Annotated in this window: 57 protein-coding genes and 1 tRNA gene (2 of these 58 running past the window's edge); 28 read left to right on the top strand and 30 right to left on the bottom strand. The window is 58.0% G+C overall.

The genetic code is table 11. The features are described from left to right. Positions 1–836, bottom strand: the 5' portion of a protein-coding gene (locus tag ACR0JX_RS00575) for an AI-2E family transporter (RefSeq protein ID WP_480540486.1). Its footprint begins 241 nt before the window's first position; 836 of the gene's 1,077 nt are visible here — the first part of the coding sequence; the start codon lies at positions 834–836; its stop codon lies off the left edge, out of view. Positions 837–930: 94 nt separating this feature from the next. Beyond that, a complete protein-coding gene (locus ACR0JX_RS00580; protein ID WP_480540488.1) occupies positions 931–2,295 on the bottom strand; it encodes an FAD-dependent oxidoreductase in 1,365 nt (454 codons plus the stop codon). Between the two features lie 168 nt (positions 2,296–2,463). On the opposite strand from ACR0JX_RS00580, the gene proS reads away from it, so the two are divergent. Further along, complete coding sequence (gene proS / locus ACR0JX_RS00585) at positions 2,464–3,804, top strand: proline--tRNA ligase (protein ID WP_480540490.1); 1,341 nt, start codon at positions 2,464–2,466, stop codon at positions 3,802–3,804. Between the two features lie 38 nt (positions 3,805–3,842). On the opposite strand, the gene ACR0JX_RS00590 is transcribed toward proS, so the two are convergent. Beyond that, a complete protein-coding gene (locus ACR0JX_RS00590; protein WP_480540492.1) occupies positions 3,843–4,199 on the bottom strand; it encodes a hypothetical protein in 357 nt (118 codons plus the stop codon). Between the two features lie 363 nt (positions 4,200–4,562). Here ACR0JX_RS00590 and ACR0JX_RS00595 point away from each other — a divergent pair, with 363 nt between their 5' ends. Further along, the gene (locus ACR0JX_RS00595) at positions 4,563–5,858 is read left to right on the top strand and encodes a lipoprotein-releasing ABC transporter permease subunit (RefSeq protein ID WP_480540494.1); all 1,296 of its coding nucleotides are present in this window, start codon (positions 4,563–4,565) and stop codon (positions 5,856–5,858) included. Further along, entirely contained in the window at positions 5,851–6,537 is a 687-nt protein-coding gene (locus ACR0JX_RS00600; RefSeq protein ID WP_480540496.1) for an ABC transporter ATP-binding protein, read from the top strand. The genes ACR0JX_RS00595 and ACR0JX_RS00600 overlap by 8 nt, the downstream gene beginning before the upstream one ends. Here ACR0JX_RS00600 and ACR0JX_RS00605 read toward each other — a convergent pair. Further along, positions 6,521–6,958 carry a DMT family transporter gene (locus tag ACR0JX_RS00605; RefSeq protein WP_170531941.1) on the bottom strand — a complete coding sequence of 146 codons (438 nt, stop codon included), beginning with the start codon at positions 6,956–6,958 and terminating at the stop codon, positions 6,521–6,523. The two genes, ACR0JX_RS00600 and ACR0JX_RS00605, sit on opposite strands and share 17 nt — an antisense overlap. Before the next feature lie 92 nt (positions 6,959–7,050). Here ACR0JX_RS00605 and ACR0JX_RS00610 point away from each other — a divergent pair, with 92 nt between their 5' ends. Beyond that, positions 7,051–7,452, top strand: coding sequence for a c-type cytochrome (locus ACR0JX_RS00610; RefSeq protein ID WP_480540498.1), 402 nt, complete (start codon positions 7,051–7,053; stop codon positions 7,450–7,452). Between the two features lie 3 nt (positions 7,453–7,455). Here the strand turns inward: ACR0JX_RS00610 and ACR0JX_RS00615 are convergent, their stop codons facing one another. Continuing rightward, entirely contained in the window at positions 7,456–8,142 is a 687-nt protein-coding gene (locus ACR0JX_RS00615; RefSeq protein ID WP_353011405.1) for a hypothetical protein, read from the bottom strand. A gap of 41 nt (positions 8,143–8,183) precedes the next feature. After that, positions 8,184–8,846: a DNA-3-methyladenine glycosylase I gene (locus ACR0JX_RS00620; protein ID WP_480540500.1), complete on the bottom strand. Its 663-nt coding sequence runs from the start codon at positions 8,844–8,846 to the stop codon at positions 8,184–8,186. A gap of 157 nt (positions 8,847–9,003) precedes the next feature. On the opposite strand from ACR0JX_RS00620, the gene ACR0JX_RS00625 reads away from it, so the two are divergent. The 4 genes from ACR0JX_RS00625 to ACR0JX_RS00640 all read left to right on the top strand — a co-directional run bounded on the left by ACR0JX_RS00625 (position 9,004) and on the right by ACR0JX_RS00640 (position 10,459). After that, positions 9,004–9,525: a DUF2478 domain-containing protein gene (locus tag ACR0JX_RS00625; RefSeq protein ID WP_480540502.1), complete on the top strand. Its 522-nt coding sequence runs from the start codon at positions 9,004–9,006 to the stop codon at positions 9,523–9,525. A 105-nt stretch (positions 9,526–9,630) separates the two neighbouring features. Next, positions 9,631–9,716, top strand: a tRNA-Leu gene (locus tag ACR0JX_RS00630). A gap of 98 nt (positions 9,717–9,814) precedes the next feature. Continuing rightward, positions 9,815–10,192, top strand: coding sequence for a rhodanese-like domain-containing protein (locus ACR0JX_RS00635; RefSeq protein ID WP_480540504.1), 378 nt, complete (start codon positions 9,815–9,817; stop codon positions 10,190–10,192). A gap of 78 nt (positions 10,193–10,270) precedes the next feature. Then, positions 10,271–10,459: a hypothetical protein gene (locus ACR0JX_RS00640; RefSeq protein WP_480540506.1), complete on the top strand. Its 189-nt coding sequence runs from the start codon at positions 10,271–10,273 to the stop codon at positions 10,457–10,459. On the opposite strand, the gene ACR0JX_RS00645 is transcribed toward ACR0JX_RS00640, so the two are convergent. Next, the gene (locus ACR0JX_RS00645) at positions 10,460–11,260 is read right to left on the bottom strand and encodes an alpha/beta fold hydrolase (RefSeq protein WP_480540508.1); all 801 of its coding nucleotides are present in this window, start codon (positions 11,258–11,260) and stop codon (positions 10,460–10,462) included. Positions 11,261–11,307: 47 nt separating this feature from the next. On the opposite strand from ACR0JX_RS00645, the gene ACR0JX_RS00650 reads away from it, so the two are divergent. The 4 genes from ACR0JX_RS00650 to ACR0JX_RS00665 all read left to right on the top strand — a co-directional run bounded on the left by ACR0JX_RS00650 (position 11,308) and on the right by ACR0JX_RS00665 (position 13,428). After that, positions 11,308–11,682, top strand: coding sequence for a hypothetical protein (locus ACR0JX_RS00650; RefSeq protein ID WP_480540509.1), 375 nt, complete (start codon positions 11,308–11,310; stop codon positions 11,680–11,682). A gap of 52 nt (positions 11,683–11,734) precedes the next feature. Further along, the gene (locus tag ACR0JX_RS00655; protein WP_170531957.1) at positions 11,735–12,325 is read left to right on the top strand and encodes a TetR/AcrR family transcriptional regulator; all 591 of its coding nucleotides are present in this window, start codon (positions 11,735–11,737) and stop codon (positions 12,323–12,325) included. A gap of 92 nt (positions 12,326–12,417) precedes the next feature. After that, entirely contained in the window at positions 12,418–13,101 is a 684-nt protein-coding gene (locus tag ACR0JX_RS00660) for a PspA/IM30 family protein (RefSeq protein ID WP_480540511.1), read from the top strand. Positions 13,102–13,143: 42 nt separating this feature from the next. Then, a complete protein-coding gene (locus tag ACR0JX_RS00665; protein WP_170531961.1) occupies positions 13,144–13,428 on the top strand; it encodes a hypothetical protein in 285 nt (94 codons plus the stop codon). 148 nt (positions 13,429–13,576) lie between these two features. Here the strand turns inward: ACR0JX_RS00665 and glyA are convergent, their stop codons facing one another. Beyond that, a complete protein-coding gene (gene glyA / locus ACR0JX_RS00670) occupies positions 13,577–14,872 on the bottom strand; it encodes a serine hydroxymethyltransferase (RefSeq protein ID WP_480540513.1) in 1,296 nt (431 codons plus the stop codon). A 168-nt stretch (positions 14,873–15,040) separates the two neighbouring features. On the opposite strand from glyA, the gene ACR0JX_RS00675 reads away from it, so the two are divergent. Next, a complete protein-coding gene (locus ACR0JX_RS00675) occupies positions 15,041–15,802 on the top strand; it encodes an NAD kinase (protein WP_480540515.1) in 762 nt (253 codons plus the stop codon). 257 nt (positions 15,803–16,059) lie between these two features. Here the strand turns inward: ACR0JX_RS00675 and ACR0JX_RS00680 are convergent, their stop codons facing one another. The 3 genes from ACR0JX_RS00680 to ACR0JX_RS00690 all read right to left on the bottom strand — a co-directional run bounded on the left by ACR0JX_RS00680 (position 16,060) and on the right by ACR0JX_RS00690 (position 21,990). Further along, positions 16,060–17,499 carry an amidase family protein gene (locus ACR0JX_RS00680; RefSeq protein WP_480540517.1) on the bottom strand — a complete coding sequence of 480 codons (1,440 nt, stop codon included), beginning with the start codon at positions 17,497–17,499 and terminating at the stop codon, positions 16,060–16,062. 76 nt (positions 17,500–17,575) lie between these two features. Then, positions 17,576–19,465, bottom strand: a complete 1,890-nt coding sequence (gene prpE / locus ACR0JX_RS00685; protein WP_480540519.1) for a propionate-CoA ligase PrpE — start codon at positions 19,463–19,465, stop codon at positions 17,576–17,578. A 251-nt stretch (positions 19,466–19,716) separates the two neighbouring features. Then, positions 19,717–21,990, bottom strand: coding sequence for an NADP-dependent malic enzyme (locus ACR0JX_RS00690; RefSeq protein WP_480540520.1), 2,274 nt, complete (start codon positions 21,988–21,990; stop codon positions 19,717–19,719). Between the two features lie 185 nt (positions 21,991–22,175). On the opposite strand from ACR0JX_RS00690, the gene ACR0JX_RS00695 reads away from it, so the two are divergent. The 7 genes from ACR0JX_RS00695 (at position 22,176) to upp (ending at position 28,561) form a co-directional block, all read left to right on the top strand. Further along, entirely contained in the window at positions 22,176–22,880 is a 705-nt protein-coding gene (locus tag ACR0JX_RS00695; protein ID WP_480540522.1) for a hypothetical protein, read from the top strand. Continuing rightward, complete coding sequence (locus tag ACR0JX_RS00700) at positions 22,843–23,946, top strand: cupin domain-containing protein (RefSeq protein WP_480540524.1); 1,104 nt, start codon at positions 22,843–22,845, stop codon at positions 23,944–23,946. The genes ACR0JX_RS00695 and ACR0JX_RS00700 overlap by 38 nt, the downstream gene beginning before the upstream one ends. A 90-nt stretch (positions 23,947–24,036) precedes the next feature. Then, on the top strand, positions 24,037–24,429 hold the full coding sequence (locus tag ACR0JX_RS00705) for a cytidine deaminase (RefSeq protein ID WP_480540526.1): 393 nt from the start codon (positions 24,037–24,039) through the stop codon (positions 24,427–24,429). 4 nt (positions 24,430–24,433) lie between these two features. Next, positions 24,434–25,741: a thymidine phosphorylase gene (locus tag ACR0JX_RS00710; RefSeq protein WP_480540528.1), complete on the top strand. Its 1,308-nt coding sequence runs from the start codon at positions 24,434–24,436 to the stop codon at positions 25,739–25,741. Further along, a complete protein-coding gene (locus ACR0JX_RS00715) occupies positions 25,738–26,949 on the top strand; it encodes a phosphopentomutase (protein WP_480540529.1) in 1,212 nt (403 codons plus the stop codon). The genes ACR0JX_RS00710 and ACR0JX_RS00715 overlap by 4 nt, the downstream gene beginning before the upstream one ends. Beyond that, the gene (locus ACR0JX_RS00720) at positions 26,946–27,932 is read left to right on the top strand and encodes an adenosine deaminase (RefSeq protein WP_480540531.1); all 987 of its coding nucleotides are present in this window, start codon (positions 26,946–26,948) and stop codon (positions 27,930–27,932) included. The genes ACR0JX_RS00715 and ACR0JX_RS00720 overlap by 4 nt, the downstream gene beginning before the upstream one ends. Continuing rightward, positions 27,929–28,561, top strand: a complete 633-nt coding sequence (gene upp / locus ACR0JX_RS00725) for a uracil phosphoribosyltransferase (RefSeq protein WP_170531985.1) — start codon at positions 27,929–27,931, stop codon at positions 28,559–28,561. The genes ACR0JX_RS00720 and upp overlap by 4 nt, the downstream gene beginning before the upstream one ends. A 6-nt stretch (positions 28,562–28,567) precedes the next feature. On the opposite strand, the gene ACR0JX_RS00730 is transcribed toward upp, so the two are convergent. Beyond that, complete coding sequence (locus ACR0JX_RS00730; protein ID WP_480540534.1) at positions 28,568–29,581, bottom strand: hypothetical protein; 1,014 nt, start codon at positions 29,579–29,581, stop codon at positions 28,568–28,570. Between the two features lie 128 nt (positions 29,582–29,709). Between ACR0JX_RS00730 and ACR0JX_RS00735 the strand changes: the two genes are divergently transcribed. The 3 genes from ACR0JX_RS00735 to ACR0JX_RS00745 all read left to right on the top strand — a co-directional run bounded on the left by ACR0JX_RS00735 (position 29,710) and on the right by ACR0JX_RS00745 (position 32,250). Next, positions 29,710–30,645 carry a DMT family transporter gene (locus tag ACR0JX_RS00735; protein ID WP_480540536.1) on the top strand — a complete coding sequence of 312 codons (936 nt, stop codon included), beginning with the start codon at positions 29,710–29,712 and terminating at the stop codon, positions 30,643–30,645. Then, positions 30,642–31,298 (top strand): sulfotransferase family 2 domain-containing protein, encoded by a 657-nt coding sequence (locus tag ACR0JX_RS00740; RefSeq protein ID WP_480540538.1) that lies wholly within the window; start codon positions 30,642–30,644, stop codon positions 31,296–31,298. Before ACR0JX_RS00735 ends, ACR0JX_RS00740 begins: the two co-directional genes overlap by 4 nt. A 178-nt stretch (positions 31,299–31,476) precedes the next feature. After that, positions 31,477–32,250, top strand: coding sequence for a Hint domain-containing protein (locus ACR0JX_RS00745; protein ID WP_480540539.1), 774 nt, complete (start codon positions 31,477–31,479; stop codon positions 32,248–32,250). A gap of 54 nt (positions 32,251–32,304) precedes the next feature. On the opposite strand, the gene ACR0JX_RS00750 is transcribed toward ACR0JX_RS00745, so the two are convergent. From ACR0JX_RS00750 to ACR0JX_RS00780, 7 genes are all read right to left on the bottom strand, one after another. Further along, positions 32,305–34,506: a 3-hydroxyacyl-CoA dehydrogenase NAD-binding domain-containing protein gene (locus tag ACR0JX_RS00750; RefSeq protein ID WP_480540541.1), complete on the bottom strand. Its 2,202-nt coding sequence runs from the start codon at positions 34,504–34,506 to the stop codon at positions 32,305–32,307. Next, positions 34,499–34,987: a cupin domain-containing protein gene (locus tag ACR0JX_RS00755; RefSeq protein WP_480540543.1), complete on the bottom strand. Its 489-nt coding sequence runs from the start codon at positions 34,985–34,987 to the stop codon at positions 34,499–34,501. Before ACR0JX_RS00755 ends, ACR0JX_RS00750 begins: the two co-directional genes overlap by 8 nt. After that, positions 34,987–36,198 carry an acetyl-CoA C-acetyltransferase gene (locus tag ACR0JX_RS00760; protein WP_480540545.1) on the bottom strand — a complete coding sequence of 404 codons (1,212 nt, stop codon included), beginning with the start codon at positions 36,196–36,198 and terminating at the stop codon, positions 34,987–34,989. Before ACR0JX_RS00760 ends, ACR0JX_RS00755 begins: the two co-directional genes overlap by 1 nt. An 11-nt stretch (positions 36,199–36,209) precedes the next feature. Then, complete coding sequence (locus ACR0JX_RS00765) at positions 36,210–36,848, bottom strand: glutathione S-transferase family protein (RefSeq protein WP_480540547.1); 639 nt, start codon at positions 36,846–36,848, stop codon at positions 36,210–36,212. Positions 36,849–36,961: 113 nt separating this feature from the next. Continuing rightward, positions 36,962–38,743: an acyl-CoA dehydrogenase C-terminal domain-containing protein gene (locus tag ACR0JX_RS00770; protein WP_480540549.1), complete on the bottom strand. Its 1,782-nt coding sequence runs from the start codon at positions 38,741–38,743 to the stop codon at positions 36,962–36,964. A 45-nt stretch (positions 38,744–38,788) separates the two neighbouring features. After that, positions 38,789–39,190: a MerR family transcriptional regulator gene (locus tag ACR0JX_RS00775; RefSeq protein WP_170532003.1), complete on the bottom strand. Its 402-nt coding sequence runs from the start codon at positions 39,188–39,190 to the stop codon at positions 38,789–38,791. A gap of 266 nt (positions 39,191–39,456) precedes the next feature. After that, a complete protein-coding gene (locus ACR0JX_RS00780; RefSeq protein WP_170532005.1) occupies positions 39,457–39,825 on the bottom strand; it encodes a MerR family transcriptional regulator in 369 nt (122 codons plus the stop codon). A gap of 113 nt (positions 39,826–39,938) precedes the next feature. Between ACR0JX_RS00780 and ACR0JX_RS00785 the strand changes: the two genes are divergently transcribed. The 3 genes from ACR0JX_RS00785 to ACR0JX_RS00795 are packed head-to-tail and all read left to right on the top strand — an operon-like array spanning position 39,939 to position 42,197. Then, positions 39,939–40,358 carry a PaaI family thioesterase gene (locus ACR0JX_RS00785; protein WP_480540552.1) on the top strand — a complete coding sequence of 140 codons (420 nt, stop codon included), beginning with the start codon at positions 39,939–39,941 and terminating at the stop codon, positions 40,356–40,358. A 1-nt stretch (position 40,359) separates the two neighbouring features. Beyond that, complete coding sequence (locus tag ACR0JX_RS00790; protein ID WP_480540554.1) at positions 40,360–40,878, top strand: PaaI family thioesterase; 519 nt, start codon at positions 40,360–40,362, stop codon at positions 40,876–40,878. 2 nt (positions 40,879–40,880) lie between these two features. Further along, positions 40,881–42,197 carry an MATE family efflux transporter gene (locus ACR0JX_RS00795; RefSeq protein WP_480540556.1) on the top strand — a complete coding sequence of 439 codons (1,317 nt, stop codon included), beginning with the start codon at positions 40,881–40,883 and terminating at the stop codon, positions 42,195–42,197. Here ACR0JX_RS00795 and arsC read toward each other — a convergent pair. Genes arsC through ACR0JX_RS00815 form a run of 4 tightly spaced genes read right to left on the bottom strand, consistent with a single transcriptional unit; the run spans position 42,194 to position 44,353 of the window. Further along, positions 42,194–42,535 (bottom strand): arsenate reductase (glutaredoxin), encoded by a 342-nt coding sequence (gene arsC / locus ACR0JX_RS00800; protein WP_480540558.1) that lies wholly within the window; start codon positions 42,533–42,535, stop codon positions 42,194–42,196. The genes ACR0JX_RS00795 and arsC overlap by 4 nt on opposite strands. Then, a complete protein-coding gene (locus ACR0JX_RS00805) occupies positions 42,532–43,590 on the bottom strand; it encodes a quinone-dependent dihydroorotate dehydrogenase (protein WP_480540560.1) in 1,059 nt (352 codons plus the stop codon). The genes arsC and ACR0JX_RS00805 overlap by 4 nt, the downstream gene beginning before the upstream one ends. After that, positions 43,587–44,018 (bottom strand): DUF1330 domain-containing protein, encoded by a 432-nt coding sequence (locus tag ACR0JX_RS00810; protein WP_480540561.1) that lies wholly within the window; start codon positions 44,016–44,018, stop codon positions 43,587–43,589. The genes ACR0JX_RS00805 and ACR0JX_RS00810 overlap by 4 nt, the downstream gene beginning before the upstream one ends. Further along, positions 44,015–44,353 (bottom strand): DUF952 domain-containing protein, encoded by a 339-nt coding sequence (locus ACR0JX_RS00815; RefSeq protein WP_480540562.1) that lies wholly within the window; start codon positions 44,351–44,353, stop codon positions 44,015–44,017. The genes ACR0JX_RS00810 and ACR0JX_RS00815 overlap by 4 nt, the downstream gene beginning before the upstream one ends. A gap of 109 nt (positions 44,354–44,462) precedes the next feature. On the opposite strand from ACR0JX_RS00815, the gene ACR0JX_RS00820 reads away from it, so the two are divergent. Next, complete coding sequence (locus ACR0JX_RS00820) at positions 44,463–46,046, top strand: bifunctional metallophosphatase/5'-nucleotidase (protein ID WP_480540563.1); 1,584 nt, start codon at positions 44,463–44,465, stop codon at positions 46,044–46,046. A gap of 144 nt (positions 46,047–46,190) precedes the next feature. Next, the gene (gene mnmH, locus ACR0JX_RS00825) at positions 46,191–47,243 is read left to right on the top strand and encodes a tRNA 2-selenouridine(34) synthase MnmH (protein WP_480540565.1); all 1,053 of its coding nucleotides are present in this window, start codon (positions 46,191–46,193) and stop codon (positions 47,241–47,243) included. Here mnmH and selD read toward each other — a convergent pair. The 7 genes in view from selD to ACR0JX_RS00860 are tightly spaced (at most 7 nt apart) and all read right to left on the bottom strand, a layout consistent with a single transcriptional unit that may run on beyond the window. Continuing rightward, positions 47,234–49,393 carry a selenide, water dikinase SelD gene (gene selD / locus ACR0JX_RS00830; protein WP_480540567.1) on the bottom strand — a complete coding sequence of 720 codons (2,160 nt, stop codon included), beginning with the start codon at positions 49,391–49,393 and terminating at the stop codon, positions 47,234–47,236. The genes mnmH and selD overlap by 10 nt on opposite strands. 5 nt (positions 49,394–49,398) lie before the next feature. After that, positions 49,399–49,785 carry a Na+/H+ antiporter subunit G gene (locus ACR0JX_RS00835; RefSeq protein ID WP_480540569.1) on the bottom strand — a complete coding sequence of 129 codons (387 nt, stop codon included), beginning with the start codon at positions 49,783–49,785 and terminating at the stop codon, positions 49,399–49,401. Between the two features lie 7 nt (positions 49,786–49,792). Beyond that, a complete protein-coding gene (locus ACR0JX_RS00840) occupies positions 49,793–50,062 on the bottom strand; it encodes a K+/H+ antiporter subunit F (RefSeq protein ID WP_170532030.1) in 270 nt (89 codons plus the stop codon). After that, the gene (locus ACR0JX_RS00845) at positions 50,059–50,556 is read right to left on the bottom strand and encodes a Na+/H+ antiporter subunit E (protein ID WP_480541730.1); all 498 of its coding nucleotides are present in this window, start codon (positions 50,554–50,556) and stop codon (positions 50,059–50,061) included. The genes ACR0JX_RS00840 and ACR0JX_RS00845 overlap by 4 nt, the downstream gene beginning before the upstream one ends. Beyond that, positions 50,556–52,097, bottom strand: a complete 1,542-nt coding sequence (locus tag ACR0JX_RS00850) for a monovalent cation/H+ antiporter subunit D (RefSeq protein WP_480540571.1) — start codon at positions 52,095–52,097, stop codon at positions 50,556–50,558. Before ACR0JX_RS00850 ends, ACR0JX_RS00845 begins: the two co-directional genes overlap by 1 nt. Then, positions 52,094–52,453 carry a Na+/H+ antiporter subunit C gene (locus tag ACR0JX_RS00855; protein ID WP_480540573.1) on the bottom strand — a complete coding sequence of 120 codons (360 nt, stop codon included), beginning with the start codon at positions 52,451–52,453 and terminating at the stop codon, positions 52,094–52,096. Before ACR0JX_RS00855 ends, ACR0JX_RS00850 begins: the two co-directional genes overlap by 4 nt. Beyond that, positions 52,453–55,070, bottom strand: partial view of a monovalent cation/H+ antiporter subunit A gene (locus ACR0JX_RS00860; RefSeq protein WP_480540575.1) — the 3' portion only. It continues 253 nt past the right edge of the window; only the last 2,618 of its 2,871 coding nucleotides appear in the window; its start codon lies beyond the right edge, outside the window; the stop codon is at positions 52,453–52,455. Before ACR0JX_RS00860 ends, ACR0JX_RS00855 begins: the two co-directional genes overlap by 1 nt.

Raw genomic sequence — 55,070 nt, forward strand, 5'->3', positions numbered from 1 at the left:
CCTAGGGCAAAGATGCCCGCGATCAGGCCGATATGCGCCCAATCGCCCCAGAACTGGAACAGGGCCAGCCCGATGGCCAGTGTGCCACCGATCAGTGCGCCCAGATAAGGAATAAAGGTCACCAGCCCGGCGATGAAGCCTACGACCAGACCAAACTGCAAACCAGCAATCATTAAAGCGACCGCGTAATAGGTGCCCAGGATCAGGCAGACCGTACCCATTCCGCGCACGAAAGAGGCCAGTACAGCGTCAATCTCGCCCGCCAGGCGCTTGATCGTCGGGGCATGGTCGCGGGGCAGCAGTTCTCCGATCCGGGCGATCATACGGTCCCAGTCCAGTAGCAGGTAAACGGCAACCACCGGGACAATGACCAACAGGACCACGATGTTGATGGCCGATCCAAGAGAGGACAGCACCGTTTCCAGCACATCACCCGTCTTGTACTTCAGGGTCTCCCCGAATGAGACCAACATCTGATGAGTACTGGATTCCTGGTCGAGCAGGGACGGGAACTGTTTCTCAACAAAGCCGCGCAGCTCTTTGAAGAGGCTTGGCAGAATATCGATCAAATCAAGCAGCTGCGTAATAAGAGCAGGAACAACCATCAAGATCGCCAGGATGAACCCAAGTACACCAACGACTGTGATGATGCCTGTGGCTGCCACCCGCGACAGGCCCAGTTTCTCTAGCCGGTCGGCGATTGGATCAAGGAAATAGGCAATCGCGCCGCCGATCACAAAAGGCAGAAGTACATCGCCCAATGCCCAAAGGACCAATACAAAAACCGCTGCGGCGACGCCCCAGTATCTGAGTTGATCCTTAACCGGCAAAGCCATGATTGTCCTCGTGTTCTGGCCAACGAGGACGTTCTTGGCCTAAGGGGCTGATCGATGCAAGGACTTCATGGGTCAGAGCTGGCTGAGGAGCTGGTCAGAAGACCCGAACTCCTTGTCTATCAAGTTCTTTATGAACCGGTGACAAGTCCAGCGCATCCAGCTCTCGATTGCTTTTGAGCGCATGTGCGGCGGCTATTCCGGCCCCTTGGCCCATAACGGCGCAGCATGCCATATTGCGGGTGGCTGCGTGAGCGACCCTGTCGGCCCCATGAGATCGACCGGCGACCAGCAGGCCCTTGAACCCTTTGGGCAGCATCGAGCGATAGGGGATTTGCATGTACCGTCCCGTCGTGGGCAGGATCAGAATACCGTAGCCGTCGATGAATTCGGGGTAGATACCGATGGAATCTTCGAATCTGCCTTGGTGGCGCGCATCATCTTCGGTCATGTTGTAGACCGCGTCGATCTTGCGGGTGTCCCGAATGCCAATGGTCATCCCAAAGTTTCGCAACCTTGCATTTTCACACCCCGGCATGAAGCGGCGTAGCGCTTCGATGGCCAGCATCGACTGACGGCGGCCCTCGATCTCGCCCCGCGTCAGGCTGTCTGGGTCGGTGCCGTCGACCTCGGCCAGATGGATCAGGTTCATATAGGTTAGCTCACCCGTGTCATGCATTGCGCCCCAGGTGCCCGCAATGGTATTCAGGTGCGGCGGAATCAGCCCCTGATCGATGGCCTGCTGAAAGGGTTTGTGCACGAAGGGCGAGAACATGTCGTCCTCTTTCCCGCTGGTCTCGATATTCCATTCGCCACCGCCGCCCCAATCCTTGTAGGTCTGCGGATCGGCCTTCACGCCCTCCATAAAGGCGCGTTTGTCGACGCCCGCCAGATGGAACATGACCGAGGCCGCCATCATATCTTCGCGCGGGGTCTTGTGCGTCGGCGCACCCGCGCGATGAGCAACATCCGCGTCGCCCGTGGCATCAATCACCACGTTGGCCAGGATCGCTTCGCGTCCGGCTTTCGATTCAGTGATAATCCCGGTGATCCGGTCGCCATCCATGATCGGGGCGACGAACTGACGGTGCAGCATTGGATGCACGCCCGCCTCTTCGACCAGCTTATCAGCCACCAGTTTGAACCCTTCGCTGTCCAGCTCATAGCTGAGGGACTGGCTTTCAGGCACTGCCGCGCCCATCTCTTTGGCGCGGGTTTCGAATTCCATGCCGATACCGCCAGCCTCGACCGTTTGTTCGTGGCGGTACCAGGCAAACCCTTCGACCCCTACGGCGGTGATGTTGCCGCCCATGCAGCCGAACCGGTCAACCAGCGATACTTCGGCCCCTGCGCGTGCTGCCGCCAGCGCCGCAGCCAGCCCGGCAGGGCCGGAGCCCACGACCAGCACATCGGTTTGGTGAACCACTGGAATCTGACGGGCGGGTTCCTGAATCGTCTGCATCGGCGCCTCTTGGTGTTTACGATTCCGTTACATTTGGAAAAACTTAATTGGCCGGTCAATCAGAAAACAAACTGAGGCTAAGTTCTAATTTCACCAATGGATGATTGCCCCCGGCGGGGCTTTGGCATAATCACCTTTTTGTTGAAATATCACCCAAAAGGTTACGTCATGCGCCTCAGCCGTTACTTTCTGCCCGTTCTCAAGGAAAACCCTGCTGAGGCTCAGGTCGTCAGTCACCGGCTGATGCTGCGCGCCGGAATGATCAAACAGGCCGCCGCCGGGATTTATTCGTGGTTGCCGTTGGGCTTCAAAGTGTTGCGCAAGCTGGAAAATATTGTGCATGAGGAGCAGGCGCGGGCAGGGCATATCGCCATTCAGATGCCCATCCTGCAATCGGCGGACCTGTGGCGCGAATCCGGGCGGTATGACGATTACGGTCAGGAAATGCTGCGCATGCAGGACCGCCATGGCCGCGATATGCTCTATACCCCGACGGCTGAAGAGTTGGTGACAGACATCTTCCGCGGCCATGTCAGCAGCTACAAGGACCTGCCGCTGACTTTGTATCAAATCCAGTGGAAGTTCCGCGACGAAATTCGCCCACGCTTTGGCGTGATGCGAGGGCGCGAGTTCTATATGAAGGACGGCTATAACTTCGACCTGACCAAAGAAGACGCGCTGCACGCTTACAACCGGCATCTGGTCAGCTATCTGCGCACCTATGAGCGGATGGGCTTGCAAGCCATCCCAATGCGCGCCGATTCCGGCCCCATTGGTGGCGACGATACACATGAGTTTCTGGTCCTGGCTGACACAGGCGAATCCGAGGTCTTTTATGACAGCGCCGTCACTGACCTGACCTTCGGCGACCGAGACATAGACTATGATGACCGTGCGCAATGTCAGGCGATTTTGGAGGAGTTCACGTCGAAATACGCGCGCACGGACGAAACCCATGATGAGGCGCTGTTCAATGAGATCCCTGAAGAGCGCCGCCGCGTGGCGCGCGGGATCGAAGTAGGGCAGATCTTCTATTTCGGTACAAAGTACTCGGAAGCCATGGACGCGACCGTTCAAGGCCCGGATGGCAAGCCGGTTCCGGTTCATATGGGCAGCCACGGTATCGGTGTCAGCCGTCTAATTGGTGCAATCATCGAAGCCAGCCATGACGATAAAGGCATTATCTGGCCCGAGGGCGTGACCCCGTTCCATTGCGGTATCGTAAACCTGAAGCAGGGTGACGACGAAGCGGATGCGGCATGCGAGAAGCTCTATGGTGCTCTGACCGCTTTGGGGCTTGAGCCGCTCTATGATGACCGTAACGAGCGGGCAGGGGGCAAGTTCGCCACTATGGACCTGATCGGCCTGCCGTGGCGCATCACGGTCGGACCGCGTGGTCTGAAAAACGGCGTGGTTGAATTGACCTGTCGTCGCACAGGCGAAAGCGAAGAATTAAGCCCCGAAGCAGCCGTGACCAAGGTCGCGGAAATCTATCAGGGTATCGCCTGACCCGGACGATACACGCAGGCAAGGTCAGCGCGGCGTTCTTACTGCGCCGATACTGGGCGGGCGACCAACAGCTCTCCGTCGGCCTGATTGCCACGTGCGACGACGATCGGGCGACCCAGCCGGTTGACCAGTTCCTTCAGCTCAAAGCCGAGGAACCGTATCCCGCAAATACGCTGACCGGTTGCGCGGTCAGTTATGCAAAGGCGACCCTTGAGGAAGGCAAGGCGATAGCCCTTATCCCTCAACCGGTCTGCCAAACTGTTCCAACTGACAGCTTTTGCAAAAATGGGACGGATCGCAGCCCGCAGTAATGCGGCTGTTTCACAATCCAGTTCTGTTGCTGTTGCACGAACCAAAGTACGGTCCGCCCCTTCTGGTGTATTTTGAATATTCATTGAGCGACCCCCGCTCTGAAATGTGTTCCCCCAAATCAGGGTGACAAAGTTTCTAAAAATAAGCAAAAAGCGAAATAATATTGCTTAATATATGTGGCATTTTGAGTTCAGTCACTCACGCAATGCCCGTATTGACTTCATAGCTGAAACAATATGGCGATGTCTGTGAAGGGCGTCACAACCGACAGGGTAGTTGTTGAATCCAACAACACTTTTTATCTGAGCGCCCAAAGCAGATGCCGGTGTTGATTCGCTCATTTGAGACGATCGCTTTGCACGCGGTCGGTGAAGCGTTCACAAGGCGCTTGACCATTGTGGCAAATGCCGAGAGGGTCGCCGCCAAACAACAAGACCGGAGCAGGCATGGCCAAGACACCCCCGCCTTTTGCCCCTTTTGAATGGAAGATCGCCTGGCGATACCTGCGGGCCCGCCGGGCCGAGGGGGGCGTCAGCGTTATGACTTGGATCTCACTGATCGGGATCACTCTGGCCGTGTTCGCCTTGATCGCGACACTCGCGGTGCGTTCTGGGTTCCGGGCCGAATTCGTCGGCACGATCCTTGGGGCGAATGCACATGTCACTGTCTATTCCTCGGGTGAGATTGATGCACAGGGGCGCGTGATACGCACGATGGAGGATTACGAAGAACGCGCGGCGCGGATCGCGCAGGTTCCGGGTGTGGAAAGGGCGGCACCTTTGGTCAAAGGTCAGGTTCTGATCACAAATCGCGACCGCAGCAGCGGGGTTGAGGTGTTTGGCATCCGGCCCGACGACCTGAAGGACCTGCCGGGCATCGCACAGGCCGAACAATCGGCAGGGGATTTGTCTCTGTTTCAGACGGGTGAGGATGTGATCGCCATCGGCTCTGGCGTGGCGCGTACCATTGGGGCCACTGTGGGGGATACGGTTAAGCTGACCTCACCCAACGGTGTCAGAACCGCCTTTGGAACCTCGCCGCGTGTGAATGCCTATCGTGTGGTCTATGTGTTTTCCGCGGGACGATATGACATCGACCGCACGCGCGTTTACATGCCGTTTTCGCAGGCCCAGAGCTTTTTCAACCGCGAGGGCGTGGCGGATGAAATCGAGGTGATGGTCACGCAACCCGAAGCGATGAACCCGATCCTGATCTCAATCCTCGAAGCCTCAGGTGAGCGTAGCCAGATCTGGACATGGCAGGATGCCTCGGGTGGGTTTCTGCGTGCACTCGAGGTTGAGGACAATGTGATGTTCATCATCCTGTCGATCCTCGTGCTGATTGCTGCGATGAACATTGTCTCGGGCCTTATCATGTTGGTGAAGAACAAGGGGCGCGACATTGGTATTCTGCGTACAATTGGCCTGAGCGAAGGATCGGTCCTGCGGGTGTTTTTCATCTGCGGTGCGTTCACAGGCATCATCGGAACCGCGATGGGCGTGATCTTGGGCTGCCTGTTCGCCATCTACATTGATCCCATCTTTTCCTTTGTGAACTATGTGATGGGTGGTGGGGTCTGGGACCCGTCCATTCGTGGAATCTATGCCCTACCAGCCGAGCTGCACCTAAGCGATGTACTCAAGGCCGTGGCCCTTTCACTGGGCTTGTCTTTCGTTGTCACATATTTCCCCGCCCGCCGCGCGGCGCGGCTGAACCCGGTTGAGGCGCTGCGTTATGAGTGATGCGACATTGCGATTGAAGGGCCTGACCAAGACCTATCTGAAAGGTACTCCGGGCGAAGTGCAGGTTCTGCGGGGCGTTGATTTGGAATTGAACGCAGGCGAGGCGGTGGCGATGGTCGCACCCTCGGGGGCAGGCAAATCCACTTTGCTGCATATCGCGGGTCTTTTGGACATGCCGGATGACGGTCAGGTCGAAATTGGCGGGCAGGATGTCAGTGGGAAAGGCGATCGCACGCGCACGGCTTTGCGTCGGCAGGACATCGGATTTGTCTACCAATTCCACCATTTGCTGCCGGAATTTACCGCCTTGGAAAACATTACCCTGCCGCAACTGGCCAATGGGATCGCTGAGAAAGCAGCGAAAGACCGAGCGATGTCATTACTGGACCGTGTCGGCGTGGCCGCCCGAGCCAGCCATCGCCCGGCGGCTTTGTCGGGTGGCGAACAACAGCGTGTGGCGTTTTGCCGGGCGCTGGCGAACTTACCCAAAGTATTGCTGGCTGATGAGCCAACCGGGAACCTTGATCCGGAAACATCTGATCAGGTGTTTGATGCGTTGATGACGCTTGTCCGGGATGAGGGCCTCTCGGCTCTGATTGCAACCCACAACATGGACCTTGCGGCGCGGATGGATCGGATGGTGCGGCTGGAAGGCGGTATTCTCAAGCCAGTTGAGTGATCGCAACGCCCAGAGCCATCACCGCGATCCCGCCCGCACGTATCCACGTCAGCGGCGTAACCTGGGCCCCAAACAACCCAAAATGGTCAATCGCTGCGGTGCTGACCAATTGACCCAGAAGCACGAAGAACACTGCATTTCCAACACCGAAATGCGGGGCGACATGTGTGATCGTCAAGACGTAGAACGCGATCAGAACGCCCGCGAGCAGCAGGTGTTTGGGGGCCTGTGCAACCTTTGTGATTGCCTCGAACCCCGGAAACACAACCATCACAAGGGCCGATGATCCAAAGGCGATGGCGAACAGGATCACTGCGGCAGTCGTGGGTGAATCGATTAGTTTGCCTAAGGCTGCATTAAGCGCTGCGAGGATAGGAACTCCGATTCCAGCGGCCAGCATGATGGCTGCATATTGCGTCATGAACCTTACCCTCTTGCTTCGTTGATCTGGATCATTGCGCCAAGCGGCGCATCGGACAAGCCTGTAAATGCCATTGCGGATAGGAGGATTCGATGAAGTGGTCAAAGCTGGGAACTGTATCTGCCGCGCTTGTCATGTCGGTACAATGCGCGGCGGCACAAGATGTGCAAACGGGTGCTGAGCTGTATCAGCACTATTGTGCGACCTGCCACGGAATTGACGCCATGGGGCAAGGCCCAATGGCGGGCGTTCTTATTATTCAGCCGACCGATTTGACGGAACTGACAAAAGACGGGCGTTTCCCAACAGCGCGGGTTGTTGCCCGGATCGATGGGCGTGACCCTTTGGTGAGCCATGGAAGCCCGATGCCGGTGTACGGCCCATATTTTGAAGGGCAAGACACATCCATGAAAACGGAAGAGGGGCAACCTATTCTGACCAGTCAGCCTATTGTTGATCTGGTGGCCTATCTCAAAACCCTGCAAGGCAACTGAGACCTAACTGCAAATTCCTTCGATCTTGGCATCGCTCCACGGGATCGCGATGTCACGCTCTCGGCCTTCCTGGGGCAGGGGGGACAGGTCGAAATGCGTACCCAGCATCTTGTGTAGGCGCTTGGTGCGCTGAGCCTGTGGGTCCAACGACCGACAACAGACATATTCCTCGACAATCGCGCCCTGCTGTTCATAGCCGTAAGATAGAAAGTCAGGCGAGGTATCCAGATCAAACAAATACGGGTCCTCGCGCCCGCCATGCTCTGCCGCCGCGCGCAGCGGGTGATAGCCGGTGGTCTTGCGGTTCTGCCACTGCCAGACATGGGTCAGTTCATGCGCCAGCAGCATGGCCGCGATCAGATTCATCTGCTCGGGATAGTCTGACATGTAGTCTTCGAGGTACCAGTCACGCGCGAAATAAACCTTGTCGAATAAAGCAATTGCCGCAGGTTTCCCCGTTACCGGTCCGGGTTCGATCGGTGGAAGGATACGTTCGCGACAAGCCAAACGTGGGCGTGCTTCTCGGACATATGTGATTGGCAAAACGGGCGCACCTTCAACCAAGCGCACGCGATCCAGATTGAGTGTGTCGCCTTGTATCTCGTCAGCAAAATCGCGCTCTTGCTGTGTCAGCGGGCGTCCGCAGGTCGCAAGAGCCAGAAACACTAAAATCAATACACGCACACTCATGGGCAAAGCCTAGCCTGCCGCTTCGGTTGCGCAAGCCGTTTTCAAAGGCTCATCGCAAGAACGCGGCTGATTTCTGTTAGGGACCGGCCCGATTGATCCATCCAGGTGTTAAAGGCCTGTTGCACGGCGGCCATGGCTTTCTTGGATGTGGGGGCTTTTTCCACCACACTTTCGGCGATCAACCGTGCTGTCACGTCCTGTGACAGGATAAAGCTGTCGCGGCCTGCAAACCGCATTGCATATTGGGCGGACGCGCCGCCCAACCGGGATCCGCGTTGGCCCAACATGGCCAGAAGGCCGATATAGTCGGTCGAGGGCCATCCACCCAGAACCTCACCTGCGCCGCCCTGGTCGCGCAGTTCGAGCAAGAATGCCGCGTTGTCCCGGACAGTGGCGATCTTGGTTCCGTTGCGCACGATCCGAGTGTCCTGCAGCAGCGCGTCGAATTTCTCATCGTCCATAAAGGCGCAGCGACCCACATCGAACCCGTCAAAAGCGGTTTCGAATCCGTCCCATTTCGCCTCGATGACCTTCCAGTTGAACCCGGCCTGAAAGATGCATTTGGTCAGGATCGAGAGCCAGCGATCCTCGGGCATTGCCGCAAGTTCTTGCGGCGTTTTGGGCTTGCTGAGTTTGGCATTCAACGCCGCAGCCCCGCCATGGCGACCTGCCGATATCTCAAATATCTCATCAAATGAACGCATTGCTTTAACCTCCGCAGCGCCTGCTTGTGCGTTGATGCCAGATCGCTCGGTCAGTTGCCAAGCGCGATAGATGCGTGGCTTCTACTTTGGAAGGAGTGGTCGGAGCCCACAGAGCGTGCTATTTGAAGCGTTCTACCAGATTTGCGAGGGTCCCACTATGTTTCTGGCCTATGTCACCACCACAGATCGCGGCGCAACCGACCGGTTGCTCAGCGCGGTTGCGGAACACTTGTTGGCCTCGGGTGCGAAACTGGCAGGCGTTGTGCAAACCAACACCGAATGCACCGATAGCAGCCGGTGCGATATGGATGTTCGCGTTCTTCCCGCAGGCGACACGATCCGCATCTCGCAGTCTTTGGGTACGCAATCGCGCGGCTGCCGGCTGGACCCGGCGGCGCTTGAGCAGGCGGTCGGCTATGTTACTGCGTCGTTGGCAGACGCACCGCAGCTGTTGATTATCAACAAGTTTGGCAAACATGAGGCCGATGGCCGTGGTTTCCGCCCGGTGATTGCCGAGGCTCTGGCACAGGACATTCCTGTTCTGGTCGGCGTAAACGGATTGAATCGCGAGAAGTTTCTGGAATTCACAGGCGGTGAAGCTGAACAACTCACGCCCGATTTGACGGCTATTTCGGCCTGGTTTGACCGCGTCGTGGCCGCGAGGGCGGATGCGGCTTAGCGGCAGCACATGCTAATCCTGTTGGTTGGGCAGCAAAACACGTTGTCTTCATGGTCTTGTCGCCGTAATGGTGGCTCCGGGCCCCGACCGGGCCTGACGCATCTTGCCCGCGTGGTGGAATGGTAGACACAAGAGACTTAAAATCTCTGGGCCGGAAGGCCGTGCCGGTTCGAGTCCGGCCGCGGGTACCAAGATACGTTTTGCAATCCGGAAAGCCGGTTGCAGATGGCTACACCTTCCAAAGTTCGCATGTTAGCTTTGCCCTGAAAAGTCAGGCAAAGGGGTGAATATGTCAGTCACTGTGAAAGAGATGATGGAGGCAGCCAATGCCGTCGTGCCGCGTGTGGATGCGGCGCAGGCCCAAGCATTGATCGAGCAGGGAGCGCTGCTGCTGGATATTCGCGGCGCGGAAGAGGTACAGAAAACAGGCCGCGCAGCCGGGGCACATCATATTCCACGCGGTATGCTGGAATTCCGCGCCGATGAAGCGCTGCAATCCCTTGATCCGCAGATGCGCAAGGACCGCGCAATTGTGATCTACTGTGCGTCCGGTGGTCGTGCAGCATTGGCAGGAAAACTGCTGCTCGATATGGGGTATGAACAGGTGTTCAATCTGGGTGGGCTGAGCGATTGGGTCAATGGCGGCGGAGAGGTCGTGGACGGCTGACAACCTGATCCAGATCAACGCCAAAGTTTGCGCGTTGATCTAACTTGGCATGACGTTCAACCAAATGGATCACATGTCATGTTTCGTCTTGCTGCGCTGCTTTATTCCATGATTGCCACCGCTCTCGCAGGGTCTGCGGTGATTGCTATTTTGTCGTTGGGCATGGTCTCCGTCATGGCGATTCTGTCAGCCGCGGCTGCGGGTGCGCTTGTCGCGCTTCCGGCGGCTTTGCTGGTCGCCCGACGCTTGTACCAGAAGGCAGGTTAATCAGGCGTTCAGGAATGTTCTGACCGCAGCCTCGAATTCTCGTGGTTTTTCAGCGTGCAGCCAGTGGCCTGCACCTGGGATTTTCGCAAAGCGAGCACCGGGAAACAGGCCGCGAATGTGGTCGCGGTGTTCAGGCAAGACATAGTCGGATGCAGCGCCAGACAGAAATAGGGCGGACCCGTCCCAGGCGCCGTCCAATTCGGGAAATCCCATGATGTTTGGCATCTGATCGGCCAACACGTCCAAATTCAGCAACCAGCGTTTTCCCGTAACATCCAGTGACTGCGTGAAAAAGCTCTGCAACGCGCGCTCAACCCCCAACTTCGCCAGTTGCTGTTCGGCATCCGACCTACGGTGGACTTGCGACATGTCAACGGCGCGCATGGCTTCGATGAACTGAATCTGGCTGTGCCCGTATGCGACCGGTGCGATATCAGCCACCACGAGTTTGCGCACCAGATCCCCATGTTGCAGGGCCAGGGCCATCGCGGCCTTACCCCCCATAGAATGCCCCAGAACATCCACGGGTCCGCCGAGCTGCTCGATGACCTGCGCGATATCGCCAGCCAAAGCCGGATAGTGATGGAGTGGATCCCAAAAACTATGAGCATGGTTGCGCATGTCCACGGCGATCACTTGCCGTTCGTCCGACAACCGGCGTGCGATCACGCCCCAATTCCGGGCTGACCCATAAAGGCCATGAGCGATGACAAGGGGCGGCAGGGCGGTCGGATCGCCATGTACAATCGTGTTCAGCATATCCGCGTGATACAGGCGACGATTTGAAACAACCAGCCCCATTGTGGCGCGCCTTCACAGGGGCTAGTGTCGCGCGTCAGGAGAACGCGATGTCACAAGACGCCAAAATTCAGGATCGAATTGCTGAAACCGTTGCGTTGCTGCGGGCCAAACTGGGCGTACGTGACAAAACGCTCCAGGCGTCGATTCGTCGGGCCAAACGGCGTCTCCCGCGTCGGGTGTTCAAACAGGCGATGGTTCTGGCCCGGGCCGAACAAATGGCGGCCCATCCAAAGCTGCGTCTGGTTCTGGACACGCCCACGCTGACCAAAGCCGCTGATGAGGTTCAGACCCATCTTAGCGCCATCAATCTGACCGACCGGCGATGGGGCTGGTTTCTGGGTATGCTGGGCGGACTAGCCTTCAATATGCTGGCTTTTGGGGCACTGGTTCTAGCGTTCCTGATATGGCGTGGCTTGATCTGATCCACTCTTCTGTCTTATGCGCTGTGAACGAGGTTCAATCCCCGAGGGCGGCATGACCACAAAATCTCAGCTCAGGCGCGAACAATTGCGCGAGAAACTGATCGAAGCGGCCGAGTTTCGCATTGACCGGGATGGGCTCAAGGACCTCAGGGCGCGGGATTTGTCCAAGGATGCAGGCTGCGCGTTGGGTGCCATCTACAATGTGTTCGAGGATTTGAACGCCATTATCATGGCCGTCAACGGGCGCACATTTAGACGGTTGGGGCAGGAGGTCGGATCGTCATTTGACGGCAGCGAACCGCCCGTGCAGCGCCTTGTTGTCATGAGCGTCGCGTATCTGAACTTTGCCGATCAGAACACGAATCTGTGGCGTGCGTTGTTCGATCTACAAATGGCGGATGATGGCCCGGTTCCCGACTGGTATCGGGATGCGCTTCGCGGGCTTTTTGCCTATATCGCCGAACCTGTTGGCCAGCTTTTTCCTGATCTGGACAGGGTTGAGGCCGATCTGATGACACGCGCCCTATTTTCATCGGTGCATGGCATTGTGACCCTGGGGCTGGAAAATCGCATCTCGGGCGTCCCGCCTGATCAGATCGAACGGATGATCACGCAGGTTCTTTCTCGAATTGGAAACAAATAGTTTCCTGAACGTCGTTCACAAAAATACTTGAACGCTGTTCATACAATTGTTATATCCGATTTTTGAACGATGTTCATATATCGGAGGAGCACATGTTCAGTACGTTGAAGACATTGATTAATGGGGCAAACGCCCGGGCCGAAGACCGCCTGCGCGAAACCTATTCAATCGAATTGATCGACCAGAAAATCCGCGAGGCCGAGCAGAACCTGAAAGCCGCCAAGCTTACTCTGGCCAGTATGATTCAGAAGCAGCGCAAGGAGACGCGGCAGATCGACGGGCTACAGGCGCGGATTGACGACCTTATGAACAGGGCGCGTCAGGCATTGGCAGATGACCGCGAGGATCTGGCGGAAAGTGCCGCCCAAGCGGTGGCTGATCTGGAAAATGAGCTAACAGCGCGGTCGAAAACCGTGGACCGGTTGGAAGCTCGCATTCTTCAGCTGCGCCATTCCGTACAGGCAGCCAGCCGTCGGATTTTGGATTTGAAACAAGGTGCAATATCAGCCCGCGCAGTTAAGCGAGAGCAGGGGCTGCAGAGGCGATTGAACCGGCATCTGGGCGGGGATAGCCCAATTGACGAAGCCGAAAGCCTGATTGAGCGTGTAATGCAGCAAGAAGATCCGTTTGAGCAATCCGAAATTCTAAGAGATATCGATGCGAGCCTGGATCACAGCACCATATCTGTGCGGATGGAAGAGGCCGGCTATGGTCCGAAAACCCGCGCCACCGCCGTTGAAGTGCTGAACCGGCTTCGCATGCAGCAAGACAGCTAAACCCAATCTCAACTGAACAAGAATTTCTCACGGAGACTTACAATGAATACACGTAACGAAAACGGTTTGATCCTGATGCTGAACGGTGCAGGCGTTGTGGTGGCTTATGCTTTGCTTGCGATCTCGCTGTATCTGTCCACCGATGTGCCGCTTGCCACAAAAGGGTATTGGGGCATGGGGATCGTTCTCCTGACGCTTAGCCTGATTAATGTGGTCAAATACCGCTTTGATGCTCGCACGGCCGAGGATCGGATTAATCGCATCGAAGAGGCGCGGAATGACAAGCTGCTGGAAGATGCGCTCAAGGATACCGACTCGGATATCTGACACTATACGCGCCGGACACAACAGGACACGGCGCCTAGCCCAATACTTTCATCGCATACGATGCGAACACAATGGGCGGGAGAGCCCCGTGTCCGACAAAAAGCGGCGCCCAGATCATCGGGCGCCGTTTTCTTAGATCAGAACCTGACTACAGGTTTGGATAGATCGGGAATTTGGCGCAGAGATCTGCGACCTCGGCTTTGACTTTGGCCTCGACAGCTGCGTTGTCGTCTTCTCCATTGGCGGCCAAACCATCGACAACCTCGATGATCCAGTCTGCGATCTGGCGGAATTCGACCTCGCCAAAGCCGCGCGTGGTGCCGGCGGGTGAGCCCAGACGGATACCGCTGGTGATGGTCGGTTTTTCGGGATCAAATGGCACGCCGTTCTTGTTGCAGGTGATATGCGCCCGACCCAGGGCCTTTTCGGTCGCGTTGCCTTTGACGCCTTTGGGGCGCAGGTCGACCAGCACCACATGGGTGTCGGTGCCGTGGGTCACCGTGTCGAGGCCACCCTTGATCAGCTGATCCGACAGCGCCTGCGCGTTGGTGATGACCTGCTGGATGTAGCTTTTGAACTCGGGGCGCAGAGCCTCTCCGAACGCAACAGCCTTGCCCGCGATGACATGCATCAGTGGGCCACCCTGAATGCCGGGGAAGATCGCCGAATTCACTTTCTTAGCGATATCTTCATCATTGGTCAGGATCATACCCCCACGCGGCCCACGCAGGGTCTTGTGGGTTGTCGTGGTCGCCACATGGGCGTGCGGGAACGGGCTGGGATGTTCGCCTGCGGCCACCAGACCGGCAAAATGCGCCATGTCCACGTGCAGGTAGGCACCGACCATATCGGCGATCTCGCGCATACGGGCAAAGTCGATCTGACGCGGGATGGCCGAACCGCCTGCGATGATCAGCTTGGGGTTATGCTCCTTGGCCAGCGCCTCGACCTGATCATAGTCCAGCATGTTGTCCTGCTGGCGCACGCCGTATTGCACGGCGTTGAACCACTTGCCCGACTGGTTCGGCCGCGCGCCGTGGGTCAGGTGGCCGCCTGCGTCGAGGCTCATGCCCAGAATGGTGTCGCCGGGCTGGATCAGGGCCTGAAACACGCCTTGGTTGGCCTGAGAGCCCGAGTTCGGCTGCACGTTGGCAAAGCCGCAACCAAACAGCTCTTTCGCGCGATCGATGGCAAGGTTTTCGGCGATATCGACGAACTGGCAGCCACCATAGTAGCGACGGCCAGGATAGCCTTCGGCGTATTTGTTGGTCATCACCGAACCCTGCGCCTCCATCACGGCGGCAGAGACGATGTTTTCGGATGCGATCAGCTCGATCTCGTCGCGCTGACGGCCCAACTCGGATGTGATCGAGCCGAACAGCTCAGGGTCACGGTCAGACAAGGACTGGGTGAAAAAACCCGTATCACGAATGTTGGCGTTCATTTGCGCTCCATAGAACTGTGGTGAATAGTTGCGGATTTCCTATAGGAAACCATTCTGATGCAAAAGCGGTAAAGCGACGATTTGGCCCGCTGTGGCGTCAAGTCTGGCGTATTGAGGAAAGGTATGTTTGTTTCGGAACCAAATGTGCAGCACTGGAAACCGGACGTTATGAAAAAGAGAATCGCTTTTCTTGCCAGCGATGCCCAGATGGCGCAGGACGCCCGTGACCGCCTGATTAAGACTTATGGAAACGTTGCTCCGCGCGATGCAGATGTTGTCGTCGCTCTGGGCGGGGATGGTTTTATGTTGCGGACGGTGAAGAACCTGCAGCATCTCGATACACCCGTTTACGGGATGAACCGCGGCACCATCGGCTTCTTGATGAATACCTATCACGAAGACGATCTGCTGGTCCGTCTTGCCGATGCGCAGGAAGAGGTCATCAATCCGTTGGCCATGCGCGCGATGGACCAATCGGGAAAACTGCATCAGGCGCTGGCGATCAACGAGGTTTCATTGCTGCGGGCAGGGCCTCAGGCCGCGCGATTGAAGATCAGCGTCGATGGGCGTGAACGCATGGCAGAGCTGATGTGCGATGGGGCGCTTTTATCCACGCCTGCCGGTTCAACGGCCTATAACTACTCGGCCCATGGGCCGATCCTGCCGATCGGGGCGGACGTTCTGGCTCTGACGCCCATCGCTGCCTTTCGCCCCCGCCGCTGGCGCGGGGCGCTGTTGCCCAAGATTGCGAAGGTGCGCTTTGACGTGCTGGATGCGGATAAACGCCCTGTGATGGCAGATGCGGATTCCGTCTCGTTTCCTGATATCGATTGGGTCGAGATCAGTTCCGAGCCCGCCATCAGACATCGTATTCTGTTTGATCCCGGCCATGGTCTTGAAGAGCGCCTGATCTCGGAGCAATTCACATAAATCGCGAATTTTTTGAGATTTTTTTGACTTTGTGTGAAGCAGTTCACACGGGATTTCTTAACGGTTGGCTAATCTAAACGAGCTCGGAGATCACGCTATGGTGGGAGTGAGTGGCCACCAAACGGCGTTTTCGAATGATTGCGCAAATTTCGCGCTGGCGAGGGTGGGTGGTGCTACGCTCGTCATCAGATATCCGGGCACATTTAAGCAGCTGGGCCCCGGGCAAAATACCCCGGGGTCTATTTCTTTTCAAAGGCTTAAGTGCCGCCTGCCATCTTGTCCCAAAGTGGCAAACACATCTGCCCAACCCGCGCCTCAATCGCTGCGGCGGCATCTACGGCCAGATCTTCGCGCCAACGACGCGCCGCGATTTGCACATTGATCGGCTGTGGCCCACTGGGCAGATCTGCCAGCCGGGCTGGAACACCGGCGGCGGGCAGGCCCAAAAAGTTCATCGAATAGGAATACACGGCGCAGCCTAGAACCTCATGCACACCTTCGGCCCCTTCGGTGTCACGATCAGGCTTGAAAAATGGTTGCGGCAGGAAGGGTGACAGGACCAAAGGATATTCCTGCAAGAACACGGACCATTCGCGCGCATAGTGGCTGCGTTTGGCCAACATCTTCAGTAACTCGGTTTCGACGATGGGCGGGAATTCCTGAAAATAGACATTAAAGATGTCCCGGATGGTCTGCGATCCCGCCGCTTCAACCTCCGATTTCATCAGAGTCAGCACCTCACCCATCAAGGCGCGATACCCGATGCGTCCGCACTCAAACACATCGGGCGGATCGATCTCAACCACCCGGTAGCCTGCATCCAGCAAAGCATCTTTGGCCGTATCCAGCGCCTTTTCGACCTCTGCATGCAGGGCATAGCCAAAGGTGTTTTTGGTAAACGCGACTTTGATTGGACCTTCCAAGGCTTCGCCGCGCCAGGGCAGCGGCACATGGAAGGGGTCCCGAGGGTCCGCGGCAATCAGACTTGGCATCGACAGATGTAGATCCGCCGCAGACCGGCTGAGCAGTCCCTGCACGGACATGGATTGCGCCAGCAACCCGCGCTCAGCTTTTTGGCTGGGGTTCCAGGCCGGCACACGGCCAAGGCCGGGTTTCACCGTTACAGCCCCGTTCGCAGCGGCCGGAAACCGCAGGCTGCCGCCGATATCGTTGCCATGGGCCAGCGCCCCGATGCCTGCCATCACCGCAGCGCCCGCACCACCCGAGGACCCCCCGGCGGAGATATGGCGACCCCAAGGGTTATGCGTGCGGCCGTACAGCGGGTTGTCGGTGTCGGCGCGAAAAGAGAATTCAGGCGTGTTCGTGCGACCGATCACAATGGCCCCGGCCTTTTGTAGGTTAGAAACAACCGGCGCGTCATCTGGCGCGATCAGGTCTTTCAAGGCAACGACGCCGTTGGTTGTGGCGTGCCCTTTCTGATCGACATTCACTTTGATCGTGACCGGTACGCCGAACAGCGGACCGGTATCTTCGCCCTTTGCGCGGACCCGATCCAGATCTCGGGCACGGCTAAGCGCTTCGACGCTCAGGTCCTCGACCACCGCATTGAGGCTTGGATTGACCGCGCGCATCCGATCAATCGCGGCTTGAGTTGCGGACTCGGCACTCAAGTCGCCGCTGCGGGTCAGCTGTGTCAACTCGGTGGCGCTAAGACGCCAGATATCGGTATGTGTCATGAGCCCTCACTGTCTGATCGTGACAGTAAGGAGCCTGTATCGGGTTGCAAGGGGGGCGGTGCAGGCCGCCCCGATCCTATTGAGCGTAACCGATGGTTTGTAGCGCCGTCTTGATCTCGTCCAGAATCGCCGGATCGTCGATGGTTGCAGGCATCTTGTAGTCCTGCCCATCGGCAATCGACACCATGGTACCACGCAGAATCTTGCCCGAGCGTGTCTTGGGCAAACGATCCACCACAACCGCCAGCTTGAAAGCCGCGACCGGCCCGATCTTGTCGCGGACCATCTTGACGACTTCCTGAACCACATCGCCGTGATCACGCGTTGCGCCTGCATTTAAGCACAGGAAACCCACCGGCATCTGGCCTTTCAACTGATCCGAAACACCGATCACCGCGCATTCTGCGACGTCGGGATGGGCGGCAAGAACTTCCTCCATGCCGCCTGTCGACAGGCGATGACCGGCCACGTTGATCACATCATCGGTGCGCGCCATGATGTAAAGGTACCCATCCTCGTCGATCATGCCTGCGTCGCCGGTTTCATAGTAGCCGGGGAAATGCTCAAGATAGGATTTCTTGAACCGCGCCTCGGCGTTCCACAGCGTCGGCAGCGTACCAGGGGGCAGGGGCAGCTTTACCGCAATCGCCCCCAACTCACCCGGTTTCATCGGGTGGCCGCCTTCGTCAAGGATTTGGACATCATAACCGGGCATCGGCTTGGCCGGAGAGCCCAGCTTGATGGGCAGTTCCTCGATCCCCAGCGGGTTGCCTGCAATGGTCCAGCCTGTTTCCGTCTGCCACCAATGATCGATCACTGGTACCTTAAGCGCGTCCTGCGCCCAAATGATTGTATCGGGATCAGCGCGCTCACCCGCCAAATAGAGGGCGCGCAGGCAGGACAGATCGTATGTCGAAAGCAGCTCACCCTTTGGGTCTTCGCGTTTGACAGCGCGGATCGCAGTCGGCGCAGTAAAGAAGCTGCGCACGTTGTGTTCCGAGATCACGCGCCAGAAGGTGCCCGCATCTGGTGTGCCGACGGGCTTACCCTCGAACACAATCGTAGTGTTCCCGTGGATCAGCGGGGCGTAGCAGATATAGGAATGCCCAACGACCCAGCCCACATCAGAGGCCGCCCAGAACACATCGCCAGGATCGACATTATAGATGTTCTTCATCGACCAGTTGAGCGCCACCAGATGCCCGGCTGTTGGGCGTACAACGCCTTTCGGTGCGCCTGTGGTACCCGAAGTGTAAAGGATATAGGCCGGATCATTGCCTGCCACAGGCACGCATTCAGCGGGTTCAACGCCATATTGGAAGCCGTGCCAGTTGAAATCGCGCCCTTCGATCAGTTGCGCAACCTCTTGCTCACGCTGAAGAATCACACAGAATTCAGGCTTGTGGTCGGCCAGATCTATGGCCCCATCCAACAGCGGTTTGTAGTGTACAACGCGGCCCGGTTCCAACCCGCAAGATGCGGCAACAATCGCCTTGGGTTTCGCGTCATCGATCCGCACCGCCAGTTCGTTGCTGGCAAATCCGCCGAAGACAACCGAGTGAACAGCGCCGAGCCGCGCGCAGGCCAGCATCGCCTCCAGCGCCTCTGGGATCATGGGCATGTAGATGATGACCCGGTCACCTTTCTCGACGCCTTTGGCGCGCAGAGCTCCGGCCAATGTGGCAACACGGTTGCGAAGTTCGACATACGAGATTTCGCGCTTGGTATGTGTGATCGGGCTGTCATAGATAATCGCAGCCTGTTCGCCGCGTCCATTTTCAACATGGCGGTCAACAGCGTTCCAGCAAGTGTTCACCTGCGCATCGCTGAACCATTCGTAAAGAGGGGCGTTGTCGTCAAACAGCGCTTTGGTTGGAGGTTGGACCCATTCGATCCCTTTTGCAGCGTCCATCCAGAACGCCTCGGGGTTGTTCTTCCAGCTGTCGTAAACGTCCTGATATGCCAATTCATCGTTCTCCCAAAGCAGTGCGCTTGTTGTTAGGGACCGTCTTCATTTCAGACAAGCTGCGCAAGTGACGGCGCGTCAGTTTATCGCAAAATCTTTGCAGGAACGTTCAGAATTAGCTGCAAATTTTTGCAAACTCTCTAAAAAATTATGGCTCAGGTTTAGGAAAGTTCAGAATTGCAAATTTGCTAACTAGCAGCTGCAAAGGGCCGACTCGTTCTTTAGCTGTGCCGGCCCAGTTTGCGCCCAATTCACCCATATTGTGCGACCGGAGTACCGGCGATGGCGGCCATGTTCAGCAATCCGCGCGCAGTGATCGCCGGGGTAACGATATGTGCTTTGTTACCCATGCCCATAAGTATTGGCCCGACCTCGATGCCATTTGCCTTCATTTTTAGGACATTCCGAACTCCACTTGCGGCATCCGCATGGGCAAAAATCAGCACGTTGGCAACGCCTTCCAGACGCGAGTCAGGGAAAATGCGCGACCGTAAATCCGGGTCCAGCGCGGTATCTAGGTTCATTTCACCCTCATAGATGAAATCCCTTGGCTTCTGGTCCAGTATCTCGATGGCTACGCGCAGGCGCTTGCCGGACCCTTCCGTCTGATTGCCGAACTGCGATTGTGAGCAAAAGGCGATCTTGGGTTCAATACCAAAGCGGCGCACATGCCGGGCTGCCCCAATGGTGGCTTCGGCCAGCTCCTCGGGCGAGGGCAACTGTCGCACATGAGTATCCGCTATGAATAGAGGACCATCTTCAAGGATCATCAGGGACAACGCACCGTGAGGGTGTAGAGCAGCTGTGTTCAAAACCTGCTCGACGTAGTTCAGGTGCCAGCGGTATTCACCAAACGTGCCGCAAATCATGCTGTCAGCTTCGCCCCTGTGCACCATGATCGCACCGATGGCGGTGGTGTTGGTGCGCATGATGGCCTTTGCCAGATCGGGCGTTACACCCTGGCGCTGCATGATTTTATGGTAGGAATTCCAATAGTCGTAGTACCGCGGGTCATTTTCAGGGTTTACGATCTGGCAGTCTTTGCCGGGCCGGATCGTGAGGCCCAGCCGCTCACAGCGCGCCTCGATCACTTCGGGGCGACCAATCAGGATCGGGGTCTCAGTGGTTTCTTCCAGAATGGCCTGAGCGGCACGAAGGACACGCTCGTCCTCGCCTTCCGCAAACACGATCCGACGTGAGGCGGCAGCGGCGGCTTCAAACACGGGTCGCATCAGCAAGGCGGATTTGAAGACGGTCTGGTTCAGCTTTTCCTTATAGGCATCCAGATCCTCGATCGGGCGCTTTGCCACCCCGCTGTCCATCGCAGCTTTGGCAACGGCGGACGACACAACGCCCACCAAGCGCGGGTCAAAGGGTTTAGGGATCAGGTAGTCGGGACCAAATGTCAGCTGCTCGCCCTTATAGGCTGCTGCGGCCTCGGCGCTTGTGGTGGCGCGGGCCATTTCGGCGATCCCGTCCACACAGGCGATCTGCATCTCATCATTGATTTCGGTCGCACCGACGTCCAGCGCACCCCGGAAGATGAATGGGAAACACAGGACATTGTTGACCTGATTGGGAAAATCACTGCGACCCGTTGCGATGATTGCGTCGGGGGCCACCTCGCGCGCCGCTTGCGGCAGGATTTCAGGCGTCGGGTTGGCCAGAGCAAAGATGATCGGTTGTTTGGCCATTCTGTTGACCATCTCGGGCTTCAAAACATTGGGACCGCTGAGGCCAAGGAACAGGTCGGCACCGTCGATCACGTCATCCAGCGTGCGCAGTTCGGTCTTTTGTGCGAACTGGTCCTTGTGCGGATTCATATCCTCTTCGCGGCCCTCATAGACCAGACCGTGAATGTCGCAGAGCCAAATATTTTCCCGCTTAACACCGAGTTTGACCAGCATGCTGAGGCAGGCGATCCCGGCCGCCCCGCCACCTGTCGAGACGATCTTGATATCCTCAAAAGATTTGCCCGCCACATGCAGCGCGTTTTTGGCCGCTGCGCCAACAACAATGGCTGTTCCGTGCTGGTCGTCGTGAAACACGGGGATATTCATGCGCTCGCGGCACAGTTTTTCGACAACAAAACAATCCGGGGCTTTGATGTCTTCCAGGTTGATGGCCCCAAAGGTGGGTTCCAGTGCGCAGACAATATCGGCCAGCTTTTCCGGGTCGGGTTGGTCCAGTTCGATATCGAAACAGTCGATGCCGGCGAATTTCTTAAACAGAACCGCTTTGCCCTCCATCACCGGTTTGGAGGCCAATGCGCCGATATTGCCAAGCCCCAGAACGGCCGTGCCATTTGACACAACGGCAACCAGATTGCCGCGCGCGGTATAGCGCTCGGCATTGGATGCATCGGCTTTGATCTCAAGGCTGGCCTCTGCCACCCCCGGAGAATAGGCGCGCGCCAGATCGCGTCCATTGGCCATGGGTTTCGTTGCCCTGATCTCAAGCTTTCCGGGTTTAGGATAGGCATGATAGTCGAGTGCGGCTTGTCTTTGGCTGCTTGAGTCGGACATCAGCGATACGGCTCCGTTCTAGGATTTGGTTTAGTGTTAAACTATTCTTTTTGACTTGGCTATGCTGTGCCTACTGGGGCGCACAATTCGATATTCTGCATCGCGCGGTTGAAAGCTGTCGTAAATTTTTTACATTACCCTTCACTCACACACCCAAGTCTACCGAACGAGCAGAACAAACGGGCATGACTTTCAAATCCGAGACACCGACCGGGGACTATGTCCCGGTAGCTTCGGTTGGCGTTCTACCAACCAAGGTTCTGCTTGCCGCAGTCGGCCTATGCTGTGTAGCGCTACTTGCCGCCATTACGATATGGCCGATTGAGGCGTCAGCATTCAATCAAGAAGGTGGTGTGATCGAGACCGTCTCTGCTGCGGGCCTGTTTGTTGCAGGTATCGCGGCCTTCTATCGCTTTCCCGGTGTTCGGCGCCTTTATATCGGGCTTGTCTGTTTGTTGCTGGCTGAGCGCGAACTGGAGGCAAGTATCTATACCACAGGCAGCGTGCCGTTCGTGACCCTGGATGGTTTGGATATCATCTTGGATGTCACGTTGGTTCGGATTTTGCTCGCGGTTCTGGTGCTCGGCGGGATTGTGACGCACGGGATACCTTGCGGTTGGCGGGCACTGAAGCTTCGGGCACCATTCCTGCTTGTCTTCGTTCTGGCGGGTACAGCCGCCGTTGTTGCACAGCTTCTCGAAGAAATGGCTGGGTTCTATGGTGCGAGCCTGTCGCTTGCCATGGCCACACGCCTGTTCGTGTTGGAAGAAACGCTCGAGATGTTCTTTTCGATTGGCCTTTTGGCTTCGGTTCTGATCGGATGGCCGAAACTGCTGACCGAAGAGACCAAAGATGAGCCAAACCGCAACCCCATCGCCGATCCGCGCTGAAATCCGCCTGCCTACGCAGGAGTTGCGAGAGGATATCCCGTTCTACACCAAAGTTTTGGGGATGAAGATGGATATGATCTACCCCGCCGATGATCCTCGGGTTGGTGTGTTTTCTGGGCATGGGCTGCGGCTGCGGATTGAAAAGGATGCGCCGGAACCAGCGGGTACGCTGCGTATTCTGACGGACGACCCCGATGGCTTTGCCGAAGGCAAGCGCGCGCTGGTCGCGCCAAACGGCACACGCATTGAAATCGAAGAGCTTGATCCGCCACTTGTGATGCCTGAAACCGTGCATTCCTTTGTGGTTCGAAGACTTAAGGATCAGGCCCCGTGGATCATTGGTCGGGCGGGGATGCACTACCGTGATTTGGTGCCGGATCGCCTAGGGGGGTCGATCATCGCCAGTCACATCCGCATTCCCGACGGTGGTCCGGTGCCGGATATGGTGCATTTCCACAAGGTTGGGTTTCAGTTGATCTTTTGCATTCATGGCTGGGTTGATGTTGTTTATGAGGATCAGGGCGACAAGATGCGGCTGAACGCCGGCGATTGCTTTATTCAGCCGCCGGAAATCCGTCACCGCGTGCTGGAAGCCTCGGACAACGTGCAGGTGATCGAGATTGGCGTTCCGGCCGAGCATGTGACTGAGATTGATCATGAAATGACGCTGCCGACGCCACACTTGCGACCGGACCGGGAGTGGCAGGGCCAGCGCTTTGTGTATAACAAGGCGCAGGATGCGGAATGGGTGCCCTTCCGCCTTCCGGGGTATATCTGTCGCGACACGACGATTGCCGAGAACACCAAAGGTGTGGCCGGGGTGCAGGTCGTGCGCCGTGGGCAGGGTCAGCCCCTCTGGGCGAGCCACGACACCGATATCCACTTTACCTTCGTAATGGACGGAGAGGTCACATTGGAAGGGGAAGGGCGCGAGCCTTACCGGCTGGAGCAAGGTGATGCTTTCGTAATACCGCCGGGAATGCGGACCCGATTGTCTGCCCCCTCAGACAACATCGAACTGCTTGAGGTCACCCTGCCCGGAACGTTCAACACGACCTTGGACTAGTCAAAAAACAGGCGCCCGGGGGTTCTACTTCCCTGGCGTTTTCCAGTAGGGTACATTTTCTGACCAGATGATCAAAAATGGGGAATCGCCATGTCGCTTAAAGATGCTGCCCTGAAAGTCCGTGAAAACGCCCATGCGCCTTACTCGAACTTCAAGGTGGGGGCGGCGGTCCTGTCGGGCTCGGGCACGCTCTATGTCGGCTGCAATGTTGAGAACGTGGCCTACCCTGAAGGAACCTGTGCTGAGGCCGGCGCAATCGCCGCGATGGTGGCTGCTGGCGAAACCGAACTGGCCGAGGTCTATGTGGTGGCCCAAAGCCCACAACCGGTGCCGCCTTGCGGCGGATGCCGCCAAAAGCTGGCCGAGTTTGGGGCCCGTGATATCAAAGTGACCCTGGCAACCACGGATGGTGTCGAGCTAGAGACAACTATCGGCGATCTTCTGCCGGGCGCGTTCGACGCCTCGCATATGCAGGACGTCTGACCAGATGGATGCCCGCTCGATCATCGCCAAATTGCGTCGGACCGAGGTGCCATCGGCTGAGGAGCTGAACTGGTTCGCACAAGGCCTCGCCGATCGTGCTGTCAGTGACGCGCAGGCGGGTGCCTTTGCGATGGCCGTCTGCATGGGCGGTCTAGGTGCCCGGGGTCGCGCTGATCTGACTGTTGCAATGCGCGATAGCGGCGATGTGCTCAGCTGGGATGTCGATGGTCCGGTGATCGACAAACACTCAACCGGTGGCGTGGGCGATTGCGTCAGTCTGGTGCTTGCCCCGGCATTGGCAGAGTGCGGGGCCTATGTCCCGATGATTTCGGGGCGCGGTTTGGGCCATACGGGGGGCACGCTGGATAAGCTAGAGGCGATACCCGGCGTTACCACGCAGATCGGGCAGGACCGTCTGGCTCAGATTTTGCAAGAAACAGGTGCCGCAATTGTCGGTGCGACGGGGCAGATCGCGCCCGCAGATAAACGGCTTTATGCCATCCGTGATGTGACTGCGACGGTAGAAAGCCTTGATCTGATCACCGCTTCGATTCTGTCCAAGAAATTGGCGGCCAGCCCGGATGCCTTGGTGCTGGACGTCAAAGTCGGCAGCGGCGCGTTTATGAAAACGCTCGAAGAGGCCCGCGCACTGGCCACCGCCCTGACCGAAACTGCCAATGCCGCAGGGTGCCGGACCTCCGCCGTGATTACGGACATGAACCAGCCTTTGGCCCCGTCATTGGGCAATGCGCTTGAAGTGGCTGAGGTGATGAAGGTTCTGACCGGTGATGCCGCCTCACCCTTGGCTGAGATTTCTGCGGAACTGGGCGGTGTATTGCTGGCGGATGCAGGGATGTGCGAAACCGCCGAACAGGGCCGGGACCAGATCGCCAATACCATTCGCGATGGACGCGCGGCTGAGCGGTTCGGTCGTATGATGGCAGCGGTGGGAGGCCCACTGCAGTTCGTCGAAACTTGGTCACGTTTCCTGCCCGAGGCCAGCGTCATAAGCGAAGTCCCGGCGCCGAAGGACGGATACATCTCGGCCATTGATGGCGAGGCTTTGGGCCTTGCAGTTGTCGCTCTGGGCGGGGGCCGTCAGGTCGAAAGCGATGTGATCGACCCCGCCGTTGGCCTGTCAAACATCGTGCGTTTGGGCGACAAGGTGACGAAAGGCACCCCGCTTGTCGCCATTCATGCGGCCCGAGAGGATGCCGCGCGGCAAGCTACCGAGCGTGTGCTGGCGGCTATTCAGATCCAAGACGCACCGACCGCCCCACCTGATCTTGTGCACGAAAGGATCACGGCATGAGCCGGGTGTTTCTGATCGTAATGGACTCGGTTGGCATCGGTGGCGCGCCCGATGCCGAGCGGTTCTACAATGGCGACGTGCCGGATACCGGTGCAAATACGGTTGCACATATCGCCCAGGCTTGCGCGCAAGGTCTGGCTGAAGACGGGCGAACCGGGCCGCTGAACCTACCCAATCTGGATGCGCTGGGATTGGGCGCTGCAGTGCGTCTGGCCTCGGGCGATGCGACACCGGGTTTGAACGCGCACCCGATCGGCCTGTGGGGTTGCGCGCGAGAGCTTTCACCGGGCAAGGACACACCCTCAGGCCATTGGGAGCTCGCCGGCCTGCCGGTCCCTTGGGATTGGCATTTCTTCCCGGATACGCAACCGGCCTTTCCGCCTGATCTCAGCCGCGCCGCCGCCGAGGCCGCAGGGACCGAGGGTATTCTGGGCGATTGCCATGCCTCAGGAACCGCGATCATTGCGGATTTGGGGGCCGAGCATATGCGGAGCGGTTGGCCGATCTGCTACACCTCGGCCGACAGCGTGTTCCAGATCGCCGCGCATGAAGAAAGCTTTGGCCTGGATCGTCTGTTGGACATGTGTAAGGCGCTTGCGCCGCGCCTGCATGAAATGAAAGTGGGGCGGGTTATCGCGCGGCCCTTTGTTGGCTCACCTGAAAACGGGTTCAGCCGTACCCCCAACCGCAAGGATTTTGCCATCCTGCCGCCTGCGCCGGTGCTGACCAATTGGGTGCAGGATGCGGGTCGCCGTGTGCACGCGGTTGGCAAAATCGGTGACATCTTTTCGATGCAGGGGATCGATACGCTGTGCAAAGGGTCGGATGCGGACTTGATGGGGCATTTGTCGGATCTGGTGGAAGAAGCTGAAGAGAGTAGTCTGACCTTCGCCAATTTTGTCGAGTTCGACAGCCTGTATGGTCACCGCCGAGACATCAGCGGCTATGCGCGGGCGCTGGAATGGTTCGACCGCGAGATTGGCACAATCCTGCAAAAGCTGCGCCCGGGTGACCTACTGCTGCTGACTGCGGATCACGGCAATGATCCAAGTTGGATCGGCACAGACCACACTCGGGAACAGGTTCCGGTGCTTGTTGCCGGGGCAGGTGCGGGTCAGATCGGCCAAATCAGTTTCGCTGATGTCGCCGCCAGCATCGCCCATCATCTGAACGTACCGGCGCAAGGGCCGGGAAAGAGCTTTCTATGACTGTCGCTGACCTTCCCAAGATCGAACTGCACCTGCACCATGAAGGTGCCGCCCCACCGGCCTTTATCCGGCAGCTGGCGCATGAAAAGCGCATTGATCTGAGCGGGATTTTCAAACCCGATGGCAGTTACGATTTTCGAGACTTTGCTCATTTCCTGAGCGTTTATGAAGCGGCCTGTGAGGTCCTGAAAACGCCCGAGGATTTTCGTCGCCTGACGCTGGCAATCCTTGAAGAGAGCGCTGCAAATGGGGTGGTGTATTCTGAAACTTTCCTCAGTCCCGATTTCTGTGGGGGTGGTGATATTCACGCTTGGCGCGACTATCTGACAGCCATTCAGGACGCATCAGACGAGGCCGAGCGCAAGTTTGGTATCACCCTGCGCGGGGTGGTCACCTGTGTGCGCCATTTCGGACCCGACAAGGCCAAGCGCAGCGCGTATTGCGCGGCGGAAACCGCTGGCGATTGGATCACCGGCTTTGGAATGGGTGGCAACGAATCCGTAGGCACTCAGGGTGATTTCAAATGGGCCTTCGATTGTGCGGGTGAGGCGGGTCTACGCTTGACCACGCATGCGGGCGAATTCGGCGGGCCCCAGAGCGTCCGCGATGCGGTGCGGGACCTTGGTGTCGAGCGCATTGGCCATGGCGTGCGTGCTATCGAAGACCCTGATCTGGTTCACGAATTGGTGGATCGGGGTATCACGCTTGAGGTCTGCCCCGGATCGAATGTGGTGCTGGGTCTGTTCCCGGACTTCGCTGCACACCCGATTGCGCGCTTGCGCAATGCAGGTGTGAACGTCACCGTGTCTACAGACGACCCGCCGTTTTTTCACACGACCATGCGGCGCGAATATGAGATGCTGAACGCAGCGTTTGGTTGGGGCGCCGATGATTTCGCCGCCTTGAACGAAACCGCCCTGAACGCCGCGTTTTGCGATGAAGACACCCGCGCGCGGGTCAAGAAAAGACTGGAGACCACATGAGCGATCACCTGACCATCGTCGACCACCCACTGGTGCAACACAAACTGACGCTCATGCGGGACAAGGGCACCTCGACCGCGGTGTTCCGGCAGTTGCTGCGCGAAATCACCTTGTTGTTGGCCTATGAGGTCACGCGAGAGCTTAAGCTGACCACCCGCCATATCGAAACACCGATGGAGGAGATGGACGCCCCCATTCTGGCTGGAAAGAAGCTGGCGCTGGTTTCGATCTTGCGCGCGGGCAATGGGATGCTGGATGGGGTCCTGGAGCTGATCCCGTCGGCCCGCGTCGGGTTTGTGGGTCTTTACCGGGATGAAGAGACGTTGAAGCCCGTGCAATACTACTTCAAAGCACCTGAAGGCCTGAAGGATCGTCTGGTCATCGCGGTGGACCCGATGTTGGCCACAGGCAATAGCTCTGCCGCTGCGATTGATCTACTGAAAGAGGCCGGTGCCACGGATATCCGTTTCCTTTGCCTGCTGGCTGCACCGGAAGGCGTTGCGCGTATGAAAGAAGCACATCCGGACGTGCATATCGTAACCGCCGCGCTGGATCGTGAGCTGAATTCCAAAGGCTATATCATGCCCGGACTTGGGGACGCCGGGGATCGGATGTTCGGGACCAAATAGGCCCGCTTATCCGCCGCAGATGTTTTGAAGCTGGACCCAATCACGGTCCGGCAACACCTGTTCCAACGTCCGCCCGGCCATTGGGTCTGCCTCGATCAGCCCCAACACTGTTTCGCCGGTAATGTCGCGCGCATAAGCGTAGGGGGTCGAGGGCAGGGCGGCTTGTGCGAACATCGCCAACAAATCCTCGTCCGTCACAGAAGGGCGCGGTTCAGACAGAACCTGTTCGGTATAAGTATCGACGATCTGCGGTGTCAGACCTCCGGTCGTCAGCAGACGAAAGGCCGAGGTTGCACCGGTGCGGTCCAGCAAATCATCCAGCGGGTCCTGCTGCGCAGAACGGGAACGCTCGGCGATGATATATCCGGCGGCCACAGCCGGGTCTTCATGATCTTCGACCAGGGCTCGGTTCAACAAAACTGTCCCGCCCGGCAGGCTCAGGCTGTCCTGAACACCGGCGGGCAGAATGATGATCTGCCGCACCCCGGTCCGCTTTGCCAGCCGGTCCAGCGAGGCCTGCGCATCGCGTGAGGTACAAGCGCGGCCCGAAACACGTTCGATCCGTTTCAGGATTGTCTCTCCGATCTCCTGACGTTTAACCTCGGGCACGACCGAGACAACATGGCTTTGCAACGCGCCCGGTAGCCACAGCAGCATCACCGCCAGAACAGCCGCAACAACCCCGCCCACGCTGAGCCAACGCAACCGCCCAGGATGCGGGCGGGCCCGGTCGATGGCGCGTTGTAGCCGGTCGATGGCTTCAAGCATCGTTTTTTCGCTCTCGGCCAGTTCCAGCGTTTCATCCGGGTCGCCGTCGGGGTTAAATATCGCCGGATATGTCCCAGGGTTCTGCCGCTCCAATGCCGCCAATGACCAATGCGTCAAGGCGCGATCATTGAAATCCGAGATCGTCAGCGTGGCCTCTCCGATAGACACAACAACCTCGCGCCGTTGCTCATCGGGCGAGGGGCGCCACAGACCGGTGGCTTCGATCCGCTGGTACTGTTTCAGGGCCGTCATCTGGGTTGGGTCTGCTCGAAATTTGTTTTGCCGAAGCTTAACACGCCACAAAGGCACGGCGCAAACGTGTTGCGCCCGCGTGTTCAATTGTGCTGGATGGCGGGGCATGGAAGGGGATCGTCAGCACTATGCAGGCAGGGAAAAGAAACGCACCGGTACTGGCCGCTACACTCATGCTAGGGGCGATGGCGATCATCGGGGTCATTGACAATGTGGTGATCCTTTTAGCCGACACAATCGGCCTGTGGCAGTTCCACCTAAGCCGTGCCCTTCTGATGCTGCCGCTGATTGCGGGCTTGTCCCTGATCGGGTTTGGCACGCTTAGGCCCAAACGCTGGGGGCCTGTCATATTGCGCAGTGTTTTGATCACCTTGGCCATGCTGTTTTACTTTGGCTCTTTAGCTTTGATGCCAATCGCACAGGCCTTGGCCGGGCTGTTCAGCGCGCCGATTTTTGTGCTGCTGATCACGGCGCTGGGGTTGAAACAACATATTGGTCGGTGGCGCATCGCGGCTGTGATGTTCGGATTCATCGGCATCTTGTGCGTGCTTCAACCCAGCCCGACGGATTTTGATTTCAGAACCCTGATGCCTATTCTGGGCGGGCTGCTTTATGCACTCAGCTCGATCACCACGCGCCAGTTGTGTTCCGACGAAAGCACTGTGGCATTGCTGGCCAATATGGTGATCACGCTGGGGCTGGCGGGCGCCATCGGTATGGCGTTCTTGACGGCCTTTCCGGTTGCCACATCTGAAGGTGCCGAAGGATTCGTCACCCGCGGTATTGTCAGAGAGTTCCAGCCTGCCATCCCATGGTTGTTGGTGCAGGCAATAGGATCGACAGTTGCCGTGTTCATGCTGATCAAAGCCTATCAGGTGGGTGAGCCATCTTTTGTGGCGGTTTTTGAATACTCGGTGATGGTGTTCGGTCCGCTGTTTGCCTGGGTCGCATTGGGGCAATCGATCGGCGCAATGCAGGTCGCCGGGATCGGGTTGATTGCTTCAGCAGGGGTTCTGTTGGGTTGGCGATCCAGCCGCATGCAGGCCGAGCAGGAGATCGCATGATCATCTCGACTGGGCGCCGATATGTGTTTGTGCATATGCCCAAGACCGGGGGAACCTCTCTTGCGCTGGCACTGGAGCAGCGGGCGATGAAGGACGATATCCTGCTTGGGGATACGCCCAAGGCAATCAAACGCAGACGTCGGGTAAAGTCACTGAACGCACAGGGGCGATTGTGGAAGCATTCCACCTTGGCCGATGTCGACGGGGTTTTGTCGACGCAGGCTATCGAGGGTATGTTTGTGTTTACCTTGGTCCGCAATCCGTGGGATCGGATTGTCAGCTACTACCATTGGCTGCGGACACAGAGCTTTGATCACCCGGATGTCGCCCGCGCGCAAGAGCTGGATTTTGAGGGTTTCGTGTTGCACCCTGCCACGCTCAGAACCTTTCACCACAACCCGGCCCGCACATATGTCACCATGTCCAACGGGATCGAGAAGTGTGACGCCTTCATCCGCCTTGAGTATTTCCGAGATGATGCGCAGTGCTTGGTCGATCATCTTGGGTTCGAACTAACTTTGCCGCATCTCAACAGGTCTGATCGGGACCGAGACTACTGCCAATACTACGTGGCGAAGACGCGTGAAGCGGTGGCACGGGCCTGTGCAGAAGATATTCAGAGATTCGGATATCAGTTCGATGCCTTAGCATAGCTTGCGTTTCCAAACCTGAACCAAAAGCGATGTCAGTGCCGATTTTGTGTAAGAAGTCCGCGCGGAACCCGCCTTAAATGGCCCGAATTGGGCGTAAATATGTCAGAAATAAGTCGCCCTGACATTTTCCGTGCTACCCATAATGCAGTGTTGGTTTGTGCCAAAGGGGGTAGGGCACGTGTTAGAAGTAGTGAGTTTTTCTGAGTTCTCGGATCAGCCTGTTGAGGCTGATCACAACAACCTTGATCAGGCCGTAAACGCCCGCCGTGGGGGCCTGTTGCATGGTACCAAGGTTGCGACCACAAGCGGTTGGAAACTGATCGAACGCATCGCTGTAGGCGATTTGGTCCGAACGCTGGACAACGGGTTTCGCGAAGTGCGTCGGGTTTCGACCTGTTGCGTCGTCATTCCTGCCGATGAGACCCGCGCCGATTATGTGCCGATCTTTGTTCCCGCGCGTGCAGCCTATAACGGTCGGCCTGTCTGGTTGATGCCTGAACAGGGTATGGCCATTGATCTTGCCAAGCTTGATCCGGAGGCAGATGGCGTATCGGTCATTCCCGCACGGCTGTTGAATGGCTCCTGCCGGATGTCATCACAGGTGCCGGGGTCATCGTTTCAGGTGACCACGCTGTTCTTTGACACGGATGAGGTGATCTTTATCGAAGGCGGCTTGCAGGCCTATTGCCCGGCAGGGCGTTTCGGCATGGGCGCGGCACGAGAGCAAGCGCCCTATCAGGTCGCTGAAGATGCAGCGGCAGCGGCACTGATCGCTTCGATTGCCGTCAGAGGAGACGTTTCGGTTCTGGCGAACCCGTTGGGTGCTTTGCCTGCGCCAATCCCGCAGGACCCGATTTTCCCGATCCGCCCGCCTGCAGGGCTGCGGCGCCCGGGGCGCCCGGGTAGACCGAACTCACCGGTTCTATTCTTGCGGTCCGAATGGCGGATTTAAATCCAGCACTAAGCAAGACACAGGCGCGGGTGTCCGCGCCTGTATCTTTATTGTTTAAGCTGCTTTTGCTTCGGGGTCGAACCGGGCGTAGAAGGTCTGACCTTTTTCCGCCATTTCACGCAGCAAAGGCGGGCAGGCAAAGCGTTCGCCATAGGCCTCGGCCAGCTGATCGCAACGCTCGGCCGCGTAAGGCGTGCCGATGATGTCCAACCAGCTGAGCGGGCCGCCCGACCACGGCGCAAAGCCCCAGGCCAGAATGGCGCCAACATCGCCTTCGCGGATGTCTTCCAGAACGCCTTCTTCCAGCGCACGGACCGCTTCGAGAACCTGGGCGAACATCAGACGCTCTTGCACTTCGATCAGGTCGGGCTGATCTTCGGAATGCGGGTATTTCTCGGCCAGACCCTTCCAGTATTCGACACGTTTGCCTTTTTCGTCATAGTCGAAGAAACCGGCATTGGCCTTGCGTCCCAGACGACCCTCTTCCTCCATCCAGAAGATCAGATCGTCGCCCGGATTTTCCGGGTAGGCATTGCCCATCGCTGCCTTGGTGGCACGTGCAATCTTGGCCCCCAGATCAATCGATGTCTCGTCGTTCAGTTGGATTGGTCCGACAGGGAAGCCCAACTGACGTGCGGCATTGTCGATCAGCACGGGGCTCACGCCCTCGGTGATCATTCGCAGGCCTTCGTTGATATAAGGAATGATACAGCGGTTGGCGTAGAAAAAGCGCGCATCGTTGACCACGATGGGCGTCTTGCGGATCTGGCGCACATAGTCCAGCGCCTTGGCGACGGCGCGATCACCGGTTTCCTTGCCTTTGATGATCTCGACCAGGAACATTTTCTCCACCGGTGAGAAGAAGTGGATGCCGATGAACTGCTCGGGCCGAACGGAGGCTTTCGCCAGATCGGTGATCGGTAGGGTCGAGGTGTTCGAGGCAAAGATGCAATCCTCTGGGATGATTGCCTCGACCTTCTTGGTCATCTCAGCCTTGACGCCGGGGTCTTCGAACACGGCCTCGATGATCAGATCACAGCCTTTGAGGTGATCCAGATCAGGGGTCGCGGTGATCAGGCCCAGCATGGCCTCTTTCTTCTCCGCCGTGACCTTGCCGCGTTTGATACCCTTGTCCAGATAGGTCTCGGTATAGGCCTTGCCTTTATCCGCAGCCTCCTGATCGCGGTCGATCAGCACAACCTCCATCCCGGCCTGCGCCGACACCAGCGCGATCCCGGCACCCATCATGCCTGCACCCAGAACGCCGATTTTCTTGACGCGCTGATCTGGCACATCCTTCGGACGTACTGCACCTTTCTCCAGCGCTTCCTTGTTCAGGAACAGCGACCGGATCATGGCCGAGGACGAGGGGTTCATCAGCACATTGGTGAACCAGCGCGCCTCGATCTTCAGGGCGGTGTCGAAGTCGACCAACGCACCTTCGTAGATCGAGCTCAGCAGCGCCTTGGCCGCTGGGAACGCGCCTTGGGTTTTACCGTGCACCATGGCGTTTGCGCCGACAAAGGTCATGAAGCCAGCCGGGTGATAGGGCGCGCCTCCAGGCATTTTGTAGCCCTTCGCGTCCCAAGGTTTCACCAGGTCGGCATCCTTGGCGTTCAGAACCCATTCTTTGGCTGCTGCGACCGGATCGTCCGATACGGCATCGACCAGCTGTGCACCTTTGGCTTTGGCCGGGTCCATCATCTTGCCTTCCAGCAGGACAGGGGCCGCCGCCATCGCACCAACCATACGGCTATAGCGCATGGTGCCGCCGCCACCGGGGAAGATGCCCAGCAGAATCTCGGGTAGGCCGATCTTGGACTTGGGGTTGGTGGTCATGACGCGGTGGTGACAGGCCAGCGCGATCTCAGTCCCGATCCCGGCACAGGTGCCATTGATGGCACAAGCCACGGGCTTACCGCCTTTTTTGGTTTTGAAGTCCATGCCTGCCAGTTCCAGCTTGCGCAGGATGTGGTGGCCGCCCATGACGAAATCAAACAGGGCCTGTGCCGGTTCGTCCCCGGCTTCCTGACGGATAGTCGCCAGTGTGCTTAGGTCCATGCCACCGGCAAAGGATCCTTCCTTACCGCTGGTGATCACGATGCCTTTGACTTCGTCATCTTCCAGAGCTTGATCAACCAGAGCGCTGACCAGCTGGAACGCCTCACGTGTCATGACGTTCATGGATTTGCCCTGAGCGTCCCAGGTGATGAATGCGACGCCGTCTGCGTCTTTGGTCAGAGTGAAATCAGTCATTGTCATCTCCAATCTGGTCAGCCGTCAGCGGGCTGCCATCTTTGCGGGTAAAGCGAAAGCCGTCGGCATCAAACTTCACCATCATGTCTATGTCGCTGTAATAGCCGGTCTCGGTCGGGGTCCGTGTGCCCACCACCAGAAAGGTCGCGGGCGCATCGGTTCTGTTCACAAGGTGATGGCCGTTGGCCTCACCTGCAGGCCAAGCGGCGCAGTCACCGGGCAGCATCTGGTGTTCGCCATCATCATCGATCAGCACGCATTCGCCGCTGAGCATGATGGCAAACTCGTCCTGCTCCATATGGTAATGGCGCAATGAAGACAGGCCCTCCGGCTCCAACCGCACGATGTTGACGCCATATTGGGACAGTCCTCCGGCATCTCCGACAGGCTGGACAAAGCGTCCATCGCCAGCCTTTGCCAGCTTGCCGGGATAACCCGAACCACCCCGAAACGGGATTTGAGAAAGATCCAGCTTGGGCATCAGACCCGCTCGATAATGGTTGCCGCACCCATGCCGGACGCGATGCAGAGCGTTGCCAGACCGGTTTCTTTGTCCTGACGCTCCAACTCATCCAGCAGCGTGCCGATGATCATCGCACCGGTAGCACCCAGCGGGTGACCCATCGCGATCGAGCCGCCGTTGACGTTTACCAGCGCCGGATCGACGTCGAAAGCTTGCTGGAAGCGCAGCACCACCGAAGCGAAGGCTTCGTTCACTTCGAACAGGTCCAGATCGCTGATCTTCATGCCGTTGTCGGCAAGGATCTTCTCGGTCACCGGAACCGGGCCGGTCAGCATGATGGTCGGGTCGGTGCCGATCTTCGCGGTCGCCTTGATGCGCGCGCGCGGCTTGAGGCCGTATTTCTCGCCGAATTCCTTGTTGCCGATCAGAACAGCGGCCGAACCGTCCACGATGCCCGAGCTGTTGCCCGCGTGGTGGATGTGGTTGATCCGCTCCAGATGCGGGTATTTTAGCATCGCGACTTTGTCGAAGCCGGGCATCTGCTCGCCCATCATCTGGAAGGACGGGTTCAACGCGCCCAGGCTTTGCATGTCGGTACCGGGGCGCATGTATTCGTCGCGATCCAGAATGGTTAGGCCGTTCTGGTCTTTGATGGTGATGACCGACTTCTCGAACCGGTTATCTTCCCAAGCCGCAGCCGCGCGTTTCTGAGACTCAACGGCCAGCGCATCGGCATCGTCGCGGGTGAACCCATACTCGGTCGCGATGATGTCGGCCGAGATGCCCTGCGGCACAAAGTAGGTGTCCATTGCCAGCGTCGGGTCTACAGCAATCGCCGCACCGTCGCTGCCCATGGCCACGCGGCCCATCATCTCGACACCGCCTGCGATGTAGGCTTCGCCCGCGCCGCCTTTGACCTGGTTCGCGGCAAGGTTCACGGCTTCCATGCCCGAGGCACAGAACCGGTTGATCGCCAGACCGGGGATCGACTGATCGAGGTCAGAGGCCAGAACTGCTGAGCGCGCCAGACAGCCGCCTTGCTCCATCACCTGGGTGACGTTGCCCCAGATCACATCCTCAACGGCGTGGCCTTCGAGGTTGTTGCGTTCCTTGATCGCGTTCAGGGTCAGGGCGGACAGGCGCACCGAGGTCACTTCGTGCAGGCTGCCATCCTTGCGACCCTTGCCGCGCGGTGTGCGCAGGGCGTCATAAATGTAAGCTTCGGTCATGGGTCTTCTCCTTAAGCTCGATCCGACGGGTTGCCGGGCATCAGGTCATAGGGGTGTTTCCAGCCGGGCCGCTCGGACAGGCGAGTTAGCCAGGCATCGATATTGGGCCAGTCGGCACGGTCAAAGCCGAATGGTTCGGGATAGTAGAGGTAGCCGCAGCAGCTGAGATCGGCGTTGGTCACGCCGTCCCCAACAATCCAGTCGCGGCCCTCAAGGTGAGTGTTCAGAACATCGTAGGCCGCTTTCAGACGACCTTGGTTGAAGGCAATCACATCGGCATTGCGGTGTTCTTCGGGGAGGAAATTGATCAGAAAACGGGTCACGCCCGCCATCGAACTGAGCTTGTGGTTGTCCCACAGCACCCAGCGCAGAATGTCGTAGTTCTCTTCACGTGTCTTACCGCCGAACTTGCCGGATTTTTCGGTGACATAAGCCTGAATCGCACCAGATTGGGAGGTTTTGAAATCACCGTCGATCAGGAAGGGCGCTTCGCCCATTACATTGACGTCCGAGCGGAACTCGGGGCTGCGGGTGACGCCTTTGAAGAAATCGACAAAGACCGGCTCCCACTCAAGGCCAGACATTTCCAGCGCCAAAGCAGCCTTATACGAATTGCCGCTTTCACCGAAGCAGTGCAGTTTTATGGTCATGCGAGCGCCCCTCCCAAGGCATGTTGCACGTTATCCTGATCCGTTCCCCGGGCAATCCGGCGGAGCTTGGGGTCATCTGGTCCTCGGGTCAGAGTCCAAGGACCAGATTGAGATCAGAAGTTCACCGCGTCCAGTGCCATTACAGTGTCGGCGCCGGTCTGGATGCGAGCCAGATGCATGGCGGTCGCGGGCAGGCGGCGGGCCATGTAGAAACGGCCGGTGTTGATCTTGGTCTCGTAAAACTCTTTGTCCGAGGCCCCACCGTCCAGCGCATCTTGAGCAGCCTTCGCCATCTGCGCCCACATCAGGCCCAGGCAAACATGACCGAACATGTGCATGAAGTCATAAGACCCAGACAGCGCGTTGTTCGGATTTTTCATGCCCTCCTGCATGAAGTACATGCCAGCGGCCTGCAGATCCTTGGACGCGGCTTTCAGCGGTTCGATGAAGGCTTTGTCATAGGCTTCGTTCTGGCCTGCGTTTTCCTTGCAGAAGGATTTGACCATATCGAAGAACGCCATGACGTGTTTACCGCCATCCTGCGCCAGTTTCCGGCCCACAAGATCCAGCGCTTGAACGCCGTTTGCGCCTTCGTAGATCATCGCGATACGGGCATCGCGGGTATATTGCGACATGCCCCATTCTTCGATGTAGCCATGGCCGCCATAGACCTGCTGCGCCTGAACGGTCATGTCGTAACCTTCGTCCGTCAGGAAGCCCTTGATGACCGGGGTCAGCAGCGAGATCAGCCCGTCCGCATCTTTGTCACCTGAACGGTGCGCCTTGTCGATCATGGTCGCGCCCCACAAGATGAACGCACGCGCGCCCTCAGTGAAGCTTTTCTGATCCATCAGGTTGCGGCGGATGTCGGGGTGAACGATCAGCGGATCGGCGGGGCCGTCCGGGTTCTTCACACCGGTTACGTCGCGGCCCTGAAGGCGGTCTTTGGCGTATTCCACAGCGTTCTGATACGCAGCTTCGGCCTGCGACAAGCCTTGCATGCCCACACCCAGACGCGCTTCGTTCATCATGGTGAACATGGCGCGCATGCCTTTGTGCTCCTCGCCCAGCAGCCAGCCGGTGGCTTCGTCATAGTTCATGACGCAGGTCGAGTTGCCGTGGATGCCCATCTTTTCTTCGATCTTGCCGACCGAAACACCGTTGCGCTCACCCGGAGTGCCGTCTTCGTTCACTATGAATTTCGGCACGATGAACAGCGATACGCCCTTGATCCCCTCGGGGCCACCGGGGATTTTGGCCAAGACCAGATGGATGACGTTATCGGCCATGTCGTGATCGCCCGCCGAGATAAAGATCTTCTGGCCGGAAATCTTATAGCTGCCGTCGCCCTGCGGTTCCGCCTTGGTGCGCATCAGGCCCAGGTCGGTGCCGCAATGCGGTTCGGTCAGGTTCATGGTACCGGTCCATTCGCAGCTTACCATGTTGGGCAGATAGGTGTTTTTCTGCTCTTCCGACCCATGGGCCAGAATAGCCGAGGCCGCGCCATGGGTCAGGCCTTGATACATCACAAACGCTTGGTTTGCGCCCGAGAACATCTCACCTACTGCGGTGCCGATGACATAAGGCATGTTCTGGCCGCCATACTCTTCCGGCATGTCGAGGCCAGTCCAGCCACCTTCCTTTACTTGCTCGAAGGCGTCTTTGAACCCGGTGGGCGTGTACACAATCCCGTTTTCCAACCGGCATCCTTCGGTGTCACCCACCACGTTCAACGGATGCAAAACATTGGTGGCAACCTTGCCGGCTTCTTCCAGAACGGCGCCGGTAAACTCGGCTTCCAGTTCGTCATAGCCGGGGATATCCGACTGCGAGACTTTCAGAACGTCGTGCAGGATGAACTGCGTGTCTTTGGTTGGCGCGTTGTAAACGGGCATGTGAAGCTCCCTTAATTCAGATGTCCGGGTGATAGGCGGTCGATGTTACTCGGCCGCCTTCTTGTCTTGTTTCATTGAAGAGATGACTTTCTCTCCCCAACGCAATTGTTCTTTCAGATCGTCAATCGCCTGCGTTAGCTCTTCGCGGCGTGATTCCATGTCGGCGAGACGTTCACACGCAATCTCGTAGGTGCGCGACATCTGGGTCAGCTGTTGATCACCCACATGGTACAAATCCAGAAGTTGCCGAATTTCTTCCAGGCTAAAGCCGAACCGCTTCCCACGCAGGATCAGTTTCAGCCGTGCGCGGTCGCGTTTGGTGAACAAGCGTTTCTGACCCTCGCGGATCGGGAACAGCAGTTCTTTGGCTTCGTAGAACCGCAAAGTACGCGGTGTGACATCATAGGTCCCGCACATCTCGCGGATGGTCATAAGATCTTCGGTCATTCGTCATACTCTCGTCACTGGTGTCATGAGACACGAGTTGCGTAGTCGTCGCCTGCTTTACAACATGAGAATGACGTTTACGTAATCCCGACGCTGCGTCACTTCAAAGTTGACGTAACATCCAAACACGTAAAGGCGCTGGATCGCAATTTTATTTCCGTTACGTCAGGCTGGAATCGGATCAATCGGGCCGAAAAAACCGAATGTGATCCTGACATGCGGACCACGTCTTGAGGCGCAACAGATCGATTCAAGGGTGGCGAAATTCAGGAAATGGAATTCGCAGTTTGATCCCGCAACTGCTTAAGCGCATCCATCGCTTCGTCCAGCTGTTTGCGTTGTTGACGCAGTTCATCCATCTGTCGGTCAGCCATTTCAACAAAGGCGGCCATCTGCGCCTGATTGCCTTGATCTTCATAGATCAGCAGCCATTGGCGAATTTCTTCCAGAGGGAAACCAAACTTGCGACCGCGCATGATCAGCGTCATCCGGGCGCATTCGCGAGGGCCGTAAAATCGGGACCGCCCTTCGCGGTCTGGCTGCAGCAGCTCGATATACTCGTAGTAACGCAGGGTGCGCGGCGTCACGTCGAATTCCGCGCACATCTCTTTGAATGACAAACGGTTGTCGGACATTCCTGGTCTCCTCCACGGCAACCTACGTCCTTGCCACGTCAAGCGCAACAGGTGGGCTTGCCCTTTGCAATTTCTACGGATCATAAAGGGGCGTCACGATAGGAAGTTAGCAAATGGTCGACAAGACAGTTCTAGCCCGCCAGTTTATCGAAGCGATCCCCCATGCGCGGGCCATCGGTTTGGAGTTGACCCAGATTGGCGCGGGTGAGGCCGAAATCACCATGCCTTACAATACCGACCTTATTGGCGACCCCAGAACAGGAGTGATTCACGGGGGGGCAATTTCGACCATTTTGGATACTTGTTGCGGTGCTGCGGTCATGAGCCATCCGTCCTCGCCCGGTGGGACAGCAACGATCAATCTGAGGATCGACTACATGCGCGCAGCGACTCCGGGCCAGACGATCACCGCGCGGGCCAGCTGCTATCACATCACTCGCAATGTGGCGTTTGTGCGTGCAACGGCCATGGATGATGATCACGACCGACCTGTAGCAACCGCTTCGGGCTCGTTCACGGTTGAGGGCAAATAACATGGCCAGAACCCGCCCTGAGCCGATGCAGGTGGTCAAGCAACGCCGCGATGGCGCCTTGCGCGCGTTGATCGACGGCGTGCCTTACATCCGCTTCTTGAACATAAGTTTTGATCGCAGGGGCGATGAGCTGACCGGCGTTCTGAACTTCGATGAGAAACTGATTGGAAACCCGTTCCTTCCTGCTATTCACGGCGGTGTAACGGCCGCGTTTCTCGAGGTCACAGCCGTGATCACGCTGAGTTGGGAGTACATGTTTTCCGAAATCGAAAGCGGTGAAATCGATGCTGAGGCCATCGTGACCGACGAAAACATCCGCTTTCCGAAGACTATCGATTTCACCGTCGACTATCTGCGGTCAGGCCTGCCACGGGATGCCTATGCGCGCGCCTTCGTCAATCGGGCCGGTCGACGCTATGCCTCGGTCCGGGTCGAGGCCTGGCAAGACAACCATGCCAAACTGTTTGCGCAAGCGACCGGGCATTTCTTGATGCCGCAGCCGGCTCGGGACAAGGGCTGATCATGACAGATGCCTCGGCGCCCATAACGCATGGGCGGGTGCTGAAAATCGCCATTCCCATTGTGCTGTCCAACGCAACCGTGCCCATTCTGGGTGCGGTAGATACCGGTGTGGTGGGGCAGATGGGGGCTGCGGCCCCGATCGGAGCCGTCGGTATCGGTGCGGTGATCTTGTCCGCGATTTACTGGATTTTCGGGTTCCTGCGGATGGGCACGACCGGCCTTGCCGCACAGGCGCGCGGGGCAGGGGACAGGGAGGAGATGCGCGCGCTGCTGATCCGTGGGCTGATGCTGGGCGGGGCTGCAGGGCTGGTTTTCATATTTGCGCAGGTCGCAATTTTCAGCGGTGCGTTTCTGTTATCGCCAGCCAGTCCCGAGGTCGAAACCCTTGCCCGCACCTATCTGGAGATTCGGATTTGGGGCGCTCCCGCGACGATAGCTCTTTATGCAGTCACAGGCTGGCTGATCGCGGTTGAGCGTACGCGGGGCGTGTTTATTCTGCAAATCTGGATGAACGGGCTCAATATCGTTCTGGATCTGTGGTTCGTTCTGGGGCTGGGCTGGGGTGTCGAAGGTGTGGCGATTGCCACTCTGATCGCGGAATGGACCGGGTTGGCGCTGGGCCTGTGGCTCTGCCGCGATGGATTTCGAGACCGCATCTGGCGGGATTGGCCCCGCATCTTTGATGCCGTGCGTTTGCGCCGGATGTTGCAAGTGAACAGCGATATCATGATCCGATCCATCCTGTTGACCGGGTCTTTTACCACCTTTCTGTTTGTTGGCTCGGATTTGGGGGATGTTAATCTGGCGGCCAATCAAGTTCTTTTGCAATTTCTGGAGATCACGGCCTTTGCATTGGACGGCTTTGCCTTTTCGGCCGAGGCGCTGGTCGGCAGTGCCGTGGGCGCGCGGGATCGGTATCAGGTGCGGCGCGCCTCGGTCATGGCATCGCAATGGGGCGTTGGGGGCGCTGTTTTGCTGGGCGCGGTTTTCTTTCTGGCTGGCCCCGGGTTGATCGACCTGATGTCCACATCGCCCGAGGTGCGGCAAGCAGGGCGCGAGTTCCTGTTCTGGGCTGCCCTTGCCCCGGTGATCGGCGTGGCCAGCTGGATGTTCGATGGCATCTATATTGGTGCAACCTGGACCCGGGCAATGCGCAACGCGATGCTGCAATCAGTGGCGATCTATGTTGTCGCCCTGTTTGTTTTGGTTCCTGCGTTCGACAATCATGGGCTTTGGGGCGCGCTGATGGTGTTGAACCTAGCACGCGGCGTGACCATGGGCTGGCGCTACCCCCGGCTTGAGGCGCAGGTTGCCTAGAGCAAATCCAGCAGGTTCTCGGGCGGACGACCAAGTGCGGCTTTGCCTTCGGCAATAGCCAGCGGGCGTTCGATCAGGATCGGATGATCTGCCATGGCCTGGATCAAATCCGCGTCAGGCGCGTCTTTTGACAGGCCTAGTTCCTTGAACAGCTTCTCACCCGTTCGCATCATCTGAATGGCGGGTACGCCCAGCAATGCCTGCGCCTGGCGCAGCGCGTCGACCGAGGGTGCATCTTCAAGGTATTTCCGAACCTGAACCTCTGCGCCGTGCTGTTCCAACAAGGCCAGACCCATGCGGGATTTCGAACAGCGCGGGTTGTGCCAATACTCAATCACAACCAATCCTCTCGTTTGCTGCCCACAGCTTGCGCCACGGTGTTAAACCCGTCTTGGGCCAGCAGGGCATCCAGACCTTGGGCAATCTCGGCGGCCAGAGACAGACCGCCATAGACCATCGCCGTATAGAACTGTACCGCCGAGGCCCCGGCGCAAATCTTGGCATAAGCCTGTTCTGCGGTGCTGACCCCGCCGACGCCAATAAGGGGCAGATTGCCTTCGGTCAGTTGGCTGAGCTTTGCCAGAACACGTGTTGATTTCTCGAACAACGGCGCGCCTGACAGGCCGCCTTGTTCAGACTTATGCGCGCTACGCAACCCTTCACGGGACAGCGTGGTATTGGTGGCGATAACCGCATCCACGCCCGTCTCGACAGCCACGTCTGCAATGTCGTGCAACTCGGATTCTGTCAGATCTGGTGCGATTTTCAGAAAAATAGGCAGCGATCGAGGCAGAGTGTTGCATGTTTCGATCACGCCGCCCAGCAACGCGCCAAGGGCTGCTTTGCCTTGCAGGTCCCGCAGCTTTTCGGTGTTGGGGGAGGATACATTTACGGTGGCAAAATCCAGATGCGCGGCACAATGGGCCAGCACTTTGGCAAAGTCACCGGGCCGGTCGTCGCTGTCTTTGTTTGCCCCCAGATTCAGGCCAATCACCGCATCCGCGGGGCGGGCGGCGAGCCGCTGGGCCATAACCTCCATGCCTTCATTGTTGAAGCCAAAGCGATTGATGGCGGCACTATCCTCGGTTAGCCGAAAGAGACGTGGCTTAGGGTTCCCAGGTTGCGGGCGTGGGGTCACTGCGCCCACTTCGATAAATCCAAACCCGGCGCGCGACAGCGGGGTCAGGACCTCTCCGTTCTTGTCAAACCCAGCGGCCAGACCAACGGGGTTGGGCAGGCGCAAGCCGGCGATTTCCGTCTCCAGCCGCGCAGACGTCACCGGCCCCGGCATCGGGGCCAGCCCGGCCTTTAGCGCTTTGATCGACAGGCTATGCGCCGTTTCGGGATCAAATCGATGCAGCGCGGCAAGGCCCAGTTTTTCGGTCAGTTTCATCCGAACGCAGCCCCACCTTTGGCCGCACCACATCGGATCAGGCGCGAGGTTTCAACGGCGGCCTGGCGGTGCACCACGGCCATTTGATAGATCGGGTCGGTCACCATTTCCAGAAACGCATGGGCCGAGGGGTAGCGGGCGATGAACACTTCATCCCATGCCTCGTCCTGCGGTCCGATCAAGGTGGCCTGAAACGCCCCGCGCCACAGGATTGACGCACCCAGTCTGGCGATAATCGGGGCCGTCTCAGCCCCGTAGGTGCGATAGGCTTGCGCCCCGGTCAGACCAGCAGCGGCCAGTTCATGATCCGCTGGGTAAGCAGCCATGGGGCGAAACTTGACAAGGTTCAACATCTCAATCGGCTCATTCCGATCCAGCGCTTTGAAAGCGTCGAACTGTTCGCGCTGGGGATCGATGTAGGCGGTCATGCCATCTCCTCGGGGAATTGATGGGCTTGGCCATCAAAGGGCAGGGGCCGTGACCAGAGCACATCACTCATCCTGATCTGGCGGTAGAGATGCGGAAACAGCGCCCCACCGCGAGAGACCTCCCACTTCAAGTCATCCCCCATCGCATCTCCGTCGCACGCCAGCAAGGTCAGCCCATCGACTGCAGCAAAGTGCTTGGCAGCTGTTTCTGCGGCCTGCTCTGCCGTTGAGAAATGCACAAACCCATCCACGACATCGATCGGCGCACCGTCCGATGCGCCCTTGGCCTGCAATAGAGCCCATTCATCGGCCCGAAATATTTTGTAAATCAGCATGCCTTGGGTGATGCCCCGCACGGAACGGGGAATCAAGTCAGATTTGCCCCTTTGACTCTTCGTCGCCATCAGCGCACGATCTGGTCAAACAACGATAGGGAGTATTCGTATGTTGACCCGTTTCATGGCCTCCGTTGCCGTACTGGGGCTGACCGCTGGGATTGCGGCTGCCGACTATAAACTGACGATTTTACACACAAACGATATCCATAGCCGTATTGAGTCGATCAACAAATACGATTCGACCTGTGACGCGGAAGGCGAAGCCGAAGGAAAGTGTTTTGGTGGCGTTGCACGACTTAAGACTATTCTGGATGCAAAGCGTGCAGACATGGCGGATGAGAACGTTTTGGTTCTGGACGCAGGTGATCCGTTCCAAGGCTCGCTGTTCTACACCACCTATAAAGGTGCGGCAGAGGCCGAGTTCATGGAGGCGATCGGTTATGACGTGATGGCCGTCGGCAACCACGAATTTGACGACGGTCCCGAAGGCCTTGCTGCGTTCATTGATGCGGTCAGCTTCCCTGTGATTTCGGGTAACCTGGATTTGTCGACTTCGGCTGAACTCAAGGACAAGGTGGAAAACCATGTGGTTCTTGAGGTTGGCGGCCAGAAGATCGGTATCATTTCTGCGCTGGCAACCGATACGGTCGACACCTCGAGCCCTGGTAAGGATGTGGTGTTTCAGGATGAGATCGAAAGTCTGAAGGCCGACGTTGCGGCGCTGCAGGATGAGGGTGTCAACATCATCATCGCGCTGAACCACGTGGGTCTGGCCAAAGACCTTGAGATTGCGGCTCAGGTGCCGGGTCTGGATCTGGTGGTTGGCGGTCACTCGCACACGCTGCTATCGAACACCAATGAAGACGCGGCTGGCCCGTACCCGATGATGGTGGGCGATGTCCCGGTCGTACAAGCCTATGCCTATTCGAAATATCTGGGTGAGGTCACGCTAACTTTTGACGATGACGGCAACCTGATCTCGGCAGAAGGTGAACCGATCTTGCTGGATGCATCGGTCACGCCGGATGCCGACATCGCAGCGCGCGTCGCCGAAATGGGTGCCCCGATCGAAGAGATGAAGCAACGCGTGGTTGCTGAAACCGGCGCTGCCGTCGAAGGTTCGCGCGATATCTGCCGGGTTCAGGAATGTGAGATGGGCAATCTGGTTGCCGACGCAATGTTGGCCCGTGTCGCTGATCAAGGCGCTCAGATCGCCATCGCAAACTCGGGCGGCCTGCGCGCATCGATTGACGAAGGTGAGGTCACCATGGGTGAGGTTCTGACGGTTCTACCGTTCCAGAACACCCTTTCGACCTTTGAAATCAGCGGTCAGGGCGTGATTGATGCGTTGGAAAACGGTGTGAGCCAAGTGGAAGAAGTCAAAGGCCGCTTCCCTCAGGTTGCCGGACTGAGCTTCACCTGGGACGCATCGGTTGCCCCGAACGAAGGCCGCATCACCGAAGTGATGGTGGCAGAGGGTGACGGGTTCGTGCCGATTGATCCCGCAGCGACTTATCTGGTCGTGACCAACAACTACGTGCGTAACGGTGGTGACGGGTACAAGATGTTCGAAGGTGACGACAAGAACGCCTATGATTTTGGCCCTGATCTGGCGGATGTGACGGCCGAATACCTGGCTGAAAACGCGCCCTACCAACCGTATGTAGACGGGCGTATCAAGCAGAAATAACGCCCTGCAAAAGATTAAGAAGCCGCATCATAGTGATGCGGCTTTTTTAGTTTTTTGTCTCGAACTGCCTCTCATGATTCAATATACTCAAGCAAGCGACTAGACAGGCTTCTTTTCCAAAGTTCGGGCAAGTAAACCACTGGCATGGCTTTAAAATTTTCCGACTTACCGCAGCTGTATGCCCATGGTTTCGACACCGTGATCGATGTCCGTAGCCCGGCTGAGTTTGCAGAGGATCACCTGCCCGGCGCGATCAACCTGCCTGTGCTGGACAATGCCGAACGCGCCCGGGTCGGAACAATCTACAAACAGCAAAGCCCGTTTCTGGCCCGCAAGCTTGGGGCGGCTTTGGTGTTTCGAAATGCGGCCAATCACATTGAACACAGCCTCAGCCATCATGAAGGGAATTGGCGACCGCTGGTCTATTGCTGGCGTGGGGGACAGCGATCCGGGTCGTTTGCGTGGACACTGCAGCAGATCGGCTGGCGGGCCGAGGTCATTGAGGGCGGGTATCGAACCTATCGGCGTTTGGTGAACGCCTATTTATATGAGCAACCATTGCCCTTTCGACTGTTTGCGCTGGATGGCTATACCGGAACGGCCAAAACCGAGTTGCTGCACCATTTGCAACGGCGTGGCGTACAGGTCGTTGATCTGGAGAGATTGGCCAATCACCGGGGTTCGCTGCTGGGTGAGATGCCTGGGGGACAGCCCAGCCAGAAAGCGTTCGAGTCAGCGCTTTCCGCAGCTTTCTGCGCGTTTGATCCGGCACGTCCGGTTATGGTTGAGGCGGAATCCTCGAAAATCGGTGAGCGGATCCTGCCACCCAGCCTGTGGACGGCAATGTGTGCGGCCCCGCGCATTCAGATCGTTGCTCCGGTCGCGGCACGGGCGGCGTATTTGATGCAGGCTTATGATGATATTCTTTCCGACAGCGCGCGTCTGCGCGATCGCTTGGCCCCGTTGCGGGTTCACCGTGGGCATGAGGTCGTGGATGCGTGGCTGGCATTGATCGATGCGGGCGACAAGCGCGCGTTGACCCGAGCGTTGATCGAACAGCACTATGACCCGGCCTATGCCAAGTCGCGCCGTGCTCACCCTGTAGACCCCGTTTCCAGGGTCGAGGTGCAAAAGCTGGACAGCAGCGGCCTGAGTCACGCGGCGGCAGAGATAGAAACCACGCTGGATCAGCTTTGAAGGCGCAGCCCCGGTGTGTCGGTCAGATGGCCGATCCTGGCCGCCGGATAGCCCGCTGTACTCAGTGCGTTCAACATGGCGTCTGCGTCGTCCGCAGCGACCGCAGCCAATAATCCGCCTGCAGTTTGAGGATCAAACAGCAGGGCGGCTTTGCCATCCGAGGGAAGCTCGGGTGCGATGGATCGGTTGTCAGAAAACAGTGTGGAGTGAACGCCGGAATTGCTCGTTTCGAGGGCTCCAGGCATGACCGGAACCGCGTCCAAATCCAAAATCGCGCCACAGTTCGAGGCGTCGCATATGCCTTGCAAATGCCCGGCAAGCCCGAACCCTGTGACATCCGTCATCGCCTGTGCCCGCGACAATATCTTAGCCGCCTGACCTTGTGGCTGGGTCATCAGCTTGTAAGCTTTTGCGACATCTGCTCCATTTGCCTGTCCTGCCATTTCAGCCGCCATTAAAACGCCGCTGCCGATGGGTTTGGTCAGGATCAACACATCGCCGGGCCGCCCGTCGGCCAATGTGATCGGCAGTTCGGGGCACAAACCGGTGATGGTAAAGCCAAGGGTCATCTCATCACCCATCGAGCTATGTCCGCCCACGATCTCGGCTCCGGCGTCCTGCATGATCTCATTGGCTGTGGTCATAATCTCGGACAGGGTGCGTTCCTGCAACATGGCGGACATGCGCGGCAAAATGATGGTCGCGGTCGCGGCCTGGGGTTGGGCCCCCATGGCCCAGATATCACCAAGCGCATGTATGGCGGTGATGCGCGTCATCATAACGGGATCAGAAGTCAGGCTGCGCAGATGATCTGTGGTCATGACCTGTTGCGCGTTGCCCGTCATCAAAAGGGCGGCATCGTCGCCCGGCAAGGATGTCACATCGGGCCGGATGGGTTTTGGCAGCGCGTGCAATGCACGTTGCAAAGCGCCCCTGCCAACCTTGGCCCCACAGCCACCGCACATGGGTTTATCGCCTAATACCTCGGATAGTCCCGCCGCATGATCGCGCGGCAGGGCAGGAGTTTGCATCGTGGGAAGGTCGCGGAACTTATTCATAAATGTCTGGTCGATGTGGTTTTTCCATCGCCACATCAATGTACCGCTGAACGAAGTGCCCAGCCGTTCCCCCAGCGCGGATTTTCCGCCCAGCGAGATCAGTTTCAAGTAATCCTTCTGCGGCACATAGCGCCTCACTTTCCCGGCCCCCAGCGCTGCCCTCAGGTTGTTGAACAGAACCGGAGCTTCACGCACCGCGTAAACGCCCGCCTTGGGTCGCGGGTTATCGCTCAGGTGGGCGCAGTCACCAGCGGCAAAAACAGCTGGATCGCTGGATTGAAGATGGGCATTCACCCGGATGAACCCGTCCTGCAAATCTAGCCCGGTTCGGGTGATCCAGTCATAGGGGCGGGCCCCCGCGGCGCCGGTGACAAAGTCAGCCTCGATCTGGCGGCCATCCTGCAATGTCACATGATCCGCAGCGATTTCCTTGATCGCGATCTCTTCGAGTACCTCGACACCAAGATCATCCATCGCCTTGCGGATCGTAGCGGCGGCTTTAGGTCCGATCGCAGACAGGGCCATCGCATTGTCGATCAGCGTAACCCGTGCAGGTCGTTGCCGGGCTTTCAATGCTTGGGCCATGGCCATTGCCAGTTCAACCCCCGCGACGCCACCACCGATCACAGCCACGGCTGCGGGGCCTGACTTGTCCAGATACGCGGCCCATCGGCTGGCGAAAGGACCAAGGGGCTTGGCGGGTACGGCGTGTTCTGCAAACCCCGGCAGTCTCGGCATATACGACGTGATCCCGACATTGACCGAGGCGACATCGAACGCAATCTGCAACCGACCGGGCATATGGATCAGTCGCTGATCGGTGTCGATTGCGTCGACGGAACCCAGAACAATCCGCGCATCCGCAAAACGCGCCAGTTTCACCAGATCAATATCCAGTTCAGATCGCGCGTAGTGCCCGGCAACATAGCCCGGTAGCATTCCGGAATAGGGCGCGGTCGGGCCGGGGTTGATCACCGTCACGCGCGCACCGGGCAGTGGGTTCATCCCCCATTTGCGCAGCAGTAGCGCATGCGTGTGCCCACCGCCAATGAGAACCAGATCGCGGGTCAGGGGCAGCGGAGGATTTTGCATAAGGCTCAGTTCGTGCTGTGGTCCGGGACGTCCTCGACCTGCTCGACCGCGTGGGTGGCCCAAAGCTCATCCTCGCCCGCATCCGGCAGATCTCTGGGCTTTTCATGGCGGTGAACATGCCATTTTGCAATGAACAGGGCCGTGATCGGGGCCGTGAGGAACAAAAACAACGTGATCAACAGCTCGTGCAGCGACAGCTTGCCTTCCAGCAGAACCGAATGGCAGATTGAGGCCAGTAGCACGCCGCCAACCCCCAAGGTTGTCGCCTTGGTGGGCGCGTGCAAGCGCGACATCGGATCTTTCAGCTTGATCATCCCAAACGAGCCGACAAAGCCAAAGATGCCCGATACGATCAAAAACACTGTGATCAGCAGTTCGAAGAAAAATGTCATCCCGCCCTCACTCGATAATATTGCCGCGCAGCATGAAGCGCGCATAGGCCACGGTTGATACAAAGCCCAACATGGCGATGATCATGGCGGCCTCGAAGAAAATCTCGGTGCCCTGATCAAGACCGTAGAGGATCATCAGAGCGATGGTGTTGATGACCATCGTGTCCAGTGCCAGAACACGGGTGCCGACCCCGTCTGCAGTGATGATCCGCCACAGGCACATCAGGATTGCCGCTCCGAAACAGGTGAAGGCGAAGTAGATGGCGTATTCGATCATTCGAAAATCTCCTTCAGGCGGCGTTCATAGCGTTGTTTGATCTGATCTCGGACGGCCTCGGGGTCGGGGGCGTCTAGACAGTGGACCAGAAGGTTGTGACCTTGTGCCGACAGATCGCAACTGACCGTACCGGGGGTCATGGTGATGGTGCCCGCCAGCACTGTAATCGCTTCGGGTGTGCGCAGTTCCAGCGGAATGCAGACCCAATTGGGTTGGCGCTCTGCATCGCGTTTGAACAGGATGATCCGGGCAACGGTGATATTGGCCATCACGATGTCCCACAGAACGATCAGCAAATATTCCACGATCATGGGCCAATTGCGCAGTTTCGGCTGATCTGGCCAATAGGGCTGTGTGATAAAGGGGATGATGATCCCCAAAATCAGACCGAACACCAGCGAGTTCAAAGACCCGTTGTTGGCCAGCAGAACCCATACAACTGTCAGCAAAAAGGTCAGATGCGGGTGCGGGAATACGCGGCGCAGTAGCTTGATCATTCTTCCCCTCCCAACACGGCCGAGATGTAGTGCTCGGGCGTGAACAATTGTTCAGCGGTTTGGCTTGTGTATTCCAGTGCCGGTCCGGCAAAGATGGTCAGCAGGATCAGCCCGGCAACCAATCCAAAGACCGACGTAAAGGCCAGACCCGGTTGCGGTTCGGGTGCGGGCAAGGGTATGGCCTCCTCATCCGCAGTGTCCTCGGAGCCGATATGTTCAGCATCGTGGCTTTTCCAGAAGATCAAAGACCCGGCTCGCGCCAGTCCGACAATTGTGACAAACGACCCGATCAGAACAACCGCCCATACCGAGCTGGAACCCGGCGCATCGCGTGCAGCATCCAGAACCAGCAGCTTGCCGATAAAACCCGAGAGGGGCGGCATACCGGCCATGGCGATGGCCCCCACGAAAAACAGCCCCGAGATCAGCCCGGTCTGCGCCATGGGTGTCATCGGGGTGATGGCCCCGCCACGCCGTTCCATGACCAGATCAGCAACCAGGAACATGAGTGCCGTTGCCAGTGTCGAGTGGAATACATAGTACAGCGCGGCTGCGCTGGCTTGAGGCGTAAACAGCGAGATGGCAATCAGCAGGGTCCCCATTGAAGCGATCGCGCAGAAGGCAACCATCCGCGCAATGTGTTGCGACCCCAGAATACCTATGGCTCCGACTGCAAGGGTGACCAGAGCCGCCGGTTGCAACCAGTCGCCCGCCAGCCCTTGGGTTGCTTCGACCTCGGGTCCAAAGGCGAGTGTGTACATCCGAATGATCGAATAGGCGCCAACCTTGGTCATTATCGCAAACAGGGCGGCTACAGGCAGTGGCGCATTGGCATAGCTGGCTGGTAGCCAGAAATGCAGCGGCAGAACGGCGGCCTTGATACAGAAGACCAGCAGCAGCAGCACCGCGCCCACCCGCAACAGGGCGGTATCTTCAGCTGGCATCTCAGCCACGCGAAGAGCAATATCGGCCATGTTCAGCGTGCCTGTCACACCATAAAGCGTGCCTAAGGCAAACAAAAACAGGGTCGAGCCCAGAAGGTTATAGGCGACATACTGCACGCCTGCTTTCAGGCGAACAGAGCCGCCCCCGTGCGTCATCAGACCGTAGGAGGCGATCAGAAGGACCTCGAAGAACACAAACAGGTTAAAGGCGTCGCCGGTCAGGAAGGCCCCGCACACACCCATAAGCTGGAAATGGAACAGCGCGTGGAAGTGTTTCCCCCGGTCATCCCAGCCCGAGGCGATGGCATAGAGCACAATGGGCAGGGCCAGCAATGCGGTCAGCAGCACCATCATGGCCGATAGCCTGTCCAACACCATGACAATGCCAAAAGGTGCCGGCCAATCGCCCAGCTCGTAGACTTGAATATCCCCGCCCGACGCCTGCGCGGTGATGGTCAGTGCGATGCCTAGCAAGGCGACAACGCCGGCGACCGAGAAAATACGCTGAAGGTCCAGATGATAGCGCAGGACCATGATGATAAACGGAGCCAGGATCGCAGGAAGGACGATCGGCGCAACGATCCAGTGGTTCATGCGTCTTCTCCCGGCGCGTCTACGCTGTCCTCTGGGCTCATGTCGATATGGTCATCCTTCGAGGACAGATAGGCCGACAGCGCGATCATCACGATCACTGCTGTCATGCCGAACGAAATCACGATGGCCGTCAGCACCAGCGCTTGCGGCAGCGGATCGGTATAGGGGACTTCCTCATATTTGTTCAGAACAGCAGGCGCGTTCAACGCCAGACGTCCGGTGGCAAACAGGAACACGTTCACCGCATAGGTGATCAGCGACAGGCCAAGAATGACCGGGAATGTTCGGCGACGCAGGATCAGGAAAATCCCGGCGGCGGTCAGAATGCCTACGGCAGAGGCAACCAGCGCTTCCATCAGGCCTGCTCCTTCTCTTCGTCTTGTTCTGGGGGATCATCCCGCAGCGGGTTGATATCCATTGGGAATTCCTGCGCCATGCCCGGCCGCCATGCAAAGCGCGACAGGCTATCGAGCGCCAGCATCACCGCGCCAAGAACCGCCAGGAACACACCCGTGTCAAACAACATGGCAGTGGCCCATTCGAACTCTTCCAGTGGCGGCCAGTTGATGTATCCGAAATCGCTGGTCAGGAAGGGGCGTTCATTGAACCACGCGCCCAGACCGGTGGCCGCAGCGATCAAAACGCCCCAACCGATGGTGCCGTGATAATAGAACCTTTGTCGTTCGATGGCCCATGTGTAGCCGCTGGCCATGTATTGCATGAGGAACGCAATCGCGACGATCAGACCCGCGATGAAACCACCCCCGGGCTGGTTGTGGCCGCGGAAGAAAATGTAGGCGCCCACCATCAAGGCAATCGGCATCATCACGCGAGTTGCGACCACCATCATCAGCGGATGCGAGTCTCCCGATTGTGGCCAATGCGGTTTGCGGTTTAGCAGGTAACCGCGCACATTTGTACCCAGAACCGCCTCGGTCAGGGCAAAGATGATCAGCGCAGCAATGCCCAGCACGATGATCTCACCAAAGGTATCAAAGCCCCGGAAGTCGACCAGAATGACGTTCACCACATTGGTGCCACCGCCGCCTTTGTACGAGTTCGCCAGATGGAAATCTGAAATTGTCGGGAAGGCAAAGTCGCGCAGCATGATTGCGTAGATGAGGGCTCCACTCCCGATACCAGCGACTACGGAAATTGCAGCGTCGCGCCAACGCCGCGCTGCACTGCTGTCCCAAGGTGTCTCGGTGGGCAAAAAGTTCAGTGACAACAGCAGCAGGATCATCGTTACCACTTCGACCGAAATCTGGGTCAGCGCCAGATCCGGTGCCGACAGATAGTTGAAGGCAACCGAAACGATCAGGCCAACGACGCCGATCAGCACCAGCGAGAGCAGGCGGTTGCGGTGAAACCACATGATTCCCAGCGTCGCGCCGACCAGGCAAATCCAGCCGATGATTGGGATGAATTGCGCAGGCAGCGGTATGCGGGTCTCAACACCAATCGTGCCGGTCGTGTAGGCGTAGTAGCCCAGCCCAACCGTGAAAGCGACAAAGATGATGGCATAGCGGCTGAGCACACCGTTATGAAGCTCATCCGTGATCCAGCGACTTAGCTGTGTGAAGCGGTCGATCAGCGCTTCGAAGATCACCTTGGCCTCGGGGCGGGGCAGAGTGTTCCAGAACCGTTCGCAATGCTTGTGCAGCCCCAGCAGGAACAGGCCCCCTAGCGTCGCGACGACAGACATGAAGAGGGCAGGTGTGAACCCATGCCAGAGTTTGAGTGAGTAATAGGGCAGTTTCTCGCCACCGATAACTGCGCTTGAAACTACGGCCACCAAAGGGCCGACAATAGCTGCTGAGTTCAATCCGATCAGGATCACAAGAACCACAAGGAAAGCTGGCGCAATCCACAATCCAACCGGCGGGTCATGGGGATGGGCTGGGTAGTCGTTGCGCTCAGGTCCGAGAAACACGTGACCGACAAATCGGAAGGAATAGGCCGCCGAAAACAGCGCTGCCACAAGGGCCAGACCCGGCACAAGGTAATGCAAGTGCAACCATGTGGTGTGCACGGTTTCTTCCAACATCATCTCTTTCGATAGGAAGCCGTTCAGCGGTGGTAGGCCAGCCATTGAAAGCGCTGCAATCGTGCCGATTGTAAAGGTGACTGGCATCAGGTGGCGCAGCCCGCCCAGCCGTTTGATATCACGTGTACCGGTCTCATGATCGACGATCCCGGCGGTCATGAACAGGGCGGCTTTGAACGTCGCGTGGTTGATGATGTGGAAAACGGCTGCGACTGCGGCGAACTTGGTGCCAAACCCCAGCAGCATTGTAATCAGTCCCAGATGTGAGACTGTCGAAAACGCAAGCAGGGCCTTCAGATCATCCTTGAACAACGCAATCACCGCACCCAGCAGCATGGTCACCAGTCCTGTCGTGGCCACGATGTAGAACCAGGCATCGGTGCCTGACAGAACGGGCCACATCCGCGCCATCAAAAACAGACCGGCCTTCACCATCGTGGCCGAGTGCAGGTAGGCCGAGACCGGCGTTGGCGCGGCCATTGCGTGCGGCAGCCAGAAATGGAACGGGAACTGCGCCGATTTAGTGAAGCAGCCCAGCAGGATCAGGATCAGGGCGGGCAGATAGTAGGGTGAGGCCTGTATCAGCTCTTTGTTCTGCAGAATGATGCTTAGGTCGTAGGACCCCACGATATTGCCCAAGATCAGCATCCCGGCGATCATCGCCAGCCCGCCGCCACCCGTGACCGCCAGCGCCATCCGCGCACCCTGTCGACCTTCAGGCAGGTGTTTCCAATACCCGATCAGCAGGAAAGAGCTGAGCGACGTAAGTTCCCAAAAAATCAGCAAAAGCAGGATATTATCGGACAGAACAATCCCGACCATCGCACCCTGAAACAGCAAAAGATAGGTGTAGAATTGCCCCATCGGATCCTCGCGCGACAGGTAGAACCGCGCGTAAAGGATGATCAGCAGGCCGATACCCAAAA

The sequence above is a fragment of the Ruegeria sp. AH7 genome, from assembly GCF_056541325.1.

What these genes read in the sequence shown, in the direction of transcription:
- ACR0JX_RS00690 (WP_480540520.1), bottom strand. Translation starts at nt 21,990, where the DNA reads ATGTCCGACTCAAGCAGCCAAAGACAAGCCGCACTCGACTATCATGCC.
- ACR0JX_RS00665 (WP_170531961.1), top strand. Translation starts at nt 13,144, where the DNA reads ATGAATACACGTAACGAAAACGGTTTGATCCTGATGCTGAACGGTGCA.
- ACR0JX_RS00645 (WP_480540508.1), bottom strand. Translation starts at nt 11,260, where the DNA reads ATGGGGCTGGTTGTTTCAAATCGTCGCCTGTATCACGCGGATATGCTG.
- ACR0JX_RS00715 (WP_480540529.1), top strand. Translation starts at nt 25,738, where the DNA reads ATGAGCCGGGTGTTTCTGATCGTAATGGACTCGGTTGGCATCGGTGGC.
- ACR0JX_RS00675 (WP_480540515.1), top strand. Translation starts at nt 15,041, where the DNA reads ATGAAAAAGAGAATCGCTTTTCTTGCCAGCGATGCCCAGATGGCGCAG.
- ACR0JX_RS00820 (WP_480540563.1), top strand. Translation starts at nt 44,463, where the DNA reads ATGTTGACCCGTTTCATGGCCTCCGTTGCCGTACTGGGGCTGACCGCT.
- ACR0JX_RS00650 (WP_480540509.1), top strand. Translation starts at nt 11,308, where the DNA reads ATGTCACAAGACGCCAAAATTCAGGATCGAATTGCTGAAACCGTTGCG.
- ACR0JX_RS00595 (WP_480540494.1), top strand. Translation starts at nt 4,563, where the DNA reads ATGGCCAAGACACCCCCGCCTTTTGCCCCTTTTGAATGGAAGATCGCC.
- ACR0JX_RS00785 (WP_480540552.1), top strand. Translation starts at nt 39,939, where the DNA reads ATGGTCGACAAGACAGTTCTAGCCCGCCAGTTTATCGAAGCGATCCCC.
- ACR0JX_RS00735 (WP_480540536.1), top strand. Translation starts at nt 29,710, where the DNA reads ATGCAGGCAGGGAAAAGAAACGCACCGGTACTGGCCGCTACACTCATG.
- ACR0JX_RS00710 (WP_480540528.1), top strand. Translation starts at nt 24,434, where the DNA reads ATGGATGCCCGCTCGATCATCGCCAAATTGCGTCGGACCGAGGTGCCA.
- ACR0JX_RS00635 (WP_480540504.1), top strand. Translation starts at nt 9,815, where the DNA reads ATGTCAGTCACTGTGAAAGAGATGATGGAGGCAGCCAATGCCGTCGTG.
- ACR0JX_RS00765 (WP_480540547.1), bottom strand. Translation starts at nt 36,848, where the DNA reads ATGACCATAAAACTGCACTGCTTCGGTGAAAGCGGCAATTCGTATAAG.
- ACR0JX_RS00730 (WP_480540534.1), bottom strand. Translation starts at nt 29,581, where the DNA reads ATGACGGCCCTGAAACAGTACCAGCGGATCGAAGCCACCGGTCTGTGG.
- ACR0JX_RS00700 (WP_480540524.1), top strand. Translation starts at nt 22,843, where the DNA reads ATGAGCCAAACCGCAACCCCATCGCCGATCCGCGCTGAAATCCGCCTG.
- ACR0JX_RS00790 (WP_480540554.1), top strand. Translation starts at nt 40,360, where the DNA reads ATGGCCAGAACCCGCCCTGAGCCGATGCAGGTGGTCAAGCAACGCCGC.
- ACR0JX_RS00615 (WP_353011405.1), bottom strand. Translation starts at nt 8,142, where the DNA reads ATGAGTGTGCGTGTATTGATTTTAGTGTTTCTGGCTCTTGCGACCTGC.
- ACR0JX_RS00580 (WP_480540488.1), bottom strand. Translation starts at nt 2,295, where the DNA reads ATGCAGACGATTCAGGAACCCGCCCGTCAGATTCCAGTGGTTCACCAA.
- ACR0JX_RS00660 (WP_480540511.1), top strand. Translation starts at nt 12,418, where the DNA reads ATGTTCAGTACGTTGAAGACATTGATTAATGGGGCAAACGCCCGGGCC.
- ACR0JX_RS00640 (WP_480540506.1), top strand. Translation starts at nt 10,271, where the DNA reads ATGTTTCGTCTTGCTGCGCTGCTTTATTCCATGATTGCCACCGCTCTC.
- ACR0JX_RS00795 (WP_480540556.1), top strand. Translation starts at nt 40,881, where the DNA reads ATGACAGATGCCTCGGCGCCCATAACGCATGGGCGGGTGCTGAAAATC.
- mnmH (WP_480540565.1), top strand. Translation starts at nt 46,191, where the DNA reads ATGGCTTTAAAATTTTCCGACTTACCGCAGCTGTATGCCCATGGTTTC.
- ACR0JX_RS00835 (WP_480540569.1), bottom strand. Translation starts at nt 49,785, where the DNA reads ATGACATTTTTCTTCGAACTGCTGATCACAGTGTTTTTGATCGTATCG.
- ACR0JX_RS00770 (WP_480540549.1), bottom strand. Translation starts at nt 38,743, where the DNA reads ATGCCCGTTTACAACGCGCCAACCAAAGACACGCAGTTCATCCTGCAC.
- ACR0JX_RS00760 (WP_480540545.1), bottom strand. Translation starts at nt 36,198, where the DNA reads ATGACCGAAGCTTACATTTATGACGCCCTGCGCACACCGCGCGGCAAG.
- ACR0JX_RS00750 (WP_480540541.1), bottom strand. Translation starts at nt 34,506, where the DNA reads ATGACTGATTTCACTCTGACCAAAGACGCAGACGGCGTCGCATTCATC.
- ACR0JX_RS00850 (WP_480540571.1), bottom strand. Translation starts at nt 52,097, where the DNA reads ATGAACCACTGGATCGTTGCGCCGATCGTCCTTCCTGCGATCCTGGCT.
- ACR0JX_RS00755 (WP_480540543.1), bottom strand. Translation starts at nt 34,987, where the DNA reads ATGCCCAAGCTGGATCTTTCTCAAATCCCGTTTCGGGGTGGTTCGGGT.
- upp (WP_170531985.1), top strand. Translation starts at nt 27,929, where the DNA reads ATGAGCGATCACCTGACCATCGTCGACCACCCACTGGTGCAACACAAA.
- glyA (WP_480540513.1), bottom strand. Translation starts at nt 14,872, where the DNA reads ATGAACGCCAACATTCGTGATACGGGTTTTTTCACCCAGTCCTTGTCT.
- ACR0JX_RS00605 (WP_170531941.1), bottom strand. Translation starts at nt 6,958, where the DNA reads ATGACGCAATATGCAGCCATCATGCTGGCCGCTGGAATCGGAGTTCCT.
- ACR0JX_RS00590 (WP_480540492.1), bottom strand. Translation starts at nt 4,199, where the DNA reads ATGAATATTCAAAATACACCAGAAGGGGCGGACCGTACTTTGGTTCGT.
- ACR0JX_RS00775 (WP_170532003.1), bottom strand. Translation starts at nt 39,190, where the DNA reads ATGACCGAAGATCTTATGACCATCCGCGAGATGTGCGGGACCTATGAT.
- ACR0JX_RS00810 (WP_480540561.1), bottom strand. Translation starts at nt 44,018, where the DNA reads ATGACCGCCTACATCGATCCCCAGCGCGAACAGTTCGACGCTTTCAAA.
- ACR0JX_RS00705 (WP_480540526.1), top strand. Translation starts at nt 24,037, where the DNA reads ATGTCGCTTAAAGATGCTGCCCTGAAAGTCCGTGAAAACGCCCATGCG.
- ACR0JX_RS00655 (WP_170531957.1), top strand. Translation starts at nt 11,735, where the DNA reads ATGACCACAAAATCTCAGCTCAGGCGCGAACAATTGCGCGAGAAACTG.
- proS (WP_480540490.1), top strand. Translation starts at nt 2,464, where the DNA reads ATGCGCCTCAGCCGTTACTTTCTGCCCGTTCTCAAGGAAAACCCTGCT.
- ACR0JX_RS00680 (WP_480540517.1), bottom strand. Translation starts at nt 17,499, where the DNA reads ATGACACATACCGATATCTGGCGTCTTAGCGCCACCGAGTTGACACAG.
- ACR0JX_RS00600 (WP_480540496.1), top strand. Translation starts at nt 5,851, where the DNA reads ATGAGTGATGCGACATTGCGATTGAAGGGCCTGACCAAGACCTATCTG.
- ACR0JX_RS00720 (WP_480540531.1), top strand. Translation starts at nt 26,946, where the DNA reads ATGACTGTCGCTGACCTTCCCAAGATCGAACTGCACCTGCACCATGAA.
- selD (WP_480540567.1), bottom strand. Translation starts at nt 49,393, where the DNA reads ATGCAAAATCCTCCGCTGCCCCTGACCCGCGATCTGGTTCTCATTGGC.
- ACR0JX_RS00625 (WP_480540502.1), top strand. Translation starts at nt 9,004, where the DNA reads ATGTTTCTGGCCTATGTCACCACCACAGATCGCGGCGCAACCGACCGG.
- ACR0JX_RS00840 (WP_170532030.1), bottom strand. Translation starts at nt 50,062, where the DNA reads ATGATCGAATACGCCATCTACTTCGCCTTCACCTGTTTCGGAGCGGCA.
- ACR0JX_RS00695 (WP_480540522.1), top strand. Translation starts at nt 22,176, where the DNA reads ATGACTTTCAAATCCGAGACACCGACCGGGGACTATGTCCCGGTAGCT.
- ACR0JX_RS00740 (WP_480540538.1), top strand. Translation starts at nt 30,642, where the DNA reads ATGATCATCTCGACTGGGCGCCGATATGTGTTTGTGCATATGCCCAAG.
- ACR0JX_RS00780 (WP_170532005.1), bottom strand. Translation starts at nt 39,825, where the DNA reads ATGTCCGACAACCGTTTGTCATTCAAAGAGATGTGCGCGGAATTCGAC.
- ACR0JX_RS00620 (WP_480540500.1), bottom strand. Translation starts at nt 8,846, where the DNA reads ATGCGTTCATTTGATGAGATATTTGAGATATCGGCAGGTCGCCATGGC.
- ACR0JX_RS00815 (WP_480540562.1), bottom strand. Translation starts at nt 44,353, where the DNA reads ATGCTGATTTACAAAATATTTCGGGCCGATGAATGGGCTCTATTGCAG.
- ACR0JX_RS00805 (WP_480540560.1), bottom strand. Translation starts at nt 43,590, where the DNA reads ATGAAACTGACCGAAAAACTGGGCCTTGCCGCGCTGCATCGATTTGAT.
- ACR0JX_RS00855 (WP_480540573.1), bottom strand. Translation starts at nt 52,453, where the DNA reads ATGGAAGCGCTGGTTGCCTCTGCCGTAGGCATTCTGACCGCCGCCGGG.
- ACR0JX_RS00610 (WP_480540498.1), top strand. Translation starts at nt 7,051, where the DNA reads ATGAAGTGGTCAAAGCTGGGAACTGTATCTGCCGCGCTTGTCATGTCG.